Source organism: Staphylococcus sp. GW823-FHT05F06, assembly GCF_058795495.1.
This window is the reverse complement of the sequence record NZ_JBXAHW010000011.1, coordinates 1-57,671: the sequence shown is the minus strand read 5'-3', so window position 1 is coordinate 57,671 and position 57,671 is coordinate 1. Positions and strand designations below refer to the sequence as shown.

General features: G+C 33.7%; 44 protein-coding genes, 1 pseudogene and 1 riboswitch (1 of these 46 running past the window's edge). Of the genes and pseudogenes, 37 read left to right on the top strand and 8 right to left on the bottom strand.

All coding sequences use genetic code 11. The features are described 5' to 3' along the window. The 3 genes from cntE to pflA form a co-directional block, all read left to right on the top strand. Nucleotides 1–1,085: the 3' portion of a staphylopine family metallophore export MFS transporter CntE gene (gene cntE / locus AC1Q7N_RS08350; RefSeq protein WP_001830562.1), read on the top strand. It extends 106 nt beyond the left edge of the window; the window shows 1,085 of its 1,191 coding nt (coding positions 107–1,191); its start codon lies off the left edge, out of view; its stop codon occupies nt 1,083–1,085. Between the two features lie 740 nt (nt 1,086–1,825). Then, on the top strand, nt 1,826–4,072 hold the full coding sequence (gene pflB / locus AC1Q7N_RS08345; protein WP_001830559.1) for a formate C-acetyltransferase: 2,247 nt from the start codon (nt 1,826–1,828) through the stop codon (nt 4,070–4,072). Between the two features lie 21 nt (nt 4,073–4,093). Continuing rightward, nucleotides 4,094–4,849 carry a pyruvate formate-lyase-activating protein gene (gene pflA / locus AC1Q7N_RS08340; protein ID WP_145376488.1) on the top strand — a complete coding sequence of 252 codons (756 nt, stop codon included), beginning with the start codon at nt 4,094–4,096 and terminating at the stop codon, nt 4,847–4,849. Between the two features lie 138 nt (nt 4,850–4,987). Here the strand turns inward: pflA and AC1Q7N_RS08335 are convergent, their stop codons facing one another. Further along, complete coding sequence (locus AC1Q7N_RS08335; protein ID WP_002458109.1) at nt 4,988–6,205, bottom strand: ArgE/DapE family deacylase; 1,218 nt, start codon at nt 6,203–6,205, stop codon at nt 4,988–4,990. Between the two features lie 350 nt (nt 6,206–6,555). On the opposite strand from AC1Q7N_RS08335, the gene brnQ reads away from it, so the two are divergent. The 10 genes from brnQ (at nt 6,556) to AC1Q7N_RS08285 (ending at nt 15,794) form a co-directional block, all read left to right on the top strand. Next, nucleotides 6,556–7,917, top strand: a complete 1,362-nt coding sequence (brnQ, locus tag AC1Q7N_RS08330) for a branched-chain amino acid transport system II carrier protein (protein ID WP_162158405.1) — start codon at nt 6,556–6,558, stop codon at nt 7,915–7,917. A gap of 465 nt (nt 7,918–8,382) precedes the next feature. Next, on the top strand, nt 8,383–8,922 hold the full coding sequence (locus tag AC1Q7N_RS08325) for a TetR/AcrR family transcriptional regulator (protein WP_002437759.1): 540 nt from the start codon (nt 8,383–8,385) through the stop codon (nt 8,920–8,922). Nucleotides 8,923–9,060: 138 nt separating this feature from the next. Beyond that, nucleotides 9,061–9,954, top strand: a complete 894-nt coding sequence (locus AC1Q7N_RS08320) for a beta-keto acid cleavage family enzyme (protein WP_002494032.1) — start codon at nt 9,061–9,063, stop codon at nt 9,952–9,954. Next, on the top strand, nt 9,954–10,919 hold the full coding sequence (locus tag AC1Q7N_RS08315; RefSeq protein ID WP_001830516.1) for a 3-hydroxyacyl-CoA dehydrogenase NAD-binding domain-containing protein: 966 nt from the start codon (nt 9,954–9,956) through the stop codon (nt 10,917–10,919). The genes AC1Q7N_RS08320 and AC1Q7N_RS08315 overlap by 1 nt, the downstream gene beginning before the upstream one ends. Beyond that, nucleotides 10,916–11,404 (top strand): thioesterase family protein, encoded by a 489-nt coding sequence (locus tag AC1Q7N_RS08310; protein WP_002500343.1) that lies wholly within the window; start codon nt 10,916–10,918, stop codon nt 11,402–11,404. Before AC1Q7N_RS08315 ends, AC1Q7N_RS08310 begins: the two co-directional genes overlap by 4 nt. Nucleotides 11,405–11,538: 134 nt before the next feature. Continuing rightward, the gene (locus AC1Q7N_RS08305; protein ID WP_002446867.1) at nt 11,539–12,726 is read left to right on the top strand and encodes a betaine/proline/choline family ABC transporter ATP-binding protein; all 1,188 of its coding nucleotides are present in this window, start codon (nt 11,539–11,541) and stop codon (nt 12,724–12,726) included. Beyond that, on the top strand, nt 12,723–13,358 hold the full coding sequence (locus AC1Q7N_RS08300) for an ABC transporter permease (protein ID WP_001830452.1): 636 nt from the start codon (nt 12,723–12,725) through the stop codon (nt 13,356–13,358). The genes AC1Q7N_RS08305 and AC1Q7N_RS08300 overlap by 4 nt, the downstream gene beginning before the upstream one ends. Nucleotides 13,359–13,376: 18 nt before the next feature. After that, a complete protein-coding gene (locus AC1Q7N_RS08295; protein ID WP_001830497.1) occupies nt 13,377–14,336 on the top strand; it encodes an osmoprotectant ABC transporter substrate-binding protein in 960 nt (319 codons plus the stop codon). 2 nt (nt 14,337–14,338) lie between these two features. Continuing rightward, nucleotides 14,339–14,986 (top strand): ABC transporter permease, encoded by a 648-nt coding sequence (locus AC1Q7N_RS08290; protein ID WP_001830555.1) that lies wholly within the window; start codon nt 14,339–14,341, stop codon nt 14,984–14,986. Nucleotides 14,987–15,026: 40 nt separating this feature from the next. After that, complete coding sequence (locus AC1Q7N_RS08285; RefSeq protein ID WP_002470523.1) at nt 15,027–15,794, top strand: alpha/beta hydrolase; 768 nt, start codon at nt 15,027–15,029, stop codon at nt 15,792–15,794. Nucleotides 15,795–16,063: 269 nt separating this feature from the next. Here AC1Q7N_RS08285 and AC1Q7N_RS08280 read toward each other — a convergent pair whose 3' ends face one another. The 3 genes from AC1Q7N_RS08280 to argF form a co-directional block, all read right to left on the bottom strand. Continuing rightward, nucleotides 16,064–17,629: a YfcC family protein gene (locus AC1Q7N_RS08280; protein ID WP_002456769.1), complete on the bottom strand. Its 1,566-nt coding sequence runs from the start codon at nt 17,627–17,629 to the stop codon at nt 16,064–16,066. 164 nt (nt 17,630–17,793) lie between these two features. Continuing rightward, the gene (gene arcC / locus AC1Q7N_RS08275) at nt 17,794–18,726 is read right to left on the bottom strand and encodes a carbamate kinase (RefSeq protein WP_001830533.1); all 933 of its coding nucleotides are present in this window, start codon (nt 18,724–18,726) and stop codon (nt 17,794–17,796) included. Nucleotides 18,727–18,748: 22 nt separating this feature from the next. Further along, nucleotides 18,749–19,750 carry an ornithine carbamoyltransferase gene (gene argF / locus AC1Q7N_RS08270; RefSeq protein ID WP_002467624.1) on the bottom strand — a complete coding sequence of 334 codons (1,002 nt, stop codon included), beginning with the start codon at nt 19,748–19,750 and terminating at the stop codon, nt 18,749–18,751. Nucleotides 19,751–20,234: 484 nt separating this feature from the next. On the opposite strand from argF, the gene AC1Q7N_RS08265 reads away from it, so the two are divergent. The 8 genes from AC1Q7N_RS08265 to dhaM all read left to right on the top strand — a co-directional run bounded on the left by AC1Q7N_RS08265 (nt 20,235) and on the right by dhaM (nt 26,623). After that, nucleotides 20,235–20,459 carry a hypothetical protein gene (locus AC1Q7N_RS08265; RefSeq protein ID WP_001830485.1) on the top strand — a complete coding sequence of 75 codons (225 nt, stop codon included), beginning with the start codon at nt 20,235–20,237 and terminating at the stop codon, nt 20,457–20,459. A 103-nt stretch (nt 20,460–20,562) separates the two neighbouring features. Continuing rightward, nucleotides 20,563–20,991 carry a FosB family fosfomycin resistance bacillithiol transferase gene (locus AC1Q7N_RS08260; protein WP_002500329.1) on the top strand — a complete coding sequence of 143 codons (429 nt, stop codon included), beginning with the start codon at nt 20,563–20,565 and terminating at the stop codon, nt 20,989–20,991. Between the two features lie 107 nt (nt 20,992–21,098). Then, on the top strand, nt 21,099–21,974 hold the full coding sequence (locus AC1Q7N_RS08255) for a 5'-nucleotidase, lipoprotein e(P4) family (RefSeq protein WP_002484650.1): 876 nt from the start codon (nt 21,099–21,101) through the stop codon (nt 21,972–21,974). A 289-nt stretch (nt 21,975–22,263) separates the two neighbouring features. Next, complete coding sequence (gene bioB, locus AC1Q7N_RS08250) at nt 22,264–23,229, top strand: biotin synthase BioB (RefSeq protein ID WP_002500328.1); 966 nt, start codon at nt 22,264–22,266, stop codon at nt 23,227–23,229. A gap of 304 nt (nt 23,230–23,533) precedes the next feature. Next, complete coding sequence (locus AC1Q7N_RS08245) at nt 23,534–24,637, top strand: glycerol dehydrogenase (RefSeq protein WP_001830573.1); 1,104 nt, start codon at nt 23,534–23,536, stop codon at nt 24,635–24,637. Nucleotides 24,638–24,652: 15 nt separating this feature from the next. Then, the gene (gene dhaK, locus AC1Q7N_RS08240) at nt 24,653–25,615 is read left to right on the top strand and encodes a dihydroxyacetone kinase subunit DhaK (RefSeq protein WP_002467644.1); all 963 of its coding nucleotides are present in this window, start codon (nt 24,653–24,655) and stop codon (nt 25,613–25,615) included. 54 nt (nt 25,616–25,669) lie between these two features. Next, nucleotides 25,670–26,245 carry a dihydroxyacetone kinase subunit DhaL gene (gene dhaL, locus AC1Q7N_RS08235; protein ID WP_002485981.1) on the top strand — a complete coding sequence of 192 codons (576 nt, stop codon included), beginning with the start codon at nt 25,670–25,672 and terminating at the stop codon, nt 26,243–26,245. 3 nt (nt 26,246–26,248) lie between these two features. Beyond that, nucleotides 26,249–26,623 carry a dihydroxyacetone kinase phosphoryl donor subunit DhaM gene (gene dhaM / locus AC1Q7N_RS08230; protein WP_001830585.1) on the top strand — a complete coding sequence of 125 codons (375 nt, stop codon included), beginning with the start codon at nt 26,249–26,251 and terminating at the stop codon, nt 26,621–26,623. A gap of 301 nt (nt 26,624–26,924) precedes the next feature. Here the strand turns inward: dhaM and AC1Q7N_RS08225 are convergent, their stop codons facing one another. Both AC1Q7N_RS08225 and AC1Q7N_RS08220 read right to left on the bottom strand, forming a co-directional pair. Next, nucleotides 26,925–27,521, bottom strand: a complete 597-nt coding sequence (locus AC1Q7N_RS08225) for a hypothetical protein (protein ID WP_002473413.1) — start codon at nt 27,519–27,521, stop codon at nt 26,925–26,927. Nucleotides 27,522–27,776: 255 nt separating this feature from the next. Beyond that, nucleotides 27,777–28,979, bottom strand: coding sequence for an MFS transporter (locus AC1Q7N_RS08220; RefSeq protein ID WP_002485991.1), 1,203 nt, complete (start codon nt 28,977–28,979; stop codon nt 27,777–27,779). Between the two features lie 136 nt (nt 28,980–29,115). Here AC1Q7N_RS08220 and AC1Q7N_RS08215 point away from each other — a divergent pair, with 136 nt between their 5' ends. From AC1Q7N_RS08215 to rarD, 12 genes and pseudogenes are all read left to right on the top strand, one after another. Beyond that, nucleotides 29,116–30,012, top strand: a complete 897-nt coding sequence (locus tag AC1Q7N_RS08215; protein ID WP_002477288.1) for a LysR family transcriptional regulator — start codon at nt 29,116–29,118, stop codon at nt 30,010–30,012. A 75-nt stretch (nt 30,013–30,087) separates the two neighbouring features. After that, nucleotides 30,088–30,333, top strand: a complete 246-nt coding sequence (locus tag AC1Q7N_RS08210; RefSeq protein ID WP_002485987.1) for a hypothetical protein — start codon at nt 30,088–30,090, stop codon at nt 30,331–30,333. A 560-nt stretch (nt 30,334–30,893) separates the two neighbouring features. Continuing rightward, nucleotides 30,894–32,312: an MDR family MFS transporter gene (locus AC1Q7N_RS08205; protein ID WP_002485964.1), complete on the top strand. Its 1,419-nt coding sequence runs from the start codon at nt 30,894–30,896 to the stop codon at nt 32,310–32,312. Between the two features lie 39 nt (nt 32,313–32,351). Then, on the top strand, nt 32,352–32,558 hold the full coding sequence (locus AC1Q7N_RS08200; protein WP_002456765.1) for a hypothetical protein: 207 nt from the start codon (nt 32,352–32,354) through the stop codon (nt 32,556–32,558). Between the two features lie 275 nt (nt 32,559–32,833). Beyond that, nucleotides 32,834–34,076: pseudogene (locus AC1Q7N_RS08195) on the top strand (MFS transporter). A gap of 197 nt (nt 34,077–34,273) precedes the next feature. After that, nucleotides 34,274–41,437, top strand: a complete 7,164-nt coding sequence (gene ausA / locus AC1Q7N_RS08190; RefSeq protein ID WP_162158406.1) for an aureusimine non-ribosomal peptide synthetase AusA — start codon at nt 34,274–34,276, stop codon at nt 41,435–41,437. Between the two features lie 9 nt (nt 41,438–41,446). After that, complete coding sequence (ausB, locus tag AC1Q7N_RS08185) at nt 41,447–42,070, top strand: aureusimine biosynthesis 4'-phosphopantetheinyl transferase AusB (protein WP_021298965.1); 624 nt, start codon at nt 41,447–41,449, stop codon at nt 42,068–42,070. Nucleotides 42,071–42,440: 370 nt separating this feature from the next. After that, the gene (gene lip / locus AC1Q7N_RS08180) at nt 42,441–44,627 is read left to right on the top strand and encodes a YSIRK-targeted triacylglycerol lipase (RefSeq protein WP_001832578.1); all 2,187 of its coding nucleotides are present in this window, start codon (nt 42,441–42,443) and stop codon (nt 44,625–44,627) included. 278 nt (nt 44,628–44,905) lie between these two features. Further along, nucleotides 44,906–46,246, top strand: a complete 1,341-nt coding sequence (gene glcP, locus AC1Q7N_RS08175; protein ID WP_001830529.1) for a glucose transporter GlcP — start codon at nt 44,906–44,908, stop codon at nt 46,244–46,246. 154 nt (nt 46,247–46,400) lie between these two features. Then, on the top strand, nt 46,401–48,104 hold the full coding sequence (locus AC1Q7N_RS08170; RefSeq protein WP_002470532.1) for an ABC-ATPase domain-containing protein: 1,704 nt from the start codon (nt 46,401–46,403) through the stop codon (nt 48,102–48,104). A gap of 94 nt (nt 48,105–48,198) precedes the next feature. Continuing rightward, nucleotides 48,199–48,696 (top strand): MepB family protein, encoded by a 498-nt coding sequence (locus tag AC1Q7N_RS08165; RefSeq protein WP_001830560.1) that lies wholly within the window; start codon nt 48,199–48,201, stop codon nt 48,694–48,696. Nucleotides 48,697–48,830: 134 nt separating this feature from the next. Continuing rightward, nucleotides 48,831–49,733, top strand: coding sequence for an EamA family transporter RarD (gene rarD / locus AC1Q7N_RS08160; protein ID WP_002458084.1), 903 nt, complete (start codon nt 48,831–48,833; stop codon nt 49,731–49,733). Nucleotides 49,734–49,840: 107 nt separating this feature from the next. Here the strand turns inward: rarD and AC1Q7N_RS08155 are convergent, their stop codons facing one another. Further along, nucleotides 49,841–50,752, bottom strand: a complete 912-nt coding sequence (locus tag AC1Q7N_RS08155) for an ABC transporter substrate-binding protein (RefSeq protein ID WP_145376481.1) — start codon at nt 50,750–50,752, stop codon at nt 49,841–49,843. A 55-nt stretch (nt 50,753–50,807) separates the two neighbouring features. Next, nucleotides 50,808–50,909: riboswitch (TPP riboswitch) on the bottom strand. Nucleotides 50,910–51,068: 159 nt separating this feature from the next. After that, a complete protein-coding gene (locus AC1Q7N_RS08150) occupies nt 51,069–52,487 on the bottom strand; it encodes an anion permease (RefSeq protein ID WP_002470546.1) in 1,419 nt (472 codons plus the stop codon). 324 nt (nt 52,488–52,811) lie between these two features. Here AC1Q7N_RS08150 and lpdA point away from each other — a divergent pair, with 324 nt between their 5' ends. The 4 genes from lpdA to AC1Q7N_RS08130 all read left to right on the top strand — a co-directional run bounded on the left by lpdA (nt 52,812) and on the right by AC1Q7N_RS08130 (nt 57,561). Continuing rightward, nucleotides 52,812–54,164, top strand: a complete 1,353-nt coding sequence (gene lpdA / locus AC1Q7N_RS08145) for a dihydrolipoyl dehydrogenase (RefSeq protein ID WP_002469274.1) — start codon at nt 52,812–52,814, stop codon at nt 54,162–54,164. Between the two features lie 41 nt (nt 54,165–54,205). Then, nucleotides 54,206–55,159 (top strand): thiamine pyrophosphate-dependent dehydrogenase E1 component subunit alpha, encoded by a 954-nt coding sequence (locus tag AC1Q7N_RS08140; RefSeq protein WP_002469257.1) that lies wholly within the window; start codon nt 54,206–54,208, stop codon nt 55,157–55,159. 70 nt (nt 55,160–55,229) lie between these two features. Continuing rightward, entirely contained in the window at nt 55,230–56,270 is a 1,041-nt protein-coding gene (locus AC1Q7N_RS08135) for an alpha-ketoacid dehydrogenase subunit beta (protein WP_001830482.1), read from the top strand. Nucleotides 56,271–56,283: 13 nt separating this feature from the next. Then, nucleotides 56,284–57,561: a dihydrolipoamide acetyltransferase family protein gene (locus tag AC1Q7N_RS08130; protein ID WP_001830479.1), complete on the top strand. Its 1,278-nt coding sequence runs from the start codon at nt 56,284–56,286 to the stop codon at nt 57,559–57,561. Nucleotides 57,562–57,671: the final 110 nt, after the last annotated feature.

Genomic DNA, 57,671 nt, shown 5'->3' with positions numbered 1-57,671 from the left:
ACTTGGGGGCGACGAATACTGTAATTGGAATTGTAATGGGAGCTTATATGCTAACGGCAATGCTATTTCGCCCCTGGGCTGGTCAAATTATTGCACGTATTGGTCCGATTAAAGTATTGCGTATTATATTATTGATTAATGCTATGGCACTGGTATTATATGGGTTTACAGGACTTGAAGGTTATTTGATTGCACGTATCATGCAAGGTGTGTGTACGGCATTCTTCTCAATGTCTTTACAATTGGGTATTATAGATGCTTTACCTGAGAAATATCGTTCAGAAGGTGTATCTCTCTATTCATTATTTTCAACGATTCCCAATTTATTAGGACCATTAATTGCAGTTGGGATTTGGCACGTGGAAAATATGTCCATATTTGCTATTGTTATGATTTTTATTGCAGTAACAACAACCTTATTTGGTTATAGAACTACTTTTGCAAATACACAAAAAGAGGTATCACCAAAAGACGAAGTCTTGCCTTTTAATGCAATGACTGTATATGTCCAATTTTTTAAAAATAAAGCACTCTTCTGCAGTGGTATGATTATGATCTTGTCATCTATCGTGTTTGGTGCGATGAGTACTTTTATACCATTATATACGGTTAGGGAAGGTTTCGCGAATGCAGGTATTTTCCTCACAATTCAAGCCATTACAGTAGTGATAGCTAGATTTTATTTACGTAAGTATGTACCATCTGATGGTTTATGGCATCACCGTTTTATGATGATTGTCTTAACGTTACTGATGGTTGCTTCAGTCATTGTAGCTTTTGGACCACATATAGTGAGTATATTTGTATATATAAGTGCAATCTTTATCGGAATAACACAAGCGCTCGTTTATCCTACATTGACAACGTATTTAAGTTTTGTCTTACCAAAGATAGGACGTAATATGTTATTAGGATTGTTTATAGCATGTGCAGATTTAGGGATTTCACTAGGAGGTGTGCTAATGGGGCCAATATCAGATACGGTAGGATTTAAATGGATGTATATTTTATGCGCTTTATTGGTTACTATTGCAATGACACTAAGTAAAATTAGACAAAGACAAAGTGTTTCAAAAGCCTCATAGCAAAACTACATAAAAATAATGATAAATTTTAAGGGAGCCTCCAGTTTGTCTGAGGTTACACTCCCACACATGTAAAAAATCGATTTATTTACTTTGTTAAAACGAAAGAAATGAAATTGTATCAAACTTTTATTGCAATTGAATATTCACGCTTTTTGATTACAATAGAAGAAACTTTTACATTCATATCTTTTTAATTCTAGTTTTATGGCTTTTTAAAAAGAAAGAAGTTAATAATAAAGAGGTAAATTAAGAGCGTGGAAAATGAGATAGAGTAGAATTTATTTTGAATATAATCCCCATATGGCTTATGAGCTCTAAGTTGAAATGTCTATAAAATTTATGTGTTAGGACTCCCAAACGCACATTTATAATATCTATGATATGGATATGTTTCTCAATTTAGCCTTATTAGTAACAGAGATAAAAAGACTAAGCCAGTTTCTAATTTAATGATAGACAAACTATGCCTGAGACAATTGTTGTCTCAGGTTTTGTTTTACTTGTCATTATTATATAGTGAATTTTTCATACTATCAGGTTTAATAATAGAAGAAATTTTTCAGAAAACTGTTATGTAACAGGATAATTTATTCACAAACTGTTATAACTTCTGTCACAGGTTCGTAATTTATACAAACTTTAGTAGAAAATATGCCATAAATTATGTGAAATTAATCACATGTTTCGTGGTATACTACCGTTGAAAACGTTAACAATACGAAATGGAGGCGGAGAGTATGTTAGAAACAAATAATCATACTAATGCTTGGCAAGGATTTAAAACAGGTCGTTGGAATAAAAATATAGACGTGAGAGAATTCATACAATTGAACTATTCATTATATGAAGGTGACGATGAATTTTTAGAAGGTCCTACAAAAGCAACTGAAACTTTATGGGATCAAGTAATGCAATTATCAAAAGAAGAACGTGAGCGCGGTGGCATGTGGGATATGGATACTAAAGTGGCATCGACAATCACTTCTCATGACGCTGGTTACTTAGACAAAGATTTAGAAAAAGTTGTTGGTGTTCAAACTGAAAAACCATTCAAACGTTCTATGCAACCATTCGGTGGTATTCGTATGGCAAAAGCAGCATGTGAAGCGTATGGTTACGAATTAGACCCAGAAACAGAAAAAATCTTCACTGAATATCGTAAAACACATAACCAAGGTGTATTCGATGCATATTCAAGAGAAATGTTAAATTGTCGTAAAGCTGGTATTATTACTGGTTTACCAGATGCTTACGGACGTGGACGTATTATCGGAGACTATCGTCGTGTTGCTTTATACGGTGTAGACTTCTTAATGGAACAAAAACTTAAAGACTTTAACACAATGTCCACTGAAATGTCTGAAGATGTGATTCGTTTACGTGAAGAATTATCAGAACAATATCGCTCACTTCAAGATTTAAAAGAATTAGGACAAAAATATGGATTTGATATTAGCCGTCCTGCTACTAACTTCAAAGAAGCTGTGCAATGGTTATACTTAGCATATTTAGCTGCTATTAAAGAACAAAATGGTGCAGCAATGAGTTTAGGACGTACTTCAACATTCTTAGATATTTATGCTGAACGTGATTTACAAAATGGTGACATCACTGAACAAGAAGTTCAAGAAATCATTGACCACTTCATTATGAAATTACGTATCGTTAAATTCGCACGTACGCCTGAATATAATGAATTATTCTCTGGAGATCCAACTTGGGTAACTGAATCTATCGGTGGTGTAGGTATTGACGGCCGTCCGATGGTAACTAAAAACTCATTCCGTTTCTTACACTCATTAGATAATTTAGGTCCAGCACCAGAACCAAACTTAACAGTATTATGGTCTACACGCTTACCTGAAAACTTCAAAATCTATTGTGCTAAAATGAGTATTAAAACGAGCTCAATCCAATATGAAAATGATGACTTAATGCGTGAAAGCTATGGCGATGATTATGGTATCGCTTGCTGTGTATCTGCCATGAAGATTGGTAAACAAATGCAATTCTTCGGTGCACGTGCTAACTTAGCTAAAGCATTACTTTACGCTATCAATGGTGGTAAAGATGAAAAATCTGGCAAACAAGTTGGACCAAGTTATGAAGGTATTAAATCAGACGTACTAGATTATGATGAAGTTTTCGAAAGATATGAAAAAATGATGGACTGGTTAGCTGGCGTATACATCAACTCATTAAATATCATTCACTATATGCATGATAAATACAGCTATGAACGTCTTGAAATGGCTTTACATGATACAGAAATTATTCGCACAATGGCAACTGGTATCGCTGGATTGTCTGTGGCAGCTGACTCTTTATCAGCGATTAAATATGCACAAGTTAAACCTATCCGTAACGAAGAAGGTCTTGTAACTGACTTTGAAATCGAAGGCGACTTCCCTAAATATGGTAATAATGACAGTCGTGTTGATGAAATTGCAGTAGATTTAGTTGAACGTTTCATGACTAAATTACGTAGCCATAAAACATACCGTAATTCTGAACACACAATGAGTGTATTAACAATTACTTCAAACGTTGTTTATGGTAAGAAAACTGGTAACACACCAGATGGACGTAAAGCTGGCGAACCATTTGCGCCTGGTGCAAACCCAATGCATGGTCGTGACCAAAAAGGTGCATTATCTTCACTAAGTTCTGTAGCTAAAATACCTTATGATTGCTGTAAAGATGGTATCTCAAATACATTTAGTATCGTACCGAAATCACTAGGTAAAGAAGAAGCAGATCAAAATAAAAACTTAACTAGTATGTTAGATGGTTATGCAATGCAACATGGTCATCACCTCAATATTAACGTGTTTAATAGAGAAACATTAATTGATGCAATGGAACACCCAGAAGAGTATCCACAATTAACGATTCGTGTATCTGGATACGCTGTAAACTTCATTAAATTAACACGTGAACAACAATTAGATGTTATTTCACGTACATTCCACGAATCTATGTAATAAATTTAAGGTGGGAGCAAAATGCTTAAAGGACACTTACACTCCGTTGAAAGTATGGGCACTGTCGACGGGCCAGGACTTAGATATATATTATTTACTCAAGGTTGTTTGTTAAGATGTTTATATTGTCATAATCCAGACACTTGGAAGATTAACGAACCATCAAGAGAAGTGACGGTTGATGAAATGGTAAATGAAATCTTGCCGTACCAACCTTACTTTGAAGCTTCAGGCGGTGGGGTAACAGTCAGTGGTGGCGAACCATTACTACAAATGCCTTTCTTGGAGCAATTATTCAAAGAATTAAAAGCAAATGGTGTTCACACATGCATTGATACTTCTGCGGGCTGTGTAAATGATACACCAGCATTTAATCGTCATTTTGATGAGTTGCAAAAGCATACAGATTTATTCTTATTAGATATTAAACATATTGATAATGATAAGCACATCAAATTAACAGGCAAACCTAACACACATATTTTAAAGTTTGCACGTAAATTATCTGATATGAAACAACCTGTTTGGATTAGACATGTTTTAGTACCTGGTATTTCGGATGATAAAGAAGATTTGATAAAACTAGGAGAATTTATTAATTCTTTAGATAACGTTGAAAAGTTTGAAATCTTACCATATCATCAACTCGGTGTGCATAAGTGGAAAAATTTAGGTATTCCTTATCAACTCGAAAATGTTGAACCGCCTGACGATGAAGCGGTTAAAGAAGCTTATCGCTATGTTAATTTTAATGGCAAAATACCTGTAACATTATAGAAAGATAAATATAGTAATAGCCTGAGACATCAATCGTTGTCTCAGGCTTCTTTACGTTTAATCAGTCGATAAACTGAGTTTAAAATATATCTCAATTAACTTTATTTAATAAAAATATGATTCATAAGTTTAAATAGTTTATTTTTCTAGATATGCTTTAAATACATCTTTATAAACATCAATGTAACTTAAATACATATCTTTTCTAATAAATTCATCAACTTGATGCGCCATAATAGATTCACCAGGTCCAAAGACAGCAAAATCTACGTTATTTTCATTTGTTCCTAGGAAACTAGATGCATCAGTTGTACCAATCAATGCACTCACAACAATGTCTTCATGTACATAATTCGGTGCAATACGTGTAATATTTTGAATAAGAGGATTATCACGATCACTTGCCACTGGATCATGACTGCTAGGTATATCTACAGTTAAATAATCTTCACCCACATGACGAATGACTTTTTCAAATAAATCCTTCACGAAAGTACTGTCATACTCTGGAACAGTTCTTACATTATATTTAGCTGTCGCTTTATGAGGAACAGAATTAACTTGTTTACCACCATTGAAAACAGAGTTTAACATTACAAATCCAGAGTAGATATGTGATTCTTCTTCACCAATTTTTCTATGGAGATGCTTCTCAATCATTGGAACAGCGTCTAGCTCATGTACTTTATCATGCTCTTTAATATTTTTATATTCTTGTTTCATTTCATTTACAAAATCAACTAAAATATCAACAGCATTTGTACCTAGGTGTGGCATAGAACTATGTGCAGCCTTACCTTTCGCTGTGACTACACAGCTCATAGAACCTTTATGAGCATAGTAAGCGATATTACTAGTTGGTTCGCCAATAATTAAACCACTCACATCATCTAAGTAACCTTCATCAGCAAGTAATTGTGCACCATATTGTTCCGTCTCTTCTCCTGTAGTAGCTAATAAACGTATCGTACCTTGCTTTAATGCGTTTGATTGTTTCAATTCAATCATCGCGATGACCATCGCCATAAGACCACCTTTCATGTCAGTGGTACCTCTGCCGAATAACTTGCCATCCTTATCTGTGAGTTCAAATGGAGGAAAAGTCCAATCATCATGGTCACCAGCATCTACAACATCCATGTGTCCACTGATTGCTAAGACTGGAGCGCCACTACCAATTTCAGCAACTAAATTAGCGCGTGAATCATTAACTTTAACAATCTTAGAATCAATATCATATTGACTTAACAGGTCTTTTAAGTACTCACATACTTCAATTTCATGATCATTCTCAGTTTGAATCTTGACGATATCAGCTAATAATCTTATTTTGTCTTGCTCACTCAATACAGTCATTTCACAGTCCTCCTCATTTTTAGTAATGATTTTCACTTTTTAATAAAAAATAAAAATCCTTGTACACTTAATATTATCAAAAACTTTTATTTATTAAAAATTATATGCCAAAATAAATGAATTTTTAATAAAAAATAAATATTGACTTAACATTTCTTATAAAAAACAACAATGTATAGCAATATTAAAAATTTTTCATTATTTATAGTTTGAATCGTGTTATAAAATGAAAAGCGATGAGATTAAGATGTAATAATACAACATATATATAAATATAACTTCGTGCCACGCAGACGGTTAAAATCATGTATAATAGCTAATAATACATATTATTAGGAGATACATAATTAATGATGAAAAATAAACTAACATTAAAAGAGAATCTATTTATCGGCTCAATGCTGTTTGGTCTATTTTTTGGTGCTGGAAATCTCATTTTTCCAATTCACTTAGGTCAAACTGCGGGGTCAAATGTATGGACCGCCAATTTAGGATTTCTTATCACGGCTATCGGACTACCTTTCTTAGGAATTATAGCGATAGGTGTATCTAAAACAAACGGGGTCTTTGAAATTTCCTCAAGGATAAGTAAAATATATGGTTATTTGTTCACAATTGGCTTATATCTTGTTATAGGTCCGTTTTTTGCGTTGCCAAGACTTGCGACGACGTCATTTGAAATAGCATTTTCACCATTTATTTCATCTGGTACGGCCCAAGCGTTGTTGCCTATTTTTAGTATTTTATTCTTCGGAGTAGCGTGGTTATTTTCGCGTAAACCTTCTAAAATATTAGACTATATTGGAAAATTCCTAAATCCGGTCTTTCTCATCTTGCTTGGAATTGTTGTTGTGCTTGCATTTATCCGTCCTATGGGTGGAATTAGTCATGCGCCAGTAAGTGCTGATTATAGCAATAGCGTGTTACTCAAAGGGTTTATCGATGGATATAATACATTAGACGCTTTGGCATCATTAGCATTTGGTATTATCATTGTTACTACAATTAAAAAGTTGGGGATTACTAATCCGAATACAATCACTAAAGAAACTTTAAAATCAGGTACGATTAGTATTATAGCTATGGGCGTTATTTATACTTTATTAGCTTTAATGGGTACGATGAGTTTAGGTCGTTTTAAAGTAAGTGAAAATGGTGGTATTGCGCTTGCTCAGATTGCACAACATTATTTAGGGGATTATGGAATTATTATTTTGTCACTAATCATCATTGTGGCATGTCTGAAAACAGCAATAGGATTGATCACAGCCTTTTCGGAAACATTTACAGAGTTATTCCCTAAATCTAACTATCTTTGGTTAGCTACTGGGGTGAGTATATTAGCTTGTATATTTGCTAATGTAGGTTTAACAAAAATTATTATGTATTCAACACCAGTATTGATGTTCATTTATCCTTTAGCGATTACTTTAATTTTATTAGCGTTACTTAGTCCATTATTTAAACATTCTAAGATTGTCTATCGATTTACAACATTATTTACAATGGTGGCGGCATTTGTAGATGGTGTGAAAGCAAGTCCAGAGTTCTTTGTTAATACAAAATTTGCACAAACAATCATTGGATTTGGAGAAAATTATCTCCCATTCTTTAACATTGGTATGGGATGGATTGTTCCAGCATTTTTTGGTTTCATTATTGGTATTATTGTATACTTTATGACTGCTAAAAAATCGTCCCACGTACAATAAGGTTGAGGTAATAAATGATATAACTGCGAATTTCTTAATTATTATATTTCAAGATTATTATAGTTTTTAAATACATCATTTTATTAATAAGTATATTAATTGTTAGTGAGATAATATTTAATAGTACTACTCCACAAAAAAGAGAGGGCGAATTCGCTCTCTCTTTTCTTGGATTTTTAAAAGTGAATAAAAAATTATTAAGCACGGAATAGAGCTACTTAATATTTTTTCATAGTTAACCGACGTTGACAGAGGAACATATATTATATGATAAGTTTACTTTTTATATGTTTGTGACATATAGTAATAAGTAAATCGTTATTAATAAATACAATTCATGTTAATAAAGTTGAATTTAAGAAAAGTTGTTTATAAAATAAATACACTCGATAAGTATGGGTGTTGAAAAAGTGTTAAATAATTACAATTATATATTATTTAGAATTCGATAAAGAAGGTGACGAAATGCCTAGAATTTCCAAAAGACAATTAATATTAGAATCGGCCGCAGCTATTATTAATGAAAAAGGTGCTGATTATCTCACGTTGGATGCTGTAGCTCAAAGGGCTGGAATAAGTAAAGGTGGTTTATTTTATCATTTTAAAAGTAAAGATGAACTCATCAAAGAGCTGGTTAACTATGCCAATAATTTGTACAGAGATAACGTGAACCAACACATCGGTAATGAAAAGAACAAAAAAGGGCAATGGCTCAACGCATTTATAGAAGCGACAAGAGCACATCGTACGGATAATGCGCCTATTACTTCTGGAATGTTAGCGGCGCAAGGGACTAATAGAAGTTTATTATCACCATTAAAGACCTCATATCAAGAATGGCAATATCAAATTACCCACGACGGGTTAGATGAGGTAGATGCAACCATTATTCGTTTAGCTGTCGATGGTTTATGGTTGTCGGAAATATTCGGAATTAGTGCTATAGATGAAGAAATGAGAGAGAAAGTTATTGAACGTTTAAAGATGCAAATAGAAAAAAATTAAATAAGCTATATCCATAGAGCAGGGTGATGTATCGTACATCGCTCTGTTCTTTTTTGTGTAAAGTCAGTTGAAACTAAACCGACTAGTTGGTATAGTAATCAATGTCATAAAAAAATAAAACTTTTAGAGGTGTTAATGATGCAAAAAGTTGTTTTAACAGCAGCTATTACTGGCGCTGGAGATACAATACAAAAAAATGAGAACGTACCAGTTACACCACAAGAACTTGCAGATTCAGCAATTAAATGTGCACGAGCAGGAGCAACTGTCGCACATATTCATGTAAGAGATCCTGAAACTGGAGGAGTAAGTCATGATCCAGAACTGTATGCTGAAACAGTTAGATTAATTAGAGAAGCTGATGAAGATATCGTCATTAATGTGACATCTGGTGGCGGTGGAGATTTCATTCCAAGTCTAGAACATCCAGAGACAGGTGGAGAAGGAACTTGGATTCAAACACCAGAAGAACGTTTTAAACCTATTGGTGACTTATTACCAGAAATGTGTACATTAGATTGTGGCAGTGTCAACATGGGAGATGCAATATACTTAAGCCCTGCATCGTGGTTACGTAAACAAGCACAAATGGTTAAAGATGCAGGAGTCAAACCTGAGCTTGAATGTTTTGATACAGGTCATGTGAGTTTTGCCAAACAAATGATAGAAGAAGGATTAATTGATGGAGACCCTATGTTCCAATTTTGTTTAGGTATTCCTTGGGGTGCAGAGAATGATCCTGAAACAATAGAATATCTTAAATCACGTATACCAGAAAATGCACATTGGTCAGCATTTGGCATTGGTAAGATGCAACTGCCAACTGTAAGAGAAGTTGCGCAACGTGGAGGAAATGTTCGTGTTGGATTGGAAGATAATATTTATTTAAGAAAAGGTGTAAAAGCAACGAATGAAGCATTGGTAGAAGAGGCAAAAAGAATTTTAGCAGAACTAGATATTGAGCCACTTACACCTGCTGAAGCAAGAGAAAAATTTAATCTTAGAAATCCTCATGGTAAAGGAGACAAATAATGAAATTCGCAGTTGTTGGAACAGGTGTAATTGGTAGTGGATGGATTACTAGAATGCTTGCGCATGGTCATGAAGTGATTGCTACTGATCCAAGTGAAGGTGCATATGAACGCATGTTGACACAAGTTAAACAAAATTGGCCTTACGCAGAGCAAATGGGCCTTGCTGAAAATGCATCAATTCAAAACCTAACATTTACACCACATTTAGAAGAAGCGGTCAAAGATGCGGATCATATTCAAGAAAATGTACCAGAAGTAGAAGAAATTAAAGATGCTGTATTAAAAGAGATTGATTTTTATGCGAAACCTGAAGCAACAATTGGTTCAAGTACATCAGGAATTATGCCTTCAGAATTACAAGCTAACTTATCACATCCTGAACGATTAGTTGTTGCCCATCCATTTCACCCGGTATATATTTTGCCATTAGTCGAAATTGTGCCAGGTAAGCAAACATCTGAAGAAACAACAGTTAAAGCCGAACAGATTTATGAAAGTATTGGTATGGATGTTTTACATGTGCGTCATGAAATAGAAGGACATATTGCAGATCGTCTTATGGAAGCATTATGGCGTGAATCATTGCACATAGTTAATGATGGTATTGCAACAACAGAGGAAGTTGATAAGGCGTTTACCCATGCAGCAGGTTTACGTTATGCACAATATGGTCCATTTATGACGTTCCACTTGGCAGGTGGTGAAGGTGGTATGCGTCATATGTTAAAACAATTTGGGCCAGCTTTAAAAAAACCTTGGACAAAACTCATCGCGCCTGAACTGACAGATGACTTATATCATAAAGTAGTAAGTGGTAGTGAAGCATCTTCTCAAGGATATACAATGTCTGAACTTGATCAAAAAAGAAACGAATTTCTAATTAAAGTGAAAGAATTAGCAGAACAATATTGGCCAAGTGATAGTAAAGCGATGAAAAAGTCTAACGGAGCGGAATTACAATGATGAATCAACAGTATGTGTTTCACACAAAAGTGCCTCGTGATTGGGTAGATCATAACGGGCACCTAAATGATGCAATGTATAACCGAATTTTCAGTGATACAACAGATGATTGGTTAGGTCATTTAGGCTTAACTATTAATGCCATTCAATCTTATCAATATACCGTATTCACCTTAGAAAATCATGTCATGTTTCTTAATGAAATGAAAGAAAATGAAGATGTCATTGTTAAAGTACATCTTCACGATTATGATAGCAAACGATTACATGTCCTAATGGAAATGTTTAATGCAGATGATGATTTATGTGCAACATATGAAGTGATGCTGATGGGCATTGATACGACTTCAGGAAGACCTTCAGCCTTTCCGAACGACATTTTGAATAACATTGAACACTATTATAATATTGAGAATGTGGAGATGACATCTCAATATATAGGTCATCGTATTGGCATCAAGAAAAAGCCAAAAAGCAAAGAGTAATACAACTTAGAATTTAGATGAATATGATTTAAGGACTCTTTTGTGCCTTGTTCTTACTTAGATTACTTTGTATAACATCACAATGAGTCCTTATTTTTTAACAAATTGAATTACCTATAGAAAGGAATGGACATATGTTAAGTATTAAAAACTTATCAAAGGTCTATGCAGGTGGTAAAAAAGCTGTAGATAATATGACCATAGACATTGAATCAGGAGACTTTATTGCATTTATTGGGACAAGTGGTAGCGGTAAAACAACTGCCCTTAGAATGATTAATCGTATGATTGAATCTACAGAGGGAGAAATTACCATTGACGGTAAAAATATCAAAGAGCTTAATCCGGTTGAGCTTCGTCGCAGTATCGGTTATGTCATACAACAAATCGGCTTAATGCCACATATGACAGTGAAAGAGAATATTGTTCTCGTACCAAAGTTATTAAAATGGTCACAAGAGAAAAAGGATGAGAAAGCGAAAGAACTTATACGCTTAGTAGATTTACCAGAAGAATATTTAGATCGATATCCTTCAGAATTATCAGGTGGTCAACAACAACGTATTGGTGTTGTAAGAGCACTCGCAGCTGAACAAGATATTATTTTAATGGATGAACCGTTTGGTGCACTCGATCCAATAACAAGAGATACATTACAAGACTTAGTCAAAAAATTACAACAACAATTAGGAAAGACATTCATTTTTGTTACACATGATATGGATGAAGCAATCAAACTTGCAGATAAAATATGTATTATGACAAATGGACAGGTGGTTCAATATGACACGCCAGATAATATTTTACGTAGTCCAGCGAATGATTTCGTTAGAGACTTTATTGGTCAGAATCGCTTAATTCAAGATAGACCTAATATCCGTACAGTTAAAGATGCGATGATTAAACCCGTGACAGTACATGTTGACCGTTCTCTTAATGATGCGGTGAATATTATGAGAGAGAAAAGAGTCGATACGATATTTGTTGTCGGCAATGATGAGCATTTATTGGGTTATTTAGATATTGAAGATATTAACGAAGGATTAAGACATCATAAAGAACTTATAGATACGATGCAACGAGATATTTATAGAGTACGTATTGATAGTAAGTTACAAGATTCTGTTCGTACAATTCTTAAACGTAATGTACGTAATGTACCCGTTGTTGACAGTGATAATAAAACATTATTAGGCCTTGTCACTCGAGCTAACCTTGTAGACATTGTTTATGACAGTATTTGGGGAGAGTTAGAATCGGATAACAATGATAATCATTCTGGGATTGTTGAACCCGAATCCACAGGAGTTGAGACACCATGATAAAGTTTATTTCGGAACATAGTGGTATGTTATTTGCAAAGACATTCGAACATTTGTACATATCGATAGTGGCATTGGTTATTGCAATGATCGTAGCGGTTCCTTTAGGCATTTTATTATCTAAAAAAGAAAAGCTTTCGAAAGTGTCATTGACGATAGCTGGCGTTTTACAAACGATACCTACATTAGCGGTATTAGCTTTAATGATTCCATTATTTGGCGTAGGAAAAACACCTGCAATTATAGCGTTATTTTTATATGTATTATTACCAATTTTAAATAATACGATTATAGGCATTCAAAATATAGATTCCAACCTTAGAGAAGCAGGACGTAGTATGGGAATGACTAACTTTCAATTGATGAAAGATGTTGAGTTGCCACTCGCATTACCATTAATACTTAGTGGAATTAGACTGTCTTCGGTCTATGTCATTAGTTGGGCAACATTGGCAAGTTATGTTGGTGCTGGTGGTTTAGGTGATTTTATCTTTAACGGATTAGCGCTATTTGAACCGAGTATGATTATTACTGCAACTATTCTTGTCACTGCTATTGCACTTATTGTAGATTATGTTTTATCACTGATTGAAAAATGGGTTGTACCTAAAGGATTAAAAGTTTCCAGATAATCATTGAAGGAGGATAATATGAAGAATTATAAAAAATATCTGATTGTTTTAGTATTATGTCTAACAGTGTTATCTGGATGTAACTTACCCGGTTTAAAAAATAGTCATTCAGATGACGATGTTAGAATCACAAGTTTAGGAACAAGTGAATCACAAATTATATCGCACATGCTGAGATTACTTATTGAACATGATACAAAAGGTGAAATTAAACCTACCTTAATTAATAATTTAGGTTCAAGTACGATTCAACATAATGCTGTCACAAGTGGCCAAGCTAATATGTCAGGTACGCGTTATACAGGCACTGACTTAACAGGGGCGTTGAAAGAAGATCCGATTAAAGATCCTAAAAAGGCCATGAAAGCGACACAAGAAGGATTTAAAAAGAAATACAATCAAACCTTCTTCAATTCGTATGGTTTCGAAAACACGTATGCATTGATAGTGACAAAAGAAACAGCTAAAAAATATCATTTAGAAACTGTTTCAGACTTGGAAAAACATGCGAAAGATTTAAGAGTAGGTATGGATAGTTCATGGATGGACCGCAAAGGTGACGGTTATCCAGCATTTAAAAAAGAATATGGTTATAGCTTTGGTACTGTGAGACCCATGCAAATTGGCCTGGTTTACGATGCACTTAGTTCTGGCAAATTAGACGTAGCAGTAGGTTATTCTACAGATGGGCGTATTTCAGCATACGATTTAAAAGTGTTGGAAGATGATCGTCGATTCTTCCCACCATACGATGCCAGTCCACTTGCATCAGATCAATTGTTAAAAGAGAAGCCAGAGCTCAAACCGATTGTTAAAAAATTAGAAGGTAAGATATCAACAGAACAAATGCAAGAATTAAATTATCAAGCTGATGGTAAAGGAAAAGAGCCTGCAACAGTTGCAGAGGACTTCTTGAAAAAACATCATTATTTTGAAGACGATGACAATAAAAAAGATAAACAGAAAGGTGGTCAATAAACATGGAAGGGAATTTAATACAACAACTCGTTCACTACTACCAAATGAACTTTGGCTACCTATGGGAATTGTTTGTTAATCATTTGTTAATGTCTGTTTACGGTGTTTTACTAGCATGTTTAGTGGGCATACCTCTTGGTATCATCATTGCAAGATTTGGTAAATTATCAGGTGTGATTATTACTATCGCGAATATTATTCAAACTGTTCCGGTTATTGCTATGTTAGCGATATTAATGCTTAGTATGGGACTCGGTATGAATACAGTCATTTTTACTGTGTTCTTATATGCCTTGCTTCCTATTATTAAAAATACGTATACAGGAATTAATGAAGTTGACCCAAATATTAAAGATGCTGGAAAAGGGATGGGTATGACGCGTAACCAAGTATTAACTATGATTGAGTTACCTCTGTCACTTTCAGTTATTATAGGTGGTATTCGGATTGCCCTTGTTGTAGCTATTGGTGTCGTAGCTGTAGGTTCATTTATTGGTGCGCCAACATTAGGTGATATTGTGATTAGAGGTACAAATGCAACTGATGGAACACTATTCATTCTAGCAGGTGCAATACCTATCGTTATCATTGTCATACTTATAGATGTTTTATTACGTTTATTAGAGAAAAAGCTAGATCCAGCTACGTAAGTGATTTAATTTTTTATACAGGGAGGAGTGAGCCAAGATTATGGCTCATATTACATTAAATTATTTATCTAAAACTTTAGGAATGCATCAAATGATTAATGTCATTCTTCCAGAAGATAAAAGTTACTTTGATACAAATGAAAATGCGAAACCATTAAAAACTATGTTATTGCTACATGGTTTATCAAGTGATACTTCCTCTTATATGAGATATACGAGTATAGAACGCTATGCGAATACCCATCAACTAGCAGTGGTGATGCCTAATGCTGATCATAGTTTCTATTCAAATATGGCTTATGGACATAGTTATTATGACTATATACTAGAAGTTTATGATTATGTTCATCAAATATTTCCATTGTCTAAAAAGAGAGAAGATAATTTTATAGCAGGTCACTCTATGGGAGGTTATGGTGCAATCAAATTTGCATTAACGCAAAGTTATCGTTTCTCAAAAGCCGCCATGCTTTCAGCGCCATATGATGTTTCTATGTTTGGTCAATATCAATGGTATGATTTTACTCCAGAAGCGATTGTAGGTAATACGCAACATGTCGCGGGGACATCTTTTGATCCATACTATTTAGTTGAACAAGCAATAGACAATGGACAAGCGTTACCACAACTATATATTACTTGTGGAACTGAAGATGAACTGTATCAAGGTAATATTGATTTTGTGAACTATTTAGATGAAAAAGGTATTCCATATCAATTTAAAAAAGCGCCAGGTAATCACGATTATGCATTTTGGGATAAAGCAATAGAAGATGTCATTGACCGTTTTACATCATCACATATTTAAAAAGAATGTTAGAATATAGTTAAACTCGTACGGCTTTTGTTAAGATTAATAAAGAAGTGGGAGAGCGTACGTATTGAATGAGTTAGATTATTTCAACAATGAAGCGTCCCATGCATGTAAAATTTGAATATAGAACTTTTTTATTTAAGCATCGACTGCTAATATGCTAAGAACGCCTAGGACGACTATTAATGTCCTAGGCGTTCTTTTTTCGTCATTTCTAAAAGATATAACTATGAATAGGTAAATCTTTTTCCACTTTTAAAAGATTATGAGTATATTAAAACTTGTGTAATTAGTAAGCCTCCACCAAATATTAAAACAAACGCGACAACAGGCCATACGAAACGTAACCAGTGTGAGTAACGCATGTTTAACATTTGAAGTGTTGCCATTACAAGTCCAGTAGGCGCTAAGAACAACATTGCATACTGACCGAATTGATATGTTGTAACAATAACAAATCTTGGTATACCTACCGTATCAGCTAATGGCGCAAAGATAGGCATAGATAGTACTGCTAATCCTGATGATGATGGCACGATAAATCCTAAACAGAAAAAGATAAAGAGTAACACGATGATGAATAAAGGCCCACTCATATGTTGCACGATAGATGATGAAAAGTGCAAGATTGTGTCAGAAATCATTCCTTTATTCAATACTAAATTAATTCCTCGAGCTAAACCAATGATTAAAGATACACCTACTAAACTTGAAGCGCCATTAACGAATGCATCTACAGTGCCTTTTTCGCCTAACCCATATTTTCCTGTTCCAGCAATGAACATGATGATAATGGTAAAGATTAAGAATGCAGATGCCATGACTGGGAACCACCATCCTTGTGTCATGACGCCCCAAACCATAATAGGGAATGGTAAGACGAAAAGCGTAAGAATAATCTTTTTACGTAATGTAAACTCAGAAGAACCGTCATCATGTAGCACAGACCATTGTTTTTCAAATGCTGCTTTGTCTTCATAAGAATAAGAGGATTTAGGATCTTTTTTAATTTTTTTACAATACCAGAACAAATAACTAATAACAAATATGGCACCGATGATACAAGCGCCTATTCTCCAATAAAGACCATCAGTAAAAGTTGTTCCTGCTGCATTAGAAGCAATGACGACTGAGAATGGGTTGATTGTTGAGAATGTACTGCCCACAGAACTTGCTAAGAAAATTGCACCGACAGAGACAATAGAATCATATCCGAGCGCAATAAATATTGGAACGAGTACAGGATAGAACGCTACAGCTTCCTCTTCAATGCCACATAGTGTTCCACCCAGAATCATTAAAATCGCTACGAACATAATCAACATAAATTCATGGCCTTTGGTTTTTTGAGTAAGTGCTAACAATCCTGATTCAAAGGACCCGCTCGCTTGAACAATACCAATCAGTCCACCTAGAACAAGTATAAAGACCATAATATCGACGGCTTCGATGGTTCCTTTAACCATGCTACTAGTAATTTGATCAAGACCAGCTGGATGTTGTTTTAGACGTTCGTAAGTATTAGGAATTGAAACGGGTTTATTAATTGCACCAGATTTAAATTGTTCTATTTTGATTTTAACTCCTAATCGATCAAGCTCTTTTTGTGTTCCAGGAACTTTTTTTACTTGATGATGAGGATTGACAATTTTTAATTCTTGGGATGAAGGTTCATATGAAAGTTTTGAGTATGCACCCGCGGGGATTATCCAAGTTGCTATAACTGCGACAACTGTTAGGATAAAGAGAATCATAAATGCACCTGGCATTCTAAAGTTAAAACGTTTTTTCTTTTTATTATCATTGATCGCTTGTTCCAACGGTTTCATCTCCTTCGACAGTTAACCTAAAATAAAAGCCTATCAATTGAATTTGGTTAGTATTTTACATGATTGATTAAGGAAGTGCACCCTGTATGAAATGGAGAGGAGTGGAATAACAGGATGCACTGTATGAATATGATTAAATTAATTTCTACTTATACGTTAAAACGTTACTTTGTAATGAGTGTGCCAATTTTACCTTCTAGTGCTGCATCTAATTGATTTAATGATGTGATGAGCACGCTACCGTTAGGATTATTTTCAATAAAGGAGATGGCAGATTCGATTTTAGGTAGCATGCTGCCTTTGGCAAATTGTTCTTCTTCAATATATGTTTTAAGCGTATCTATATTTGTTGTTTTAAGTGCTTGTTGTTGGTCAGTATGATAGTTGATATAAACATAATCAATCGCTGTTAAAATAATGAGTTGATCACAGTGAATATCAGCACCTAATAATGCACTTGTTTTGTCTTTATCGATGACGGCATCTATACCTTTAAAGCTATCATGCTGTTCGCGAATGACTGGTATACCACCTCCACCTGCAGCGATGACGAGTGTGTCATTTTCTACTAGAGTTTTAATACTTTCCAGTTCGATAATAGATATTGGTTGTGGTGATGGTACAACGCGACGGTAACCTCGACCAGCATCTTCTACAAATTGATAACCTTTTTCCTGTTGAATACGATTTGCTTCTTCTTTAGTGTAGAACAGACCGATGGGTTTACTTGGACTATTAAAAGCTGGATCGCCTTCATCAACTTCTACTTGGGTAACTAGTGTGACAACTTGCTTATCTATGCCCATTGAATGAAGTTCATTTTGTAAACTTTCTTGAAGTTGATAGCCGATGTAGGCTTGACTCATAGCGCCACATTCAGCAAATGGAAAAGCAGGACCTTGATCGTGTTCAGCTGCATAATTCAGACCAAGGTTAATACTTCCTACTTGTGGTCCATTACCGTGACTAATCACAATTTCGTGACCTTTAGTAATTAATCCTACTAGGGATTTAGCTGTATTTTTTACTAATTCAAGTTGTTCTTGTGGTGATTTTCCTAAAGCGTTTCCACCTAAAGCTACTACAATTTTAGCCATTTCACTCACTTCCTTCTATAATTTAGAATTCTCCTAAAGTTGCTACCATGACCGCTTTAATTGTATGCATTCTATTCTCAGCTTCTTGGAATACTACAGAAGCTTTGCTTTCGAAGACATCATCAGTGACTTCCATTTCACTAATGCCATATTTTTTATAAATTTGTTGACCAATTTTAGTTTCTGCATTGTGGAAAGAAGGTAAACAATGTTCAAAAATAACATTTGGATTGCCTGTTTTTTCTAATAATGCTTGGTTAACTTGATATGGTTTTAAAAGTTTAAGGCGTTCTTGCCATACTTCATCAGGTTCGCCCATTGATACCCAAACATCTGTATAAATAACATCAGAATCTTTCACGCCTTTATCAATATCATCTGTTATTAAAATGTTACCGCCATTTTCCGTCGCAATACGTTCGCAACGATTTAATAATTCTTCTGTCGGATTGAGTTCTTTAGGACAAACAAGATGGAAATTCATACCCATAATGGCAGCACCTTGCATTAATGCGTTAGCAACATTGTTACGTCCATCGCCAACATAAGTAAAGTTGATATCAGCATACTCTTTTTTCAATACTTCTTTAGCAGTTAAAAAGTCAGCAAGCACTTGTGTAGGGTGATCTTCATCGGTTAATCCATTCCATACCGGAACACCTGAATATTGCGCTAATGTTTCTACAGTACGTTGAGAGAAACCTCGGTACTCAATACCATCATACATACCACCAAGTACACGTGCTGTATCTTTAGCAGTTTCTTTTTTTCCCATTTGAGAACCTGTAGGTCCAAGATAAGTGACGTGTGCACCTTGATCATGTGCGGCAACTTCGAATGCGCAACGTGTTCTAGTGGAATCTTTTTCAAAAAGAAGCGCGATATTTTTATTTTTTAGCATAGGCTTTTCAGTGCCGATATATTTGGCACGCTTCAAATCTTCGGAGAGTGTTAATAAAAATTCTACCTCTTGTCGTGAAAAGTCTAATAAAGTTAAAAAGCTTCTGTTACGTAAATTTTTCATCAATAACAACTCCTTGTGAATGAATTACAATTTTATTGTAAGCGTTTCCTTGCAGTTTTCAACTTAATTAAAAAATTGTAATTTTTTATTAATAAATCAATGAACTTTTTATTAACATTGAATTTGAATAGTGTGAAATTTGTCAAAAAAGGTTTATGTTTAAGTTAAAACCAACTTTAAAGAATTTAGAAAATTCAATTAAAGTGAATTTAACACATTTTAAATAATGAAGGTAGATTAGAATCAAAATGTAAGAGGTATGTTAGTTGAATAAACCGTAGTAACTTCTTTATATTATTAGTGAATTCTCAAAATAATTGTAAAATTATATTGATTAATCACTTGTTCTTTATTATATTTAGAAACATCTCTTACAATAAACCACAACTTACATGAAATTTAAGCTAACAGTGGATTATTCTAATTAAATTGAAGGTCATTCAAAGTAAAAAGGGCATATTAGTATAATAGGAGGAACAGTAAGATGAAAGTGTATAAGTTGAATTATCAACACCATAAAGATATTGTTGATGATAATGTATTAACGATGTTCGTAACAGCTGATAATCAAGATGAAGTTGAAGCGTTTGCGAAAAAATTACATTACAAGATTGAACATTTATCTCCATTAACTAAAAAGGAATTTGAAGATGAGAAAGCGAAAGATTCACACTATAGACTTGAACACGTGGATCACTATTTAAATTAATTATTCAATCATATATCAGAACATCCTGTGATCATTCGTTTGGTTACAGGTTTTTTTACGCATGAGATTAAATGTTAATGTCACTAATACAAGGAGTGTATAAATGGAAATAACAAATGTTAATCATATTTGTTTTTCAGTGAGTGATTTAAATACCTCTATACAATTTTATAAAGATATTTTACATGGTGACTTATTAGTATCAGGTAGAACGACAGCATATTTAACTATTGGTCATACTTGGATTGCACTGAATCAAGAAAAAAATATACCAAGGAATGAAATAAGTCATTCCTATACGCACATTGCTTTCTCCATAGATGAAGAAGATTTTCAACAGTGGATTCAATGGCTTAAAGAGAATCAAGTAAATATTTTAAAAGGGCGACCAAGAGACATTAAAGACAAAAAATCGATATATTTTACAGATCTGGATGGGCATAAAATTGAATTACATACTGGAACATTAAAAGATAGAATGGAATATTATAAATGTGAGAAGACGCATATGCAATTTTACGATGAGTTTTGATATTTTAATTGATATGTAATTTTTTGAAAAAATTTATGATTCATTTTGTAATAAAATTACTATATACTAAAATTTGTAATTTTCAATTATTTTAATGAGGTGAATCAATGAATAAATTATCAAAGTACATTGCAATAGCTACATTAGCATCGACAGTTACAATTTCAGCACCAATTCATACATATGCATGTGAATCTCATACTAAAGATAACCATAATCAAACGACACAACATCAAAATGCTCCCAACCTTGGTGAACAAAATGTAATGGCTGTCTCATGGTATCAAAATTCTGCCGAAGCGAAGGCACTTTATCTACAGGGATACAATACTGCAAAATATCAGTTAGATGAACATATTAAAAAGGATAAAGGTAAGAAAAAACTTGCTATAGCTTTAGACTTAGATGAAACAGTTCTTGATAATTCACCATATCAAGGATATGCTTCTATGCACGATACGTCTTTTCCAGAAGGATGGCATGAATGGGTTGCTGCAGCGAAGGCAAAACCTGTTTATGGCGCCAAATCATTCTTAAAATATGCTGACAAAAAAGGTATCGATATTTACTATATTTCTGACCGTGATAAGGAAAAAGATTTTAAAGCTACAAAGGAAAATTTAAAAAATATTGGACTACCGCAAGTGAAAGATAATCATATTTTACTAAAAGGGAAAAACGATAAAAGTAAAGCATCGCGACGTCAACAAGTCGAAAAAAATCATAAGTTAGTGATGTTATTTGGTGACAATTTGTTAGATTTTACAGATCCTAAAAAATCTACTGCTAAAGAACGTGAGAAACTCGTACAGAAGCATGCAAAAGATTTTGGCAAAAAGTATATTATTTTCCCAAATCCAATGTATGGAAGTTGGGAATCGACACTTTATCATAATCAATACGAAATAAGTAAGAATGAAAAGGATGAACTACGAAAGTCATCAATTAAACAATTTAATCCTAAAACGGGTGAAGTAAAATAATTCCTGACATTAAATACTAAATTTCTATTAGTAAAAGAAAGTTTTACACATAATTATTGTATTGTGTGCAGACACTTTAATAATTAATAAAGTTATATTTACATGGAGTACTTTAATTCCGTGTTATACCATTGCGAGGATGAAACAATGTACGCGTTGTTCCATCCTTTTTTTTATAAATATTTTCAATCGTATCTAGATTAATGTAAACTTATAATATAGAAAAGTTTACAATGTGCAATCGAATGATTTGAAAATGCTAATTTTTAAGAAAAAGGAGTTAAAGATTATGACATTAAACCTAGCTCAACGTGTGTTAAATCAAGAGTCATTAACAAAAGATGAAGCAATATCTATTTTCGAAAATGCTGAAATTGATACATTTGATTTATTAAATGAAGCCTATACAGTGAGAAAACATTACTATGGTAAAAAAGTTAAGCTTAATATGATATTAAATGCTAAAAGTGGTATCTGTGCAGAAGATTGTGGGTACTGTGGGCAATCTGTAAAAATGAAAGAAAAGCAACGTTATGCACTTGTTGAACAGGACCAAATTAAAGAAGGCGCTCAAGTGGCAACTGAAAATCAAATCGGTACATACTGTATCGTTATGAGTGGTAGAGGTCCTAGTAACAGAGAAGTCGATCATATTTGCGAAACAGTGGAAGATATTAAAAAGGTACACCCACAACTAAAGATTTGTGCGTGCTTAGGATTAACGAAAGAAGAACAAGCTAAAAAATTAAAGGCTGCTGGTGTCGATCGTTATAATCATAATTTAAATACGAGTGAGCGTTATCACGATGAAGTAGTAACTACACATACATATGAGGATAGAGTGAATACGGTTGAAATGATGAAAGATAATAATATTTCTCCTTGTTCAGGCGTGATATGTGGTATGGGAGAGTCGAATGAGGACATTATTGACATGGCATTTGCTTTAAGAGCCATTGATGCTGATAGCATTCCTATTAATTTTTTACATCCTATTAAAGGAACTAAATTTGGTGGATTAGATTTATTGTCACCAATGAAATGTTTAAGAATTATAGCGATGTTTAGGTTAATCAATCCAACAAAAGAAATTCGAATTGCAGGTGGACGGGAGGTAAATCTACGTTCATTACAACCACTCGCATTGAAAGCGGCTAATTCAATTTTTGTAGGAGATTACTTAATTACAGGCGGTCAACCGAATGAGGAAGATTATCGCATGATTGAAGATTTAGGGTTTGAAATCGACAGTTAAATTATAATTAAAAATATTTTCAATAAATGTAAATATAGTTTTAAATAAATTGTCATAATGCACTAACCATGCGCTGTTTTAATGATTTTTCAAAAGAATTAACAACAATTTAATCAAATTCTATTAAATTTTCGATGGATAATCCTTTAAAATTTTTTTTGAAAGCGTATACTAGGAATTGAGAGATGAGAGACAGTATGATCCATGCTTATTAAAAATTAAGATTAGGGGAATGAGATTACATTATTTCATTTTAAATCTTATTTTTTAATATAAATATAAAAGATGTTTTGGAGGAATACTTATGTCTAAATTTATTTATCAATCACCAGGAAGATATGTACAAGGGAAAGGTATTGTTAGCTCTATCGCTGAAGAAACAGAACGTCTTGGTAGTCACGCGTTGATTATTGCAGATGAAGTGGTTTGGAATATCACTGAAGAAAAAATAAAAGAAAGTTTCTCAGCAAATAACAACGTTGATTTTGAATATGAAGTATTTAAAGGAGAATCTTCTGAAGAAGAAATTCAACGTATAGTTAAACAATATAAAGAAAAAAACATTGACGTTGTTATTGGTTTAGGCGGAGGTAAAGCGTTAGATACAGGTAAAGCTGTAGCATTTGAACTTAAAGCAAGCGTCATCGATTTTGCGTCTACAGCATCAATGGATGCACCAACAGCAGCAGTATCTGTTATTTATAACGAAGATGGATCATTTAGTGGTTATGAATTCTACCCTAAAAACCCTGATACAGTTATCGTAGATTCTGAAATTGTTGCACAAGCACCTGTACGTTTATTTGCATCAGGTATGAGTGATGGTTTAGCAACATTAATCGAAGTTGAATCTACACTTCGTAGACAAGGGCAAAACATGTTCCATGGCAAACCTACATTAGCAAGTTTAGCAATCGCTCAAAAATGTGAAGAGGTTATTTTTGAATATGGTTACAGTGCTTATACTTCTGTAGAAAAACATATCGTGACACCACAAGTAGATGCTGTGATTGAAGCCAATACATTACTTTCAGGTTTAGGATTTGAAAACGGCGGATTAGCAGGTGCACACGCAATTCATAATGGATTCACAGCTTTAGAAGGAGATATCCACCACTTAACTCATGGTGAAAAAGTGGCATACGGTATTTTAGTACAATTAGTACTTGAAAATGCGCCAACTGAAAAATTCATGAAATACAAAACATTCTTCGATAATATCAATATGCCAACAACATTAGAAGGTCTTCACATTGAAAACACAAGTTATGAAGAATTAGTTCAAGTAGGTGAACGTGCATTAACACCAAATGATACGTTTGCTAACTTAAGTGATAAAATCACTGCTGATGAAATCGCAGACGCAATTTTAACTGTTAATGATTTATCTAAAAGTCAGTTCAACTAAAAGGAGTCGCTTTGAATGAAAAAGTTAATTCAAGATAAAAACACAATTTTAAAAGATATGCTTGATGGAATTACAGTTTCAAACAACGATGTTGAAGTTGTATCTGACACTATTGTTGTTAGAAAGCATAAAAAACAATCAGGTGTTGCACTCGTTTCTGGGGGCGGCAGTGGACATGAACCTGCACACGCAGGATTTGTAGCAGAAGGCATGCTCGATGCAGCTGTATGTGGAGAAATCTTCACTTCACCTACACCTGATAAAATATTAGATGCCATTAAAGCTGTGGACAATGGTGACGGCGTTCTACTTGTTATTAAAAACTATGCAGGAGACGTTATGAACTTTGAAATGGCTCAAGAAATGGCTCAAATGGAAGATATTAAAGTTGAAAGTGTTATTGTCAGAGATGATATTGCTATTTCTGACCCGGAAAAACGCCGTGGTGTAGCGGGTACAGTATTTGTGCATAAATATGCTGGATACCTAGCTGAAAAAGGTGTTGCACTTGATGAAATCAAATCTAAAGTTGAGGCACTTTTACCAGATATTAAAAGTATTGGTATGGCATTAACGCCTCCAATGGTACCCACAACTGGTAAAAACGGTTTCGATATTGAAGACAATCAAATGGAAATTGGTATCGGTATTCACGGTGAAAAAGGTTTACATCGTGAAGACGTACAACCTATTAACGTGATTGTTGAACGTTTACTCGATCAATTATACAAAGAAATTGAGAAAAAACCTTTAATCGTAATGGTTAACGGTATGGGTGGTACGCCACTATCAGAATTAAATATAGTTACTAAATATCTAGATGAACAATTCAATCAGAATGATATTGATGTTAAACAATGGTTCGTAGGTGACTATATGACAGCGTTAGACATGCAAGGCTTCTCTATAACTGTACTCCCCTTCAGTGAAGAATTGAGTGAAGCTTTAGCTGCACCTACAGCAAGTAAATATTTCTAATTTTAAGATTCAATAAGTAATAAATATATATTAAATTTTGAGGTGACTTAGAGAATGAATGTAGCAGATATCAAAGCACGCTTATTAGATTTAGAAAATACTTTTAAAGAAAAAGAAAGTGAACTGACTGATTTAGACAGAGCTATCGGTGATGGAGATCATGGTGTAAATATGGTCAGAGGTTTCGAACACTTAAAAGAAAAAATAGATGATCAAAGTATGCAAGCGCTATTTAAATCAACAGGTATGACATTAATGTCTAACGTAGGTGGTGCTTCTGGACCATTATACGGATTTGGTTTTATCAAAATGGCGAGTGCAGTGAATGATGAAATTGATCATGATAATCTTAAAGAGGTACTTAAAGCGTTTGCTGATGGCATTCAACAACGTGGTAAAGTCGAATTAAATGAAAAAACGATGTATGATGTTATCGAACGTGCGAGAGAAGCTGTTGAAAAAAATGAAACAGTAGATCTAGATAAACTACAATCATTTGCTAATGAAACCAAAAATATGGTAGCTACTAAAGGCCGTGCATCATATTTTAACGAAGCTTCAAAAGGTTATATTGATCCTGGTGCACAAAGTAGTGTTTATATTCTTAATGCAATTATAGGAGGAGAGTAAGTCATGACATCTATAGTAGTAGTAAGTCATAGTCATAAAATCGCAGAAGGTGTTAAACAATTAATCAATCAAATGACTGACGGTGGTGTTGACCTTATTGCCGTTGGTGGCTTAAGTGACGATGAAATCGGTACATCATTTGATCAAATCGTCTCTGTAATTAATGGACTTGAAAATGATGCGCTTTGTTTCTATGACATCGGTTCAGCAGGTATGAATTTAGACACAGCTTTAGAAATGTACGAAGGTGACCACAAAATTGTTAAAATGGAAGCGCCAATCGTTGAAGGAAGCTTTATTGCAAGTGTAGGAATTAAATCAAATATGAGTATGGATAGTGTTATCTCTGAAGTAAGAGCTAAATATCCTGAAGAATAATATGTAAAGATAGAGCATAAATATTGAAATTGTCGCTAGGAGTACCATAGCTAGTTAGTTATGGTGCTCCTAGTTTTTAATGTTAGTATACATACTAAAAGTAAGATGTAGCGTTAACGAAGATATTGTAAATATATTTCTGGTTAAATAGCTAAAAGATTTGTAAAAATTATAAAATCGAAAAAGATAAATAATCTCAAAACATAAAGGAAAATTTGTTTGTATAAGAATTATTAAGGAATATTGCTTTCTGTCTTATAATGTTTCATGTGTTGGTCACATATGACAAAGTTTGATGAAGTTAATATTTTTTATTTTTATAAATTGCGTCGGATTTATCTACAGTAGGATTTAGTGTTGGTTTATATAGTTGGTGATTAGCATATTCGGTTTTAGCAAATGCTTCTAATTTATCTATAAATTGATCTATTTCGATGTCTAGTTTTCTTTTAGAGAAAGTGATGCCATTTTTATCAAAATCCGGTGTATTATATTGATGGTGATAAATCTTATAAGCTACTTTAAGTTTGTTATATTGATTTTCGACTGGTTCATAGCTACCTAATAATTTTTGTATTATTGTATTCGATTGATCGCTATGATGACTCATTAGAGAAATTAAATTTTGAACATGGGTATCAAGAGATTTAAAATCTGTTTCAATATCTTGATAAATTTCCATTGTATTTTCTTTACTAAAGTTAGAAGTTTCGAAATTTAAGTAGTTATTTCTTACTTTTGCAGCTTTATAAGCTGTAACATCTAAAGAACTAACTTGATCGTTATGATAATCTTTTCTTTTATCTTTATCATCTTTTCTAAATTGGAACCAAAGTGCTATAAATGTACCTGCTAAAGTAAAAATGCCTCCGACTATTGCAGCTAAAAATTCACTCAACAATATCACCTCTATTAAATATTTTATAATCATATGATAATACTATATATTGTGTATTGCAAAAAAACTGTGCTTATATTTAAGTGTTAACATATATTTTTTTTATTATACAAACTTGATATTAATATAATTTGAATGGAAAATGAAGTTATCATATTTTAATAGTATAACCACTTAGAGATTTTAACTTTCAACCCTAAGTGGCTATTTAATAAATTTATACGGTGTTTTAATTAAAAATTATTTGGAATAATTTCAATATTCTCTTTTGTTGAATGGATTTTTGTGCATTCTACCGTGAACGTAGTAATACAGAATAAGTGCTATGATAACAAGCATCCCCATTGCCATATATAATTGACGATAACCAATAAATGGTATGATGATACCTAAAATAAATGGCCCCATACCCGCACCGAAATCCGCAAAGATATAAAATGTTGACGTTGCTAAGCCCATTTTATTTGCAGGTGATTGTTGAATTGCAATTGCTTGAGCAGTAGGTACGATAGTGCCATAACCAAAGCCGATGAATGCAGCTGCAATAAGCAAAATTATGCTTGTATGAGTAAAACCGAGAATAATAAGCCCAAATGTAAAGCTCAGTAAAACTGGATACATTACTTTGTTTTCACCATAATTGTCATAAATTTTACCTGTAAATGGGCGTGTGATAAACGTAACAATCGCAAAGACAATGAAGAAGAAACTTGATGTAGTAACGAGATTGATTTTTTCAGAGTAAATAGATAAAAATGATAAAACACTAGAATAAGCGACACCAATTAAGATGACTACCAAAGAAATAGGTAGTGCTTCTTTTTGCAGGTAAGCGTGCATACCACTTGGTTGATCTTTAGCTTCGAGATTATGATTAAGTACAGGTAGTCTTTTAATAAAAATACTTAATACAAATGCTATAAGAATACTTAATAGACTGATAGCAAAGATAGATTTAAACCCTAAATGGTTATTAAATACTAATCCAATAAAAGGGCCAATAGCAGAAGCAAGTGTTACACTTAATCCATAATAACCAATACCTTCACCTTTTCGATTCTCTGGGATGATTCGAGATGAAATGGTTCCTGTTGCCGTTGATGAGAATCCAAAGGCTATGCCATGAATAAATCGAATCAACATAAGAATCCATAGGCTTGTGATAGTGAAATATAATGCTATCGTAATAATTGAAAAGATGACGCCGTAAAGTAAGACCTTTTTAGGTTGTAAGTGATCTATGATTCTGCCAGAACCTAAACGTCCAGCTAGCATACCAATAATAAATATACCTGCAGCTAATCCACCTATACTTTCAGAGGCATGATATTTATCAATAGTATATTCAGTGATTGTTACGACCAACATGTAATGAATTAAATACATGAATAAGTTAACGAAAGTAATAAATATAAAGTCTTTCGTCCACAAACGGTTATTCGTTGATTGATTCGACATGCTATCCCTCCTCAATATAATGAAATTCTACGTTCTTAATGTTGTCATAACATCTATTATATATATCGGATATACTAATGTATAATTAGAATTGATTAATATAATATAAGTAAAGCTTATATAAAAGGAGAGAATTATGAACTTTGAACAGTTAGCATACGTAAAAAAGCTATATGAATTGGAATCAATGATTCAAGCGAGTGAAAGCATACATATTAGCCAATCTGCAATGAGTCAATCTCTCACAAATTTAGAAAAAGAATTAGGATATAAATTATTTTCGCGTTCTAGAAAAGGAACTACTTTAACAGAAGCAGGAAACCGTTTAATACCGTTTATATTAGAGATACTAGAGTCTAAAGATGCACTATTATCAGAAATAGCTATGATGAAGACAAATATTAAAGGAACACTTAGAGTTGGTACGATTCCAACTCTCTTTCATAAAATACTACCCAAAGCTTTATCTCAATTTAAAGCTAACCACCCTAATGTTGATGTTGAAGTCATTGAAGCTGATAAAGATAGAATAAAAATGTTGGTTAATCATGGTGACATTGATATTGGTCTGATAGGTGTTACAGAACGAGAGGATGAAGATAGTCAAGTATCACAACACTCACTTAATTTAACCTCTCATTTTAGATTGATTGTTCCTAAAAAGTCTAAATTAACTTTCAAAGAATATGTTAATTTGGAAGAAATTCAACAATATCCTTTTGTACTATATGATCGTGAGTTTTACCAACATCACTTGAAGAAATTTGAAGAAACGCACCATCCACTTAAGATTATTTTTAAAACCACTAATCCAATTGTTCTTATGCGAACAGTTGCTGAAGGTTTAGGTGTAGGTATCGTTTCAGCGTTAATGCTTGAAAATGAACCATTTTTAGATAACGAACTCATAGAGTCAGTAACCCTAGGTAAACCATTTGATTATGTAGTAAATTTTATAGCGATTGTAAATAAAGAAAAGTCAAAACAACAAATAGTATTAGAATTCATTCACTATTTAAAGAAAAATGAGTAACCGTTTTAAATACGTTAAGATAGACAATAAATGCGCAAGACAATTCAATGAATGTTTATGGAGGGATATAATTTTATGATTCATCTACAGAACATATTACCAGTCATTATATACGCTATTTTGCTTGCTATTCATTACTTTTTATCGCGTACGGGAAATAAAATTTTAGGCCTTATTGTGCCTGTTGGTGTGATTGCAAGTCTTATATATATGTATCAAGCCGATATTATACATATGAAACTGATTGGCGTTATTATTATAGGTATTGTGGCTCTATTATTCTTGGCAGAGGAGTGGCATAGAGCACAAAAGGATAAATAAAGGAAGTTAGTAATCCCTCAAGATGATTATGGCATAACAGTCGTTGAGAAATTTTCAGGCTTTATATCATATAAATAAAGTTGAACATCATAAATAACAACGTGAGGATTAAGTTTAACGAAAAGCGTTTTGTTATTAAATAGTGTTGTGTAAATGATGACGCTAGTAAGTTTGGACTTGAAAAGGCATGTAGATAAATCAACTAGTGATATATGATAAATATCCGAGACATCATCAAATGTCTCGGTATTTTTATGTATTCACATATGAGGATAGAACTAAAATGTGATTATAACAAGATTTAACTCATTCTATTGAAATGTGTAGTTCATCCTATTCGATACGAATTTTATTTTACTTCTGTTAATTTTTAATCATTTTATACAGTTAAGTACTTATATAAGACTTCTAGGATATATTTCACAATGTAGTAATAATTCTTGTTAATGTTCAAGTAAGACTACCATTCATGTTATACCTACCAACTTGTTTCTGTAATAGTCTTCCACACAATCTTAAGTTTGGTGTCTACAACTTCATTTTGAAAGGAGTACCATTCTATGTCTAACATTTCGATGACGACTTCTAAACGTAATGCTATCGTTACGGTAATGCTCATTAGTGCTTTTGTGTCTATGCTCAATCAAACTATTTTAAACACTGCACTACCAGCAATCATCAAAGGACTGAACATCACAGAAACAACAGCACAATGGTTAATTACCGGATTTATGCTTGTTAACGGTATTATGATTCCACTCACTGCTTTTTTAATGGATAAATATTCGACACGCCATTTATATATTTTCTCAATGGCTATTTTTCTTCTAGGATCTATTGTAGCGGCATTTTCACCTACTTTTTCTATTTTAATGATATCTCGGATTATCCAAGCGATTGGTGCCGGCATCCTTTTACCATTGATGCAGTTTACAGTATTTACGTTATTTCCTGCTGAACAACGTGGGTTTGCGATGGGATTAGCAGGTGTGGTTGTACAAAGTGCACCTGCTATTGGTCCAACGTTAACTGGATTATTCGTAGATTTATTTAGTTGGAGAATGCCTTTTTATCTTGTTTCAGCAATTGCTGCGGTAGCTTTTATTTTAGGTTTCTTCTTCGTAGAAAATAATACAAAAACAAAAGACATTGTTCTTGATAAAATTTCTGTAGTTTATTCTACTTTCGGCTTTGGTTTAATATTATTCGCATTTAGTAGCGTGAGTACGTTTGGTATCACCTCTCTACCTGTCATTGTGACATTTGTACTCGGTATAGCCATTATCATAATTTTTACAACGCGTCAGCTTAAATTAAAACATCCATTGTTAAATATGCGTGTGTTTAAAAATAAAGTGTTCACACTTTCAGCTGTTTCTTCAATGCTTGTATATATTACGATGGTAAGTCCTGCGTTACTCATACCTATCTACATTCAAACAGGTTTAGGTCAATCAGCATTACTATCAGGTGTTGTTGTACTTCCAGGCGCGGTCATTAATGGATTAACGATGGTTTATACAGGAAAAATTTTTGATAAGCATGGTATTAAAGTGCTTGTGATACCTGGTTTTATCTTACTCATTAGTATGACATTCTTATATTCATTCCTTACTACAGGAACGCCATATTGGTTTGTTATTCTTGTTTACACTATAAGAATGATTGCGTTAGGATTATTAGTTATGCCTCTTAATACAGTTGGACTGAATGCACTTGAGTCAGATGATGTCTCACATGGTACAGCAATTATGAATTCCTTACGCATCATTGCAGGTGCTATGGGTACAGCGGTTAGTGTGACGATTCTATCAATAGTGGCAAAACAGTATACAGCTTCACACTCGACAATGTCAAAAATGAAACTAACACAAGAAGCAACTGTACATGGTATAGATGTTGCATTTATTTTTACTACAGTATTAATCATTATTGGATTTATTTTAGCGTTATTCATAAAAGAAGAAAAAAATCATTAATTATTCAAAAAAACTGTATAAGAGAGACCGAATTATGGGATGAACCTGGGACACAAATCGATGTTCCAGGTTTTTTATAATGTAAAAACAGTGATGAACTTCTGGGCATTAACAGAGTGTATTTCAATAGACAAAGCAATTTGGCTATCGACTATCAAAGAGTGGCACAATGAAGGCATTATGAATATATGTCTTATACTTCAGCTTTTTAGTAGAAAATCAAATGGACTAATGGTGGTTAAATAAAAAATGAATTCCATCATAATTTCTAAATTCAAGCCTCTCCATCCAGCACTTAAATAAACTGATGAAATATTTTTATTTAAAATGAAATCGATTATCGAGAAATTGAAAGAACTTTTTAATCAATTCATTTAATATGAAACTTGCATTTAAATATAAAAAAGATTATATATAGTATGTGATGCAAAATTGAATTGCGTTTAATTTATATGAGGTTAATCACTTTCTTTAAAGGTTTAAAAAGTATTATATGTTTTAACAGAGAAAGAAGGATGAATGTGAAGCAATTAAGTACAACTTTAAAAGTCCGATTAATATGCGATTTTTTTCAAAATATTATAGTCACGGCATTTTTACCATTTATTGCGTTGTATTTAACAGATATGGTCAATCAACATTTTTCAGGGCTTTTTTTATTTGGGCTTGTAATGATAAATTTTCCAATTTCTTTGATTTCAGGTCATATTATTGAACGTTTACCTAAAAAGACGTTAACACTTAGTTATCAATTTATATTAAGTTTAATGCTCGTAATTATGGCGATTTCAATATCACAACATACTTTTAAGATCATTTTATTTTGTATCGCTTACGCAATATTTAGTATCACAATAGGCATGCAGCAACCTATAATGGACACGATTATTATGGATGCGATTACGCCTGAAGTTGAGCAATATATTTATAAGATAAGTTATTGGCTGACGAATATTGCTGTAGCCTTTGGTGCGCTCATAGGTGGATTGATGTATGGGGCACATAAATCTATGTTGTTTTTCATCGCTTTTGTCATTTACATTATGGTTTTTATAGCACTTATCGTATGGTTGCCTAAAGATTTAAATATTGTTACTCAGTCGCACACACATCATGCTAATGAGAAACAATTCTCCATGGGTCAAATATTAAAAAGTTATAAACCAGCATTTAAAGATACAACATATCTACTTCTAATTATAGGATTTAGTATTTTAACAATGGGTGAGTTATCTGCATCATCGTACATTTCAGTGCGTTTAAAACGAGAGTTTGATCCGATGATATTGTTTTCGTTACATATCAATGGCGTTAAAATGTATTCACTTCTATTAATGACGAATACAATCATTGTTATAATTTTTACCTATTTTTATTTCAAAAATTGTTATGAGAATGAATGTTAAAACAGCATTATTGATTGGAATTATTTTTTATGTCATTGGATATTCGAACCTCACTTATCTTAATGATTTTACGTTACTTATCATATTTATGATTATAGCGACGATAGGTGAAATGGTATATTCTCCAATTCTTGAAGAAAATCGTTTTAAAATGGTTCCTTCTCATAAAAGAGGGACATATTCAGCAGTGCATGCTTTAGGATTTAACCTAGCTGAATTACTTGCAAGATTTGGAATTATATTAGGAGTGTTTTTAACTTCAATGGAGATGGGGATCTATATGTTTGTTTTATTATTGCTAGGTGGCATGTCACTTTACATTGCAGTGAGTCGTTTTAATAATACAAATTCACAATAATTTTTTAAATTAGAAATGTACAATTCATACCAAATTGCTCGTAATTTTAATAAAACTATATTTATTAAGATTTTGTTAATTTTTATTTTCCTAATTGTTTTCTATAGTGAGAATATACTAATATAAATCATGGCTAGAAAATATGATGTAAGTTGTTTATGAGTTATTATGGGAATGAATATGAAAGAAGGACTCTAATGAATATTGAAGCACTATATTTTCAAAAATATTTTTATTTTAAACATTTAAATCAATCAAGTTCAGAACACAGGGTGACATACTGGGTAAAGTTAAGTCGCGACATTGAGTTACATAGATTAATGTATGCATTAGTAGATGTCGTTCAAAATCAACCTGTGTTGCGTACACAGTTTGTGACAGATGATTTTAATCAACTCAAGATAAATTTAAGAGATTTTTTTCCATTTATTGAAATTAAAGAAGTTAATGAAATGTCGCAAAGCATAGATTTAGAAGCATTCTTTACACGTAATTTAAATTCCTACCATTTCAATCAATTACCTCTGTTTAATTTTAAGATATATCAATTTCTAGATGACGCCTACTTACTTTTAGATTTCCATGCTACTATTTTTAATGAAAGTCAATTAACTCCATTTTTACAACAATTAAATATCGCCTATACCCACTCTTTAAAAAGTGAATATAGTATCTCGGATTTTTATAATTGGATTAAAGAAATGAATCAAAAGATGGATCAAAATCAAGTTGTGTGTCCATCAAAGCACTTCAACGTATTGAATGCAGACGGTGATAATTACGCTTACATACCTGTTAAGAATACATGTGAAAAGAAAAAAATGTGTTCTTTGCATGCAGAACTACCATCTTTAGACATTGATGTGTGGATTGTAAGTATTTACTTAGCGCATCATTTTATAAGTCAATCTTCTGATGTGACGTTAGGCATCCATTTTTCGATAGATAATAAAAATACTGAGAATATGATGGTTTTAAACACAGACATTGCCCCACTTAATTTAAGTATTAGTCAAAGTGACGTCGTAAAAGATATGGTAGATGAGTGTTCCGCGCTACTTGAAGAGCTTCAAATGTGTGGTGCGTCTTTTGTTGTTCAACCTAAAGCAGTACAAACAGATGTAGAAACGATGATTCATATTGAAAAAGTACAAGAACAATTTGAGCTTAATCATATATGTCATCATATACATCGTCTATACAATGAAGCATCATCATTCGCGGATTTAGAGTTTTATCCTCATGTGCAGGATGGTTTTGATATAGTTTATAATGACAACGTTTATGATGATTTAACTGTACATACGTTAGTCAAATTAATTAATGGGATTTATATGCAAATTACACAAAATCCATCATTATTAATTAAAGATATAAAACTCAGTGATCGCTCAGATTTAGCTAAATATAATGACATCAATAATCAAAACAATGACATTAATTATAGTGAGGTCACTTATAAAACCGTGGTTGAAAGATTCGAACGTCAAGTGCACCAACATCCCGATAGTATTGCGTTGCAATATGAACAACGATCGATGACATATCATCAATTAAATCAATGTGCGAATCTTTTAGCATATAGATTGCGTTTAAATCATCAGATTGAACCTAATGATATGGTGGCATTAATAGCAGAACGCAGCTTAGAAATGATTATTGGAATGTTAGGGATCTTGAAAGCTGGTGCAGGCTACATACCAATTGATCCGGATTATCCTGAAGAAAGAATGAATTATATTATTGAGGACGCAAAACCTAAAGCGGTTGTAACATATCGTACATCATTTCAATCAGGTTTACCTCAAATGGATATAGAATTGATAGTTGATTCAAGAGAACATGATATTGATAACCCGAGAGGCATTAATTGTTCAGAAGATATCGCTTATGTCATCTATACATCAGGAACGACTGGTAAACCTAAAGGGACACTGGTGCCACATAGAGGAATTGATCGCTTAGTACACAATCCAAATTATGTCGAATTGAACGAAAATACAACCGTCTTATTATCAGGAACAGTAGCTTTTGATGCAGCAACCTTTGAAATATATGGTCCATTATTGAATGGTGGACGGTTAGTCATTACATCTAAAGATACGTTGTTAAATCCTCAATTGTTAGATCAAGCTATTACTGAAAATAAAGTCAACACGATGTGGTTAACGTCATCTTTATTTAATCAAATTGCTAGCGAACGTATCGAAGCACTAGAATCTTTAACTTATTTGCTTATTGGTGGGGAAGTGTTAAATGCTAAATGGGTTCACTTATTAAATTCGCGTGAGTGTCATCCTCAAATAATCAATGGTTATGGACCGACAGAGAATACAACATTTACTACAACTTTTGCGATTCCACAAGAGATGCCTTCACGTATACCTATTGGTTTACCTATTAGTGGAACGACAGTTTATGTCATGCAAGGTAATCGTATTTGTGGCGTAGGTGTTCCAGGTGAATTGTGCATTGGTGGTGCAGGTTTAGCAAAAGGTTATTTAAATCAACCTAAACTTACTGCTGAACGTTTTATTCAGTCACCTTTTAACAATGAAATGCTTTATCGAAGCGGTGATTTAGTTCGTCTTCAAGAAGATGGCTATATTGATTATATTAGTCGTATCGATAAGCAAGTTAAAATACGCGGTTTTAGAATAGAATTATCAGAAATTGAAAAAGCATTAGAAGCTATACGTGATATTAATAAAGCTGTAGTCATCGTTCGAGAGCAAGACCAAGATAAACAAATAGTGGCATATTATGAAGCATCGCAATTAAAATCAACAGGTCAATTAAAAGATATTTTAAGTGAAACATTACCTGAATATATGGTACCTGTGCATTTTATGAAGGTGGATCGTATACCTATCACGATGAATGGGAAATTAGATGTGCGTTCATTACCTGAAATTAATCTAAAGAATAATAGAAATTATGTAGAACCACGTAATGATATTGAACGTACCGTTTGCCGTATTTTCGAAGAGATTTTACATGTTGATCAGGTAGGTGTTAAAGATAATTTCTTTGAACTAGGTGGACACTCTCTTAGAGCAACATTAGTTGTAAACCGTATCGAAGAAAGGTTAAAAAAACGTCTTAAAGTAGGTGATTTAATGAAATCGCCTACTGTAGAGCAACTTGGACAACAAATTGAAGAACTGCAAAATGATGTCTATGAAGTGATTCCCAAAGCAAATGAATCGTATCAATATGATTTAAGTGCGTCTCAAAAAAGTATGTATCTTTTATGGAAGGTCAATCCTAAAGACACAGTGTATAACATTCCATTCTTATGGAGATTATCTTCTGAACTTAATGTTATGCAATTGCAACGTGCATTATCTAAGTTGATTGAACGTCATGAAATATTACGAACACAATATGTAATTGATGACAATGAAGTTAAACAACGTATTGCGACACATGTTTCACCTGATTTTGAAGAGGTAACGACATCTCTAACGAATGAGCAAGATATTATTCAATCATTTATGGAACCGTTTGATTTAGAACAACCAAGTCAGATGCGAGTTAAATATATACATGGACCACAACAAGATTATTTATTTATGGATACTCATCATAGTATTAATGATGGTATGAGTAACACGATTTTACTATCTGATTTGAACGCTTTATACCAAGATAAATCATTACCTGAACTTAAGCTTCAGTATAAAGATTATAGTGAGTGGATGGTGCACAGAGACTTATCTAAACAACGTCACTTTTGGTTACAACAATTTGAAAATCAGGTTCCAATATTAAATATGCCTACGGATTATCCTAGACCAAGTATTAAAACAACCAACGGTAATATGTTGACATTTCATTACAATCGTCAAATCAAACAGCAATTGAAATCTTATGTAGAACAACATCAAGTGACAGACTTTATGTTCTTTGCTAGTGCAATCATGGTATTATTGCACAAATATACACGTCAGGACGATATCGCTATTGGTAGTGTAATCAGTGCGCGTACCCATCGCGATACTGAAAATATGTTAGGTATGTTTGCTAATACACTTGTATATCGTGGTCGACCTCATGATCAAAAGACATGGGATCAATTGATGGCTGAGATGAAAGAAATGTGTCTAGGGGCATATGAACATCAAGAATATCCTTTTGAAAGCTTAGTCAATGATCTTGTTGATGAAAGAGATGCTTCACATAATCCGTTATTTGATGTGATGCTCGTACTTCAAAATAATGAAACAAATCATGCGAATTTTGGACATAGTCAATTGACACATATTCCACCTCAGTCAACAACAGCTAAATTTGATTTGTCATTTATTATTGAAGAAGATCAAGATGACTATGTCATCAATATTGAATATAATACAGATTTATATAAACAAGAGACCATTCATCATATTGCTGAACAACTTCAAATGATTATTAAACATGTAATATCTACCGAAAACCTAAAAATTCAAGATATTGATGAAAATGATGACTTATTAATTTGGTTGGACAAGCATGTGAATGATTGTTCTTTAAACTTGCCAAAAAATAAGTCAATACAGCAACTTTTACATGATGTCATGAAAGCGAAAGCAGATGATGTAGCACTTAAAATGAATGGACAATCGATGACGTATCAAGAACTTGATGATTATTCTAATAGTATGGCTCAAACATTGATACAAAATGGAATTCAAAAAGGGGAACGTGTAGCCCTTTTAACTGAACGAAGTTTTGAAATGGTTGCTAGTATGATTGCTGTATTAAAAGTTGGAGGTTCTTATGTACCTATTGACGTCACTTATCCCAATAAACGCATTGAATTTATTATTGAAGACGCTGAAGTCGCAGCAGTGCTCACATATGGAAAAACAATATCCTCACATATACCAGTAATTAAAATTGAAGATATTGATAACACTGAAAATAATAAAAGGTTAAATATAGAATATGCAGGGAATTTGGAAGATGATATGTATCATATTTATACATCTGGAACAACAGGAAAGCCTAAAGCAGTATCAGTGAAACAACGTAATATATTAAATTTAGTATGTGCTTGGACAAAAAGACTCAATTTATCCGATGATGAAGTTTATCTGCAGTACGCTAATTATGTGTTCGATGCTTCAGCAACTGATTTCTACTGTAGTTTATTAAATGGATATCCGCTTGTCATTGCAACATCAGTTGAGCGGACCAATACAGATTTATTAGAAAAGTTAATTTCACAAGAAAATATCACCATCGCATCTATTCCACTACAGGTATATAATGTGATGCATCATTTCTATATTCCTAAAGTGATTACAGGAGGTGCGACAAGTACTCCAGCATTTGTTCAACATATTTCTAAGCATTGTGATATGTACGTTAATGCCTATGGGCCTTCTGAAAATACAGTTATCACATCTTGTTGGATATACGAAAAAGGTGACGCCATACCATCGACTATTCCGATTGGGAAACCGTTAGCTAATGTTGATATTTTTATTATGTCAGGCGGTAAACTATGTGGCGTTGGTATTCCAGGTGAATTATGTATTGCAGGAGAAAGTTTAACTTCAGGATATTTAAACAGACCCGAACTTTCTGCTGAAAAATTTATAAATAATCCTTTTGGGCCAGGACAACTTTATCGAAGTGGTGATTTAGCACGATTGATGCCAGATGGGCAAATTGAATTTCTTGGTAGAATAGACAAGCAAGTTAAAGTACATGGCTATCGCATTGAACTAGGTGAAATTGAAAATATCATTAATTCAGTAGATACTGTTACAGATAGCGTTGTTATTTTAGCTAAACAGGGTGAGCGTGAAGTGCTGCATGCTTATTATGTTGGAAGTCAAGAAGACGAAAATCATATTTCACAACATTTAAATCAATATTTGCCTAAATACATGATTCCTAAGACATTAACAGCTATTAGCGAAATTCCATTAACAGGAAATGATAAGGTGGATGAGTCAAGATTACCTGTACCTAATGTACACAAAAATAAATTTGTTGCACCACGTAATAATATCGAACGAGAAATAGCACAAATCGTTAGCGGAGTGTTGGACGTATCGTCTATGAGTATAGATGATGACTTCTTTGAAATGGGTGGTACATCACTAGATGCTATGGTGGTAGTATCAAAACTAAAATCAAATGGCATACACATTACAATGCAAGATGTATATCAATTTAAAACTGTTCGTTATATAGCTAATCACACAGAAAAACGCCAAGCACTACCAGAAGTAGTATTACCAGATCATCTACCACAATTACAATCTTTGGTTGAAAGACGATACCAACTAAAATCACAACACCTAACGCAATCATCTCTAGGTCATGTATTGCTAACTGGTGCAACAGGGTTCCTAGGCGCATATTTAATTGATGAAATGCAAGATGATGCTGATCAAATTACATGTATTGTCAGAGGTCATGATATCAATCAAGCTAAAACTAACTTGGAAAATAATTTAAATTGTTATTTTGATACGGCTCATGTGGATAAATTAATGAAGCACATTGATATTATTTTAGCGGATTTATCAGAACTTGACCATCTCATTATCGATTCAGCCATTGATACAATTATTCATGCTGGAGCTCGTACAGATCACTTTGGCGATGATGAAACATTTTTCGATGTCAATGTAAGAAGTACACAAGCATTAATTGATTTAGCTAAGGATAAAAAAGCGAAATTAATCTATATATCAACGATAAGTGTGGGTACGGTATTTGAAGTACATCAAGACGATATTACATTTTCTGAAAAAGATTTATATAAAGGCCAGTTATTTACATCACCATACACTAAAAGTAAGTTTTATAGCGAGATTAAAGTGTTAGAAGCGGTTAATGAAGGTTTAGCAGCTCAGATTATAAGATTAGGAAATCTGACAAGTGCTTCTACTGGACCATTAAATATGAAAAATTTAACAACTAATCGTTTTAGTATTGTCATGCATGATTTATTAAAAATGCCGTTTATAGGAGAAAGTATATCGAAAGCTAAAGTTGAATTTTCATTTATCGATGTCACAGCGCGCCATATTATTAAATTGGCAAGATCCAATGCAATACCTATTATTTATCATGTATACGCACCATGTTCAATAACTATGAAACAAGTAATTGACAATGCCAAAGGGTCAGAAATGACTGTAGTAAGTGATAGTGAGTTTGAACAGAAATTACATGAATTAGGTATGCATGAATTGATTGGTCTTAATAGTAATGGAGATAATCAAATTTCAGGTGTGACAGATTCAAATATGACTCAAACAGTAATGAAAGAATTACAAGGTGAGTGGCCACATCTTTCTTACCAATGGTTGCAGCAGTGGTACCATTTATTGTTTGAAAAATTTGATGCCAACTAGAGGTGAATCATGTATTTGTATGTGACTAAGATGACAGAAACTTTAGAGGAAGTAGAATTGCTTTTGAATAGAAGTTCTCGTCAGTTGAAAAAGCCAGAACGTATACACTATAGATTTTTAAAGGATCGACTTATGCACCAATTAGGTGATGCATTGATTCAGTATGCTATTGAACAATGTGCTGGATTAACTCCTAAAGAATGGGAGTATCACATCACAACTATGGGTAAAGTAGAGATACGAAGTTCTTGTCATATATACGTGAGTATTTCGTATAGTTATCCTTATATCGTTTGTATAATAGATAATCAGCCTATTGGTATTGATATCGAAGAAATGAAAGACTTGGATTATAAATATTTGGCGAAGAATTTTACAACAAATGAATTTAACCAAGTGACTACACTTAAAGATTTTTATGAAATTTGGACTAAGAAAGAAAGTTATACAAAACTCATCGGTGAGGGATTGATGAATGGTTTAGACTGCTATGATGTGACGCAAAATTTGAGATTTTTAAAAAAACATGTCCAATTTACCTCAGTAGATTATTTTAAAAGACTCATTCAAATATGTCATATGAGTAAACATAGTTTGAACTTTGAAGTGGTGCCGCTCACACAATTATTATAATGGTGTAAATTTACAAAAGACGCTTAAGCGATATGAAAATCGTTTGAGTGTCTTTTTAAACTTTAAAGGTTGTACGATTGACTAATTGATATCGAGATGGTGCATATGTGTGTATTTAAAAGTTTAAATTTAAGTACATATTTTATTGTTATTTATATAGTTGTAAAAAGAAATTAATAATAGGTTAATATTCATTGTGTAAAATTGGTGTTGTTCTCATAAATTGTTAAATCATTCAACTAAAAGAGAGGAGTTTATTGATGAAAGCTTGGATTCAAAGAATTTTAGAAATTATCCCACGCGAAATTATTAATCTTTTCATTTAAGTCACAGTTATAAATGATATAAAAAAGATAGAGGTGCTTTAAACATGAAAAATAAAAAGAATTCATATAGCATTCGAAAGTTAAGTGTAGGTGCGTCTTCAATCATTGTTGCATCGATGTTATTTATTGGCGGAGGCTCAGTACATGCTGCTGAATCCAATCACCTTGAAAATCAAGAACAATCAGAAGTAAGTGCATCACATTCTATTGAGATGCAACACAAAAATCAAGAAACTCAACAAACTGAGAATAAAGATAATAAAACTAACCATTCAGAAACAATTGATAAGACTCCAACTATACATAACAATGGCTACTCATATCATGAGACACCTAGTACTGACGTTAAATCTAATGAAGACAAACAAATTGATAGTCAATCCAATCAACCTCAGACATCTATGCCAAATAATGATCAACAAAACCCTAAAAAAGTAGCGGAACATACAACGAAAAGTATAAATGCAAAAAAAGAAGAAACTAGAAAGAATGAAAATGCAAAGAGCCTAGTACAACCCCAACAAGATGATAAAACAACATCTGAACAAACAAAAATGAAAGAATCACGTGAACAGGAGATTACAAACGAGCAAAAGCAGTTACAAAGTAAAGATGTAAAAAATGCTCAACAAGAAAATCAAAATATAGACCAAGAAAAATCTCAAGAAAAAATTAAAGTCCAACAATCGAACATCGAAAAGGCTCAAAAATCTTCAAGAATAGATGGAAAATTAGATAATCAATACAATAAAGATGCAACGCAATCGGATGAGGGGACTGCATCTGAGAACGTTTCAGAACAGCATATAACAGCAAAAGATGGAGGTGTTACACGAAATAATCGTGGAGATAAACATTTAAATCAAGAAAAGCCAACAACATCATCAGATAAAGAACTTAAAGTGGATGACATAGACAAAGATCTTTCCACAAAAGAATCTCCTGAAAATGAAAAAGATGATTCTAGAAAAGGGATTAAAGCACTCACTAAAAACTCTCAGGCAACAACAAGAAATACTGCGACAACAGAGGCATCCAAAGAATTGAAGGATCAAACAAATAAAGTAGCATCACAAAAAGAATATAAAAATCATGATCCTATTATTCTTGTACACGGCTTTAATGGTTATGCATCAGGAACTGGTCCCGTTACAGGAAAAGGTAACTATTGGGGTGGTAACCGTCTCAAAATTATTCAAGATTATAGAGCTAAAGGTTATAACGTGATGGAAGCAAGTGTAAGTGCATTTGGCAGTAATTATGATAGAGCTGTAGAATTGTACTATTACATTAAAGGTGGACGTGTAGACTATGGTGCGGCACATGCGGCAAAATATGGACACGAGCGTTACGGAAAAACATACGCCGGCGCTTATAAGGATTGGAAGCCTGGTCAAAAAATTCATCTCATTGGGCATAGTATGGGTGGTCAAACAATTCGTTATCTTGAAGAGTTATTACGACATGGTAGTCCAGAAGAGGTAGAATACCAGAAACAACATGGTGGTGACATTTCTCCGTTATATAAAGGTGGACAAGATAATATGATATCGTCTATTACTACTATTGCCACACCACATAATGGCACCCATGCTGCAGATTTATTAGGTAATGAAGAAATTATTAGACAAGTAGCATATGACTATGCAAGGTCAAAAGGTAATAAATTATCTCATGTTGATGTTGGTTTAAGTCAATGGGGACTTAAACAAAGAGAAGACGAAACATTAGCTCAATATATTCAACGTGTGAAACAAAGTAAATTATGGACAACAAAAGATAATGGATTTTATGATTTAACTACTGAGGGTACAGATATCTTAAATCAAAAAACATCCTTAAACCCCAATATTGTTTACAAAACATATCAGGGTGAATCTACAAGACCAGGTCCAAATGGTACTCAAAAAGCAGATGTCAATATGAACATAGGCTATACATTAACTGCAAATACGATTGGTAAAGTAAAAGACAAAGCGTGGAGAGAAAACGATGGACTAGTGTCTGTCATCTCTGGGCAATATCCATTGAACCAAGCGCATACGTCTGCGACAGATCAAGTTCAAAAAGGAGTATGGCAAGTGACACCAGTTAAACATAATTGGGACCATGGTGACTTCGTTGGTACAGATACATCAGAAGTTCGTATCTCTAAAGAAGAATTAGAAGATTTCTGGGACAACATGTTTGAAGATATGGTACGTAATGAAAAAGTGACAGATAAACAATAATTAAATAAAGAAAAATCAAAGGCACCTTATCCGGTCGATAGAAATTGTGAGCGGATAGGGTGTTTTATATATGTATTACTAGAATCAATGATTATATTTAAATTGCTATGATTAGTGAAGTTATTGATATAGATAATTTAAGCAATATGATGATATTTATTAATACTTGATTTGAATATCAAATCAAGTATTAATAAGTAAATGTTAATAAAATTATGTTGAAACGCTTTCATAAAGGCATTATAATTAGTCTAGCTGTAGAAAAAGGAATGATACGAATGAAAGCAAATAAGTATTTAATCTTTATTTTGGGAGCACTTGGTGGCTTATTATATGGTTATGATAATGGTGTGATTTCCGGTGCTTTATTATTTATACATAAAGACATACCTCTCAATAGTACAACTGAGGGTATCGTTGTGTCTTCAATGTTAATTGGCGCAATAGTCGGTGCGGGAAGCAGTGGGCCACTTGCTGATAAATTAGGTCGTCGACGTCTAGTAATGCTCATCGCTATTGTATTTATTATTGGGGCACTGATTCTTGCTGCATCAACCAATTTAGCATTATTAATTATTGGACGTTTAATTATTGGTTTAGCAGTGGGTGGTTCGATGTCTACGGTACCTGTTTATTTAAGTGAAATGGCACCGACAGAATATCGTGGCTCACTAGGTTCACTTAATCAACTAATGATTACAATTGGTATTTTAGCAGCATATTTAGTCAACTATGCATTTGCGGATATTGAGGGTTGGCGTTGGATGCTAGGATTAGCAGTTGTTCCATCGGTTATTTTACTTGTGGGTATTTATTTTATGCCTGAGAGTCCAAGATGGTTACTTGAAAATAGAAACGAAGAAGCCGCTCGTCAAGTGATGAAGATTACTTATGACGATAGCGAAATTGATAAAGAACTTAAAGAGATGAAAGAAATTAACGCTATCTCTGAATCTACATGGACAGTCATTAAATCACCATGGTTAGGTAGAATATTAATTGTAGGTTGTATATTTGCTATTTTCCAGCAATTTATTGGTATCAATGCAGTCATTTTCTATTCATCTTCAATCTTTGCTAAGGCTGGACTGGGTGAAGCGGCGTCTATATTAGGTTCAGTTGGTATAGGAACTATTAATGTTCTTGTAACAATAGTTGCCATTTTTGTAGTAGATAAGATTGATCGTAAAAAACTACTTGTTGGTGGTAATATTGGTATGATTGCCTCATTATTAATTATGGCAATCTTAATTTGGACAATTGGAATTGCTTCATCAGCGTGGATTATTATTGTTTGTTTATCATTATTTATTGTATTCTTTGGGATTTCTTGGGGACCTGTTCTATGGGTTATGCTACCTGAATTATTCCCGATGCGCGCACGTGGCGCTGCTACGGGCATTTCAGCGCTTGTGCTAAATATCGGAACGCTTATCGTGTCATTGTTCTTCCCAATATTAAGTGATGCATTAAGTACAGAATGGGTATTTTTAATCTTTGCATTCATAGGTGTTTTAGCGATGATTTTCGTAATTAAATTCTTACCAGAAACACGCGGACGTAGTTTAGAAGAAATAGAATATGAATTACGTGAACGTACAGGAGCAAGAACTGAATAATTACAATGTGAAGTACTTCAAATTTTCAATGTATAGTTGAAAATTTGGAGTATTTTTTAGTTCAAATATTTTTGTAGGAATGTCAACGTTTAGTACACTTGATAATAGGCACAAGAATAATAGTAATGATATATGAACGTTGGAGGTTGAAAATATGAAAAGTGCCCAAGCACTTGAACAGACTTTAACATCGTTAGACGGTCAAAAGTACGGTGCGTATAAGCAAATAAAAGACCTATACGAATTTAATTTATTTAAACTACGTATTGACCATATCCAAGCTGATCCATTTGCGCCACCATCTAAGATGAGTGTTGTTATAGATCGCCAACAAGCAAAATTTCCTGATTCTTTATTAAATTCTGAACTGAAACAACGGGCTGTGAGTGATTACTTAACGCGCGTGTTTCATAAGCAGATTCAATCAATAGTAGCCCAAGATAAAAAAGTAAGTAAAATTCAAATTGATAGTTGTGGCCAAGAAATCTTAGAGCGTACCGCAGTAGTAATTAAGAATCGTCAAATTGAGGCACGTATTGAAGTTGGATTACCAGCACGAGGACGTACCATATTAGGTAGAATAGCAAGACATACACTTATTAATGTATTACCTCAAATAGTAGAACATGCCTTATGTTATCGCAACATTAATGTTTCACAATTGGAACAACAAGTTGAATTAATGATAGATCAAGAGGAGATTAGACAACAGTTAGTAAAACGTGACCTTGTTGCATTTGTAGCAAATGGTGCTATTTTACCAAGAAAAAGTGGTGTTTCAGATCTCCCTATGAATAACGCTATTGAATTTAAAAGTCCTAAACAATATGAGATTGTAATGAAACTATCGAGTGGCAAAGTTATTAAGGGTATGGGTATTCCTAAAGGCATTACACTAATAGTTGGAGGCGGTTATCATGGTAAATCAACATTACTTGAAGCGTTAGAACGAGGTGTATATAATCATATTGCTGGTGATGGTAGAGAATATGTGATCACAAATCAAGATGCAATGAAAATTCGTGCTGAAGACGGAAGAAGTATTCAAAATGTTAATATCCAGCCATTTATTGATCATTTGCCAGGTGAAAGAGATACTACACATTTTTCAACTGAAAATGCGAGTGGTAGTACGTCTCAAGCTGCAAATGTCATGGAAGCTTTAGAATCACAAGCATCATTGTTACTCATTGATGAAGATACATCTGCAACGAATTTCATGATTCGTGATGGTCGTATGCAACGTTTAATTGCTCCCGAAAAAGAGCCGATTACCCCCTTTTCTAATAAGGTAAAAGCATTATATGACGACCATAACGTGTCGACTATTCTAATCGTTGGAGGTTCGGGAGATTATTTTGACGTGGCAGATCAAGTATTGATGATGGATGAATATGTGTTGAAAGATGTTACGCAACATGCTAAAGACATTGCGCAGTCAGACGGTTATCAAAGAAGGCTTTCTTCTCACTATCAGTTCGGTCACATTCCATCAAGAATTCCGTTGAGAGCGAGTTTTAATCAAAAAGGGAAACGTGATCGCTTTAAAGCTAAAGGATTGAATGTAGTAACGTATGGTAAGGAAACTATTCATATTTCTGGCTTAGAACAACTTGTCGATGACAGTCAAACACAAGGTTTAGCGATGATGTTAAGTTATGTAAAAAATGAATTGCTAGATGACAAAAGTACGATTGTAGAATTGACCAATAGTTTGTATCAACGGATTGAGAAACACGGATTAGATGTTATATCAAATCATCAGGGGCATCCTGGTCATTTAGCGCTACCTAGAAAGCAGGAGTTTATTGCGACACTTAATCGATATCGTAGATTAAAAATAAAGCAAAGGGAATAAATATATGCCCATTTTAAATATTTATTATAAAAGTATTTCAGAGTTTGCGTCGATGTATTGAACTTTGAGACTAAAAGTAAAGGGGAGTATGAAGATGAAGTCTTCAGTTCGATTGTTGAATCACATCATAAAGATAATGAACTTACAACAATCATTAATTATAAGAGATGAACAGTGGAATCAATCTTATGAGGCATACAATTTTAATATTAATGGCTACGTATTTAAAAGTAGGTTAGCTAAGAAAACAACAAAGAAAAAAGGATATTTTTTATCGCTTTGGGAAAAAGATAAAACAAAGAAAAATCGAGCATTTGACTATGAGTCATTTCCTGGGAAATTAATTGTACACGTGATGGATGATTCTCAAGTAGGTCAGTTTATTTTTCCAAAACATGTACTTTTTCATAAAGGTATTTTAAGAAATCATGCATCTAAAGGGAAAATGGCTTTTCGAGTGTATCCTACATGGGAGAAAGATTTAAATCGTGTCGCTCACAAGACACAAGAGTGGCAAAAACAATACTTTATAGATATGTCTCAAACAATTGATGTACCAAGTATTAAACGTGCTTATTTTAATGAAGATTGATTATAAAATCAAAAGCTGTACACAAACAGATATGTGTAAATATTGCTGTTTTATTAGTAAATTTGATTACATAACTGTCAATGAGTTGGAATGAGTCTCATTTTTTAATCATTTATATTGAGGGAGGGTTAATGGTGTCTTCGGAGTATAAAAAAGGAATATTTTTAGCTTTAGGTGCTTATATTTTATGGGGGATTTTACCCATATATTGGCGTTTAATTGATGAAATAGGCGCTTTTGAAATTTTGGCATTCCGTATTATTTTTTCAGTGATATTTATGATTTTTGTGCTCATTATAGGAAAAAATCAACGGAACGCTTTTTTTAGAGATGTTAATCAGTTGGTATCGCATCCCGTGCAACTTATTGCCATCATAGTTGCAGGGTATGTTATTACAGTGAATTGGGGGACATTTATTTGGGCAGTATCTAATGGTCACGTGCTACAATCTAGCTTAGGTTACTACATTAACCCACTAGTGAGTATCGTCTTGGCGCTTATATTTTTAAAAGAGAGATTTAATAAATTCGAATGGTTAGCCATCATCTTTGCACTAGTAGGCGTACTTTATATGACAATAAAAATCGGTGAATTTCCATTTATTTCACTTCTATTAGCATTTTCTTTTGGTATATATGGTTTATTAAAAAAGATTGTGCATATCGATGCGATAAGTAGCATCACTATTGAATGTATTGTTACTGCACCAGCCGGTTTAATCTATGTTATTTACCTATGGCAGCAACAACACATAACATTTGGATTAAATATATCATCATTTTGGCTACTATTTTCAGGTGCAATTACAGCAATACCATTGATTCTGTTCTCAGCAGGTGCTAAGCGAATTCCATTATCGTTAACTGGCTTCATTCAGTATGTAGGGCCGACAATCATGTTTATCTTAGGTATCTTTGTCTTTAAAGAGCCATTTAACACTGATCAATTGATTACCTTTATTTTTATATGGATAGGTATTGTGTTATATAGTATTTCTCAATATGTTCAAATTAAGAAAAACCCAGTTGTAAAATAGTAAAATAAATATACCTTCACTTTATTTGATGTACATTCTCTAAATTAGATATTGATTCTAACTATTGATGTGTACATTAACGTTTAAATAGAGTGAAGGTATATTTTTTATTTTGTATATCGACTGAATAGTAGTTGATTTGTAAAATATAAAGTTGGGTTAATCGTGTCTTTAATATCATTGACTTCTTTAAGCCACAACTGTAAATCATTGTAGTAGTCGGAACTCATAGACAAATCATTTGTAAAACATTTAGCTGTTGCTTCAATTGTATCTTTGTTTAATTGGTTAGAGATATCAGTTTGAGTATACGTTGAGTAAATTTCAATTGCACTTTCTAAATGATGATTGATGTAATGAATGGCCTTTTGAATGACTTTCAGAAACTTTTTAAGTTTGACCTCACTCGTATTTAATACTTCAGGTGTAGTAATGAAAATGAGTTGACAAAAATCGGGTACATTATAATTTTTAAGTGGAAAATAATCTACATTAAGTCCTTGATTTCTAGCTTCAAGAATTTCAAAATTTTCGAAAATGAGTGTAGCAGCATCAGCTTTATCAGTTAAAAGTGCATCAGTATGATAAAAGCTATGATTAACTGGTGTGATGTCACCCTCTTTATATGTGCCACCATCAGCTTCAATCATCGTTTTAGCCATGGCAATACCACCTGGACCGGGAGCGCCAGGATATTGAAGCCGTTTACCGATTAAATCTTTGGGGCGAGCGATATTTTTATCTTTGTTATACATAATACCTCCGTTAGTGTGAAGATATCTCGCAAACCCGATGACGTTTTGTTCTTTAGCTCTATCTTGAACCAGATGAATAGGTTCAGTAATCGCGATATCCATTGAACCATTTTCAATCTCGTCTAGTGCGTCAAAGTGTTCCTTTGATTCAATCATCTCAATTTCTAATGATTCTTCTTTAAACCAACCTTTTTCGATACCTAAGATTAACGGCATATGATCAGGATTTAAAAACCATTCTAAACCTACTGTTAATTTGTCCATAAAAAATTCCTCCATCCATTTAATTATTGCGTAAAAAAGTGAATGAAGAAACAGTTATCAATATTGCTCACTTTCCTACGCCGGTGCTAACCAACAGGTTCAAGGGTTGAAAGTAGACTTTCTCTCAGCAAATTGAATTGCACCCCTAGTGATACTAGTTAATCTATGTACAGAATAACATAGTTGAATTGAATAAAAAGCAAAATGAATATAGTAAATATTAATCTTGGGAGTATGATGCAAAAAAATAAGCTAACGTTTCAAACGTTAGCTTACAATATATTTGATGAACTGAAGTTTAATTAAAATTCTAACTTTACATCATACCTATGAGTTTCATCCATAGTGAACCTACACCAATCCAAATAATAAAATAGACTATACCAAGTACAATATTCATAGTCCACCAGCGCTTTTGTGTAACATAGCCAGCTGCGTATAATATGGGCGCTGGTCCACTACTATAGTGTGTTGTTGATGCCAGTAAGTTACCAAAGAACCCTAACATTAATGCACTGAATAATGGCGGTGCACCCGAAGCGACTGCAACACCGAGTAACGCGGCGTACATGGCGCTGACATGTGCTGTTGCACTTGCGAATAAATAATGTGAGTAGAAATAAAACAAGATGAGTAAAACTAAAACGATAGGCCAACTAAAGCCATTTAAACCTTGAGCAATGAGTTTGCTTAACCATGGGATAAAGCCTAACTTGTTTAATTGTTCTGCCATTAATACAAGAACTGAGAACCAAACGAGTGTATTCCATGCGCCTGTTTCATTTAAAATATCTGACCACGCTAATACACCTGTTAATAGTAACAATGCTAAAGCAATAAATGCAGTGAGCGTGGCATCAACATTAATGAAGCTTCCTAATACCCACAAAGCCAATGCTATGATAAAGATACCAACCATCAATTTTTCGGCTATAGACATATGTCCCATTTCTTCTAGTTGTTCAGTAGCCCATTTTTTAGCGTTAGGCGTTTCTTTAACAGTTGGTGGGTATAATTTATAAATAATGAAAGGGACAACGATGAGAGAAATCAATCCGGGTATAATAGCAGCAACAAACCAATTCATCCATGTAATTTGAACGTGTGCCGTTTTTTCAGCTAAACTTTGCGCTATAGGGTTACCGGCCATAGCTGTTAAAAACATAGCTGAAGTAATTAAATTACCTTGGAACTCAGTAAAGATTAAAAACGCACCCATTTTTCTCTCAGAACCATCTCTCGGCGATGAACCAAATGACTCTGACAAGGACTTAATGATTGGAAACATAATACCACCAGCACGTGCTGTATTACTTGGCGTAGCAGGAGCTAAGATAAGATCAACACCAACAAGTGAATAAGCCAAACCAAGCGTTTTCTTTCCAAATAATTTAACGAATTGCAGAGCAATACGTCGACCTAGCCCTGTTTTTACAAATCCTCTTGAAATGAAAAAGGCCATTGCAATAAGCCAAATACTACTATTACCGAAGCCTTGAACGGCAGTTTTTGTATCAACAATTCCAACCAAAATCATGATTGTAAAACCAATGATTGATACTGCACCTATAGTCATAGGTTGGGTAATACAAGCAATGATGGTTGACACAAAAATAGCAAACATAAACCAAGCTTGATCATTTAAGGCATCTGGTTTAATAGGCGTCAATGCCCAGATAATTAAACCAACGACAATAGGTAGAATAAACTTACGATATTTAACAGTACTTCCCACGACACCATCTTCCTTTACCTAAATCTTTTTTACATTTTAATCATAGTCTTATCACACGCTGATGTACAGGTCTTTTTATAATCGTACAACGTTCAAACATCATTACTTTTTTAAATCAGTTTAAGAGTTAGATAAACAGTAATTTATAAAGTTTATAAAGTATTAATAATTAACAACATACAATTGTTTGAAAACTCAAAATACTTGAAGTAGAATGGAATCGAAGGAATAAGAAAGCGCTTACAAATGTAAAATTTCTTATTCCTCATGCAAATGAAATTGGGATGGCACAACGTACTATTGGTGAAAGGAGGCATTTATTATATGAGTAAATCATATGACTTAATCGTAATAGGAGCTGGACCTGGTGGCTATGTAGCTGCAATACGTGGTGCGCAACTTGGTAAAAATGTTGCAGTCATTGAAAAAAATAATGCTGGAGGCACGTGCTTAAATGTAGGTTGCATCCCCTCTAAAACGTTGTTAGAACACGGCGAGAAAGCACACAGCATACGAGTTGCAAACGATTGGGGAATCACAACGAAAGACTTAAAAATTGATTTTACTCAATTTGTCCAACGAAAAAAGAAAGTTGTACAAACACTTACGGGTGGCGTGAAGCAGTTGTTAAAGAAAAATAAAGTTACTTATATTGAAGGGGAAGCACGAATTTCTAAAAACTTAAAAGTGGACGTTAACAATGAAACGTATCAAGCGAAAGATATAATTTTAGCAACTGGCAGTCAGCCGTTCATTCCACCAATTGATGGGTTAGATCAAGTCAATTATGAAACAACCGATACATTTTTCGATTTAGAGAAGCTACCAAAACAGTTAGCGGTTATCGGTGGGGGTGTGATTGCAACAGAACTCGCATCCTCAATGGCTGATCTTGGGGTTAGAGTTACGATAATAGAAGTTGCAGATGACATTTTATTAACTGAAATCAACGAAACTAGAGAAATGTTAAAAGCACATTTAGATAATCAAGGTATTAAGATACTGACGAAAGCAAAGATAAAACAAGTAAAGGAATCGAAAATAATATTAGATGGGCAAGATGATGTTAGCTTTGATACCCTTCTTGTTGCAACAGGTAGACAACCGAATACGCAAGTTGCAAAAGATTTAAATTTGGAAATGGATGGTAAATTCTTTAAAGTCAATGAACATTATGAAACGAGTCAAAAACATGTCTATGCTATAGGAGATTTAATTAAAGGATATCAACTTGCACATGCAGCAAGTGCGCATGGCATTCATGTTGTCGAAACAATAATGAACAAACAGCCGTCACTTGTGCGTCAAGAAGATATTACGCGTTGTATATACACAAGACTTGAAGCAGCATCAGTTGGGTTATCAGAAGAGCAAGCTAAAGAGGCTGGTTATGATGTGAAAGTGACTCAATCAGCATTTCAAGGGAATGCAAAGGCGTTAATCAAAGGAGAAAATGAAGGATTTATTAAACTTGTCGTTGATAAAAAGTATGGAGAGGTTCTTGGTGCTTTTATTGTAGGACCACATGCTACAGATATAATTGGAGAACTTTTAAGTGTCAAAGCATCAGAGGGTACGATTCATGAACTTTCTCAAATTATTCAACCACACCCGGCTTTATTAGAAGCAATAGGTGAGAGTGCAGATGCATTTTTTGATTCTGCAATTCATATGTAGTTTTAAACTTTATGACCTATGAAAGATAGGAGGAATTGACAATGAAAATGGAAAAAGAACAAGCACATTGGATTTATAAAACGATGAACGAAATTCGATTTTTTGAAGAAAAGGTACACAAAATTTTTAGTGATGGTAGAATTCCAGGATTCGTACACTTATATGTAGGTGAAGAAGCTGTTGCAACAGGTGTTATGTCTCAATTAAATGATGATGACTATATTACAAGTACACACCGTGGTCATGGTCATGCGATTGCAAAAGGATGCGATTTAAATGGTATGATGGCAGAAATTATGGGTAAACGTGACGGATTAGGTCACGGTAAAGGTGGCTCAATGCATGTTGCAGAAATTGACAAAGGAATGCTCGGTGCGAATGGTATTGTCAGTGGTGGTTTTGGGTTAGCAATTGGTGCAAGTATTTCTATCATTAATCAAGGTAAAGATAATGTTGCGGTATGTTTCTTTGGTGATGGTGCTGCAAATGAAGGTAATTTCCATGAAGGTCTTAATTTTGCTTCAATTTTAGATTTACCTGTTCTTTTTATATGTGAAAATAACCAATTTGCTGAAGGAACAACACATGACTACGCAAGTGCTTCTGAAACAATTGCAGAGCGTGCTGCGGCTTATAATATGCCGGGTGTACGTGTTGATGGCATGGATGTTATGGAAGTATATAAAGCAACACAAGAGGCTGTAGAACGCGCTAAAAAAGGTGAAGGACCAACGTTAATTGAATGTGATACGTATCGTAAATATGGACATTTTGAAGGTGATGAGCAAAAAGTAAAATCACCAGATGATCGTAACGCAGATAAAAATGCGACAGTAGAATTTAGAAAAAGAGCAATTGAAGAAAATTGGCTCACTGAAAAAGAAGCAGATGAAATAGAAAAAGCAGCTGAACAAGCTGTAGAAGATGCTGTGAAATTTGCTGAAGAAAGCGAATTACCAGATGAGGATTCATTATACAAGGATGTTTTTGCTTAAATCAGAAGATTGGAATATTTATTAAAAGATATAAGAACAAATGACCTAACCACATAAGGAGGTTTTTACGATGAGTGAAGAACGCAAGTTAACATTTATGGGGGCTATTAATGAAGCTATTGACCAATCTATGGAAAAAGATGAGGATGTCATTTTAATTGGTACTGATGTCTCAGGTGGTGCAAAAGTAGACCACATCAAAGATGACGATACATTCGGTGGTGTATTTGGTGTAACAAAAGGACTTGCAAAAAAATATAGTCGTAAACGTGTAATCGATACACCAATTGCTGAACACATTACATTGAGCACGGCAGTAGGAGCTGCTGCGACAGGGCTACGTCCAATTGCTGAACTCATGTTCAACGACTTTATTGGATTTGGTTTAGATCCAATTTTAAATCAAGGGGCAAAAATGAGATATATGTTTGGTGGAAAAGCCAAAATCCCACTAGTTGTACGTACTGTTCATGGAGCAGGGGCAAGCGCTGCTGCACAGCACTCTCAGTCTTTATATAATATGTTTGCAGCAATTCCAGGAGTTAAAGTTGTTGTTCCATCTAATCCATATGATGCGAAGGGTCTACTGATGTCAGCTATTCAAGAGGACAATCTTGTTGTCTTTTCAGAAGATAAAACATTATTAGGACAAAAAGGTAATGTTCCTGAAGAACCTTATACTATAGAAATTGGTAAAGCCAATGTGACGCGTGAAGGTGACGATTTAACAATTGTGGCTATTGGAAAAATGGTAGCTGTAGCGGAAGAAACTGCTGAAAAACTTGCAGAAGACCAAGTATCAGTTGAGGTCATCGATTTACGCTCAGTGTCACCATGGGATCAAGAAACAGTTTTAGATTCTGTGAAGAAAACGGGTCGCCTAATTGTTATTGACGAATCTAATCCACAGTGTAACATTGCTGGAGACGTTGCTTCAGTGATTGGAGATGTAGGATTTGATTACTTAGATGGTCCAATTAAGAAAGTGACCGCACCAGACACTCCTGTACCATTTGCAGCGAACTTAGAGGCGGCATATATGCCGAATGCTGATAAGGTATTAGACATTGCATCTGAATTAATTGATGATTTAAAAAAGGCTAACGCATAGGAGGTGTATCACAATGAGTGAAAATATTATTATGCCAAAGCTTGGAATGACAATGAAAGAGGGAACTGTTGAAGAGTGGTTTAAATCAGAGGGTGACACCGTAAAACAAGGAGAGAGTATTGTTACAATAAGCTCTGAAAAATTAACCAACGATGTTGAAGCGCCGGCGAGTGGGACATTGTTAGAAATTAAAGTGCAAGCCGGAGAAGATGCAGAGGTTAAAGCCGTATTAGGTATAATTGGAGAAGAAGGGGAAGCTATTGATAAAGATGAAGATGATTTAGCATCAGAAAAAGTAAAAGAAGACAACGAGCATGAGAAGGAAACGCAAGAAGTTAAAGATACATCACAACAGTCTTCCGATAATAAAGATAATTCGCCTAAAAGCGCAGCACGAGAAAGAATCTTTATCTCACCCCTCGCACGTAATATGGCTGAGGATAAAGGATTAGACATTAACAAGATAAAAGGCACAGGCGGTAATCATCGTATTACAAAACTAGATATTCAACGTGTTGAAGCAAATGGGTACGACTATGCTAGTGATACGACATCTAATGAAGATACAAGTCATGTTCCAACACAGACTGTGGATACAAGTGCGATTGGTGAAGGATTGAATCCTATGCGTCAACGTATTGCTCAAAACATGAGACAAAGTCTTAATAGTACTGCTCAATTAACATTACATCGTAAGGTTGATGCGGATCGCTTGCTAGATTTCAAAGACAGATTAGCTACGGAACTTAAACAAGCAGATCAAGATGTTAAATTAACTGTTACTACATTATTAGCTAAAGCAGTAGTGCTTGCACTTAAAGAATATGGGGCAATGAATGCTCGCTATGAACAAGGCGAGTTAACTGAGTATGAAGATGTTCATTTAGGAATCGCAACGTCTCTAGATGAAGGCCTTATGGTGCCAGTGATTAATCATGCAGATACAAAAAGTATCGGCACTTTAGCCCATGAAATTAAATCATCGGCTGAGGCTGTTCGGGAAGGAAACACAGGAGCAGTACAATTAGAGGGAGCAACATTTACAATTACTAATATGGGTGCTAGTGGTATAGAATACTTTACACCAATTTTAAATTTAGGTGAAACAGGTATTCTAGGCGTTGGTGCTTTAACTAAAGAAGTCGTGCTAGAAGCGGATAACATTAAACAAGTTTCAAAAATTCCTTTAAGCTTGACATTTGATCATCAAATTTTAGATGGTGCAGGTGCGGCTGATTTTCTTAAAGTACTAGCTAAATATATCGAAAACCCTTATTTATTAATGTTATAGGTAGTGACAATGAATGAGGCTGGGACATAATTCCCTAGCAAAATAGCCAGTAAATGAGTTTTCATAAATTCATTTACTGGCTTCTTTATTTACAATACTTCGTATTGTTG

Coding starts and splice junctions, on each gene's coding strand:
- pflB (WP_001830559.1), top strand. CDS start 1,826: ATGTTAGAAACAAATAATCATACTAATGCTTGGCAAGGATTTAAAACA.
- pflA (WP_145376488.1), top strand. CDS start 4,094: ATGCTTAAAGGACACTTACACTCCGTTGAAAGTATGGGCACTGTCGAC.
- AC1Q7N_RS08335 (WP_002458109.1), bottom strand. CDS start 6,205: ATGACTGTATTGAGTGAGCAAGACAAAATAAGATTATTAGCTGATATC.
- brnQ (WP_162158405.1), top strand. CDS start 6,556: ATGATGAAAAATAAACTAACATTAAAAGAGAATCTATTTATCGGCTCA.
- AC1Q7N_RS08325 (WP_002437759.1), top strand. CDS start 8,383: ATGCCTAGAATTTCCAAAAGACAATTAATATTAGAATCGGCCGCAGCT.
- AC1Q7N_RS08320 (WP_002494032.1), top strand. CDS start 9,061: ATGCAAAAAGTTGTTTTAACAGCAGCTATTACTGGCGCTGGAGATACA.
- AC1Q7N_RS08315 (WP_001830516.1), top strand. CDS start 9,954: ATGAAATTCGCAGTTGTTGGAACAGGTGTAATTGGTAGTGGATGGATT.
- AC1Q7N_RS08310 (WP_002500343.1), top strand. CDS start 10,916: ATGATGAATCAACAGTATGTGTTTCACACAAAAGTGCCTCGTGATTGG.
- AC1Q7N_RS08305 (WP_002446867.1), top strand. CDS start 11,539: ATGTTAAGTATTAAAAACTTATCAAAGGTCTATGCAGGTGGTAAAAAA.
- AC1Q7N_RS08300 (WP_001830452.1), top strand. CDS start 12,723: ATGATAAAGTTTATTTCGGAACATAGTGGTATGTTATTTGCAAAGACA.
- AC1Q7N_RS08295 (WP_001830497.1), top strand. CDS start 13,377: ATGAAGAATTATAAAAAATATCTGATTGTTTTAGTATTATGTCTAACA.
- AC1Q7N_RS08290 (WP_001830555.1), top strand. CDS start 14,339: ATGGAAGGGAATTTAATACAACAACTCGTTCACTACTACCAAATGAAC.
- AC1Q7N_RS08285 (WP_002470523.1), top strand. CDS start 15,027: ATGGCTCATATTACATTAAATTATTTATCTAAAACTTTAGGAATGCAT.
- AC1Q7N_RS08280 (WP_002456769.1), bottom strand. CDS start 17,629: ATGAAACCGTTGGAACAAGCGATCAATGATAATAAAAAGAAAAAACGT.
- arcC (WP_001830533.1), bottom strand. CDS start 18,726: ATGGCTAAAATTGTAGTAGCTTTAGGTGGAAACGCTTTAGGAAAATCA.
- argF (WP_002467624.1), bottom strand. CDS start 19,750: ATGAAAAATTTACGTAACAGAAGCTTTTTAACTTTATTAGACTTTTCA.
- AC1Q7N_RS08265 (WP_001830485.1), top strand. CDS start 20,235: ATGAAAGTGTATAAGTTGAATTATCAACACCATAAAGATATTGTTGAT.
- AC1Q7N_RS08260 (WP_002500329.1), top strand. CDS start 20,563: ATGGAAATAACAAATGTTAATCATATTTGTTTTTCAGTGAGTGATTTA.
- AC1Q7N_RS08255 (WP_002484650.1), top strand. CDS start 21,099: ATGAATAAATTATCAAAGTACATTGCAATAGCTACATTAGCATCGACA.
- bioB (WP_002500328.1), top strand. CDS start 22,264: ATGACATTAAACCTAGCTCAACGTGTGTTAAATCAAGAGTCATTAACA.
- AC1Q7N_RS08245 (WP_001830573.1), top strand. CDS start 23,534: ATGTCTAAATTTATTTATCAATCACCAGGAAGATATGTACAAGGGAAA.
- dhaK (WP_002467644.1), top strand. CDS start 24,653: ATGAAAAAGTTAATTCAAGATAAAAACACAATTTTAAAAGATATGCTT.
- dhaL (WP_002485981.1), top strand. CDS start 25,670: ATGAATGTAGCAGATATCAAAGCACGCTTATTAGATTTAGAAAATACT.
- dhaM (WP_001830585.1), top strand. CDS start 26,249: ATGACATCTATAGTAGTAGTAAGTCATAGTCATAAAATCGCAGAAGGT.
- AC1Q7N_RS08220 (WP_002485991.1), bottom strand. CDS start 28,979: ATGTCGAATCAATCAACGAATAACCGTTTGTGGACGAAAGACTTTATA.
- AC1Q7N_RS08215 (WP_002477288.1), top strand. CDS start 29,116: ATGAACTTTGAACAGTTAGCATACGTAAAAAAGCTATATGAATTGGAA.
- AC1Q7N_RS08210 (WP_002485987.1), top strand. CDS start 30,088: ATGATTCATCTACAGAACATATTACCAGTCATTATATACGCTATTTTG.
- AC1Q7N_RS08205 (WP_002485964.1), top strand. CDS start 30,894: ATGTCTAACATTTCGATGACGACTTCTAAACGTAATGCTATCGTTACG.
- AC1Q7N_RS08200 (WP_002456765.1), top strand. CDS start 32,352: ATGAACCTGGGACACAAATCGATGTTCCAGGTTTTTTATAATGTAAAA.
- ausA (WP_162158406.1), top strand. CDS start 34,274: ATGAATATTGAAGCACTATATTTTCAAAAATATTTTTATTTTAAACAT.
- ausB (WP_021298965.1), top strand. CDS start 41,447: ATGTATTTGTATGTGACTAAGATGACAGAAACTTTAGAGGAAGTAGAA.
- lip (WP_001832578.1), top strand. CDS start 42,441: ATGAAAAATAAAAAGAATTCATATAGCATTCGAAAGTTAAGTGTAGGT.
- glcP (WP_001830529.1), top strand. CDS start 44,906: ATGAAAGCAAATAAGTATTTAATCTTTATTTTGGGAGCACTTGGTGGC.
- AC1Q7N_RS08170 (WP_002470532.1), top strand. CDS start 46,401: ATGAAAAGTGCCCAAGCACTTGAACAGACTTTAACATCGTTAGACGGT.
- AC1Q7N_RS08165 (WP_001830560.1), top strand. CDS start 48,199: ATGAAGTCTTCAGTTCGATTGTTGAATCACATCATAAAGATAATGAAC.
- AC1Q7N_RS08155 (WP_145376481.1), bottom strand. CDS start 50,752: ATGGACAAATTAACAGTAGGTTTAGAATGGTTTTTAAATCCTGATCAT.
- lpdA (WP_002469274.1), top strand. CDS start 52,812: ATGAGTAAATCATATGACTTAATCGTAATAGGAGCTGGACCTGGTGGC.
- AC1Q7N_RS08140 (WP_002469257.1), top strand. CDS start 54,206: ATGAAAATGGAAAAAGAACAAGCACATTGGATTTATAAAACGATGAAC.
- AC1Q7N_RS08135 (WP_001830482.1), top strand. CDS start 55,230: ATGAGTGAAGAACGCAAGTTAACATTTATGGGGGCTATTAATGAAGCT.
- AC1Q7N_RS08130 (WP_001830479.1), top strand. CDS start 56,284: ATGAGTGAAAATATTATTATGCCAAAGCTTGGAATGACAATGAAAGAG.